Source organism: Streptomyces venezuelae (assembly GCF_008642375.1).
Classification (GTDB): Bacteria; Actinomycetota; Actinomycetes; order Streptomycetales; family Streptomycetaceae; genus Streptomyces; species Streptomyces venezuelae_G.
This window is the reverse complement of record NZ_CP029194.1, coordinates 561,637-618,813: the sequence shown is the minus strand read 5'-3', so window position 1 is coordinate 618,813 and position 57,177 is coordinate 561,637. Positions and strand designations below refer to the sequence as shown.

At 72.2% G+C, this 57,177-nt stretch carries 46 protein-coding genes, 1 tRNA gene and 2 pseudogenes (2 of these 49 cut by a window edge); 24 read left to right on the top strand and 25 right to left on the bottom strand.

The genetic code is table 11. The features are described from left to right. The 6 genes from DEJ46_RS02845 to DEJ46_RS02820 all read left to right on the top strand — a co-directional run. A protein-coding gene (locus tag DEJ46_RS02845) for an ABC transporter substrate-binding protein (protein WP_150264000.1) crosses the window boundary here: on the top strand, positions 1–1,045 show its 3' portion. The gene continues 296 nt to the left of window position 1, outside the view; 1,045 of the gene's 1,341 nt are visible here — the last part of the coding sequence; the start codon falls outside the window, past its left edge; its stop codon occupies positions 1,043–1,045. A gap of 2 nt (positions 1,046–1,047) precedes the next feature. Beyond that, positions 1,048–2,028, top strand: a complete 981-nt coding sequence (locus DEJ46_RS02840; protein WP_150263999.1) for a carbohydrate ABC transporter permease — start codon at positions 1,048–1,050, stop codon at positions 2,026–2,028. Beyond that, positions 2,025–2,840, top strand: coding sequence for a carbohydrate ABC transporter permease (locus DEJ46_RS02835; RefSeq protein WP_150263998.1), 816 nt, complete (start codon positions 2,025–2,027; stop codon positions 2,838–2,840). The genes DEJ46_RS02840 and DEJ46_RS02835 overlap by 4 nt, the downstream gene beginning before the upstream one ends. Positions 2,841–2,845: 5 nt before the next feature. After that, complete coding sequence (locus tag DEJ46_RS02830; RefSeq protein ID WP_223834471.1) at positions 2,846–4,747, top strand: glycoside hydrolase family 36 protein; 1,902 nt, start codon at positions 2,846–2,848, stop codon at positions 4,745–4,747. A gap of 66 nt (positions 4,748–4,813) precedes the next feature. Next, entirely contained in the window at positions 4,814–5,842 is a 1,029-nt protein-coding gene (locus DEJ46_RS02825) for a LacI family DNA-binding transcriptional regulator (RefSeq protein ID WP_150263997.1), read from the top strand. A gap of 96 nt (positions 5,843–5,938) precedes the next feature. Next, positions 5,939–6,961, top strand: a complete 1,023-nt coding sequence (locus DEJ46_RS02820) for an endonuclease/exonuclease/phosphatase family protein (RefSeq protein ID WP_150263996.1) — start codon at positions 5,939–5,941, stop codon at positions 6,959–6,961. 56 nt (positions 6,962–7,017) lie between these two features. On the opposite strand, the gene DEJ46_RS02815 is transcribed toward DEJ46_RS02820, so the two are convergent. Together DEJ46_RS02815 and DEJ46_RS02810 are read right to left on the bottom strand one after the other, a co-directional pair. Continuing rightward, on the bottom strand, positions 7,018–7,803 hold the full coding sequence (locus tag DEJ46_RS02815; RefSeq protein WP_150263995.1) for an amidohydrolase family protein: 786 nt from the start codon (positions 7,801–7,803) through the stop codon (positions 7,018–7,020). A gap of 135 nt (positions 7,804–7,938) precedes the next feature. Continuing rightward, positions 7,939–8,262 (bottom strand): plasmid stabilization protein, encoded by a 324-nt coding sequence (locus DEJ46_RS02810; protein ID WP_150263994.1) that lies wholly within the window; start codon positions 8,260–8,262, stop codon positions 7,939–7,941. Between the two features lie 261 nt (positions 8,263–8,523). Here DEJ46_RS02810 and DEJ46_RS02805 point away from each other — a divergent pair, with 261 nt between their 5' ends. After that, the gene (locus DEJ46_RS02805) at positions 8,524–11,139 is read left to right on the top strand and encodes a bifunctional serine/threonine protein kinase/MFS transporter (protein ID WP_150263993.1); all 2,616 of its coding nucleotides are present in this window, start codon (positions 8,524–8,526) and stop codon (positions 11,137–11,139) included. 231 nt (positions 11,140–11,370) lie between these two features. After that, positions 11,371–11,458 (top strand) — tRNA-Leu (locus tag DEJ46_RS02800). A 61-nt stretch (positions 11,459–11,519) separates the two neighbouring features. Here DEJ46_RS02800 and DEJ46_RS02795 read toward each other — a convergent pair. From DEJ46_RS02795 to DEJ46_RS02765, 7 genes are all read right to left on the bottom strand, one after another. Further along, positions 11,520–12,764, bottom strand: a complete 1,245-nt coding sequence (locus DEJ46_RS02795) for a cytochrome P450 family protein (protein ID WP_150263992.1) — start codon at positions 12,762–12,764, stop codon at positions 11,520–11,522. Next, positions 12,761–13,990 (bottom strand): cytochrome P450, encoded by a 1,230-nt coding sequence (locus DEJ46_RS02790; protein WP_150263991.1) that lies wholly within the window; start codon positions 13,988–13,990, stop codon positions 12,761–12,763. Before DEJ46_RS02790 ends, DEJ46_RS02795 begins: the two co-directional genes overlap by 4 nt. After that, the gene (locus DEJ46_RS02785) at positions 13,987–14,610 is read right to left on the bottom strand and encodes a GTP-binding protein (RefSeq protein WP_150263990.1); all 624 of its coding nucleotides are present in this window, start codon (positions 14,608–14,610) and stop codon (positions 13,987–13,989) included. The genes DEJ46_RS02790 and DEJ46_RS02785 overlap by 4 nt, the downstream gene beginning before the upstream one ends. Beyond that, on the bottom strand, positions 14,591–14,944 hold the full coding sequence (locus tag DEJ46_RS02780; protein WP_125740882.1) for a DUF742 domain-containing protein: 354 nt from the start codon (positions 14,942–14,944) through the stop codon (positions 14,591–14,593). The genes DEJ46_RS02785 and DEJ46_RS02780 overlap by 20 nt, the downstream gene beginning before the upstream one ends. Further along, on the bottom strand, positions 14,941–15,342 hold the full coding sequence (locus DEJ46_RS02775) for a roadblock/LC7 domain-containing protein (protein WP_055639735.1): 402 nt from the start codon (positions 15,340–15,342) through the stop codon (positions 14,941–14,943). The genes DEJ46_RS02780 and DEJ46_RS02775 overlap by 4 nt, the downstream gene beginning before the upstream one ends. Continuing rightward, positions 15,339–16,985 (bottom strand): sensor histidine kinase, encoded by a 1,647-nt coding sequence (locus DEJ46_RS02770; protein WP_150263989.1) that lies wholly within the window; start codon positions 16,983–16,985, stop codon positions 15,339–15,341. Before DEJ46_RS02770 ends, DEJ46_RS02775 begins: the two co-directional genes overlap by 4 nt. A gap of 150 nt (positions 16,986–17,135) precedes the next feature. After that, positions 17,136–18,053, bottom strand: a complete 918-nt coding sequence (locus DEJ46_RS02765) for an NAD(P)-dependent oxidoreductase (RefSeq protein WP_150263988.1) — start codon at positions 18,051–18,053, stop codon at positions 17,136–17,138. Between the two features lie 131 nt (positions 18,054–18,184). Here DEJ46_RS02765 and DEJ46_RS02760 point away from each other — a divergent pair, with 131 nt between their 5' ends. Then, positions 18,185–18,514 carry a winged helix-turn-helix transcriptional regulator gene (locus tag DEJ46_RS02760; protein WP_150263987.1) on the top strand — a complete coding sequence of 110 codons (330 nt, stop codon included), beginning with the start codon at positions 18,185–18,187 and terminating at the stop codon, positions 18,512–18,514. Positions 18,515–18,525: 11 nt separating this feature from the next. On the opposite strand, the gene DEJ46_RS02755 is transcribed toward DEJ46_RS02760, so the two are convergent. Beyond that, on the bottom strand, positions 18,526–19,416 hold the full coding sequence (locus tag DEJ46_RS02755) for an alkaline phosphatase family protein (RefSeq protein ID WP_150263986.1): 891 nt from the start codon (positions 19,414–19,416) through the stop codon (positions 18,526–18,528). 136 nt (positions 19,417–19,552) lie between these two features. Between DEJ46_RS02755 and DEJ46_RS02750 the strand changes: the two genes are divergently transcribed. Next, positions 19,553–20,248 (top strand): HAD family hydrolase, encoded by a 696-nt coding sequence (locus DEJ46_RS02750; RefSeq protein ID WP_223834470.1) that lies wholly within the window; start codon positions 19,553–19,555, stop codon positions 20,246–20,248. Here the strand turns inward: DEJ46_RS02750 and DEJ46_RS02745 are convergent. Beyond that, entirely contained in the window at positions 20,222–21,166 is a 945-nt protein-coding gene (locus DEJ46_RS02745; protein WP_150263985.1) for a LysR family transcriptional regulator, read from the bottom strand. The genes DEJ46_RS02750 and DEJ46_RS02745 overlap by 27 nt on opposite strands. Before the next feature lie 89 nt (positions 21,167–21,255). Here DEJ46_RS02745 and DEJ46_RS02740 point away from each other — a divergent pair, with 89 nt between their 5' ends. The 4 genes from DEJ46_RS02740 (at position 21,256) to DEJ46_RS02720 (ending at position 25,442) form a co-directional block, all read left to right on the top strand. Beyond that, positions 21,256–22,176, top strand: coding sequence for a zinc-binding dehydrogenase (locus tag DEJ46_RS02740; RefSeq protein ID WP_150263984.1), 921 nt, complete (start codon positions 21,256–21,258; stop codon positions 22,174–22,176). Continuing rightward, the gene (locus DEJ46_RS02735) at positions 22,173–23,177 is read left to right on the top strand and encodes an alpha/beta hydrolase family protein (protein WP_150263983.1); all 1,005 of its coding nucleotides are present in this window, start codon (positions 22,173–22,175) and stop codon (positions 23,175–23,177) included. The genes DEJ46_RS02740 and DEJ46_RS02735 overlap by 4 nt, the downstream gene beginning before the upstream one ends. Beyond that, positions 23,174–23,920 (top strand): SDR family NAD(P)-dependent oxidoreductase, encoded by a 747-nt coding sequence (locus tag DEJ46_RS02730; RefSeq protein WP_150263982.1) that lies wholly within the window; start codon positions 23,174–23,176, stop codon positions 23,918–23,920. The genes DEJ46_RS02735 and DEJ46_RS02730 overlap by 4 nt, the downstream gene beginning before the upstream one ends. A gap of 289 nt (positions 23,921–24,209) precedes the next feature. Continuing rightward, on the top strand, positions 24,210–25,442 hold the full coding sequence (locus DEJ46_RS02720; RefSeq protein ID WP_150263981.1) for a serine hydrolase domain-containing protein: 1,233 nt from the start codon (positions 24,210–24,212) through the stop codon (positions 25,440–25,442). Between the two features lie 12 nt (positions 25,443–25,454). On the opposite strand, the gene DEJ46_RS02715 is transcribed toward DEJ46_RS02720, so the two are convergent. From DEJ46_RS02715 to DEJ46_RS02705, 4 genes and pseudogenes are all read right to left on the bottom strand, one after another. Beyond that, positions 25,455–26,975 (bottom strand): APC family permease, encoded by a 1,521-nt coding sequence (locus tag DEJ46_RS02715; protein WP_150263980.1) that lies wholly within the window; start codon positions 26,973–26,975, stop codon positions 25,455–25,457. A 111-nt stretch (positions 26,976–27,086) separates the two neighbouring features. Continuing rightward, positions 27,087–27,290 (bottom strand): DUF4436 family protein, encoded by a 204-nt coding sequence (locus DEJ46_RS40685; protein ID WP_317852215.1) that lies wholly within the window; start codon positions 27,288–27,290, stop codon positions 27,087–27,089. A 79-nt stretch (positions 27,291–27,369) separates the two neighbouring features. Continuing rightward, positions 27,370–27,814 (bottom strand): annotated as a pseudogene (locus tag DEJ46_RS40680) (DUF4436 family protein); the annotation flags it as partial. Positions 27,815–28,090: 276 nt separating this feature from the next. Further along, positions 28,091–28,696: a TetR/AcrR family transcriptional regulator gene (locus DEJ46_RS02705; protein ID WP_150263979.1), complete on the bottom strand. Its 606-nt coding sequence runs from the start codon at positions 28,694–28,696 to the stop codon at positions 28,091–28,093. Positions 28,697–28,774: 78 nt separating this feature from the next. Between DEJ46_RS02705 and DEJ46_RS02700 the strand changes: the two genes are divergently transcribed. Beyond that, positions 28,775–29,353, top strand: coding sequence for a TetR/AcrR family transcriptional regulator (locus DEJ46_RS02700; RefSeq protein WP_150263978.1), 579 nt, complete (start codon positions 28,775–28,777; stop codon positions 29,351–29,353). A 245-nt stretch (positions 29,354–29,598) separates the two neighbouring features. Continuing rightward, positions 29,599–30,402, top strand: a complete 804-nt coding sequence (locus DEJ46_RS02695; RefSeq protein WP_223834468.1) for an agmatine/peptidylarginine deiminase — start codon at positions 29,599–29,601, stop codon at positions 30,400–30,402. Positions 30,403–30,473: 71 nt separating this feature from the next. Here DEJ46_RS02695 and DEJ46_RS02690 read toward each other — a convergent pair whose 3' ends face one another. Continuing rightward, on the bottom strand, positions 30,474–33,836 hold the full coding sequence (locus DEJ46_RS02690; RefSeq protein WP_411757710.1) for a S8 family peptidase: 3,363 nt from the start codon (positions 33,834–33,836) through the stop codon (positions 30,474–30,476). A gap of 605 nt (positions 33,837–34,441) precedes the next feature. On the opposite strand from DEJ46_RS02690, the gene DEJ46_RS02685 reads away from it, so the two are divergent. From DEJ46_RS02685 to DEJ46_RS02675, 3 genes are all read left to right on the top strand, one after another. Continuing rightward, positions 34,442–38,350: a Pls/PosA family non-ribosomal peptide synthetase gene (locus tag DEJ46_RS02685; RefSeq protein WP_150263977.1), complete on the top strand. Its 3,909-nt coding sequence runs from the start codon at positions 34,442–34,444 to the stop codon at positions 38,348–38,350. Between the two features lie 44 nt (positions 38,351–38,394). After that, positions 38,395–39,720: a M1 family metallopeptidase gene (locus DEJ46_RS02680; RefSeq protein WP_150263976.1), complete on the top strand. Its 1,326-nt coding sequence runs from the start codon at positions 38,395–38,397 to the stop codon at positions 39,718–39,720. A gap of 64 nt (positions 39,721–39,784) precedes the next feature. Beyond that, positions 39,785–40,786 carry an ArsR/SmtB family transcription factor gene (locus DEJ46_RS02675; protein ID WP_150263975.1) on the top strand — a complete coding sequence of 334 codons (1,002 nt, stop codon included), beginning with the start codon at positions 39,785–39,787 and terminating at the stop codon, positions 40,784–40,786. A gap of 67 nt (positions 40,787–40,853) precedes the next feature. Here the strand turns inward: DEJ46_RS02675 and DEJ46_RS02670 are convergent, their stop codons facing one another. The 3 genes from DEJ46_RS02670 to DEJ46_RS02660 form a co-directional block, all read right to left on the bottom strand. After that, positions 40,854–41,831, bottom strand: a complete 978-nt coding sequence (locus tag DEJ46_RS02670; RefSeq protein ID WP_150263974.1) for an FG-GAP repeat domain-containing protein — start codon at positions 41,829–41,831, stop codon at positions 40,854–40,856. Positions 41,832–42,011: 180 nt separating this feature from the next. Next, complete coding sequence (locus DEJ46_RS02665) at positions 42,012–45,386, bottom strand: pyruvate carboxylase (protein ID WP_150263973.1); 3,375 nt, start codon at positions 45,384–45,386, stop codon at positions 42,012–42,014. 152 nt (positions 45,387–45,538) lie between these two features. Then, complete coding sequence (locus DEJ46_RS02660; protein WP_411757709.1) at positions 45,539–46,342, bottom strand: class E sortase; 804 nt, start codon at positions 46,340–46,342, stop codon at positions 45,539–45,541. Positions 46,343–46,509: 167 nt separating this feature from the next. Between DEJ46_RS02660 and DEJ46_RS02655 the strand changes: the two genes are divergently transcribed. Then, entirely contained in the window at positions 46,510–47,712 is a 1,203-nt protein-coding gene (locus DEJ46_RS02655) for a serine hydrolase domain-containing protein (protein ID WP_150263972.1), read from the top strand. A gap of 45 nt (positions 47,713–47,757) precedes the next feature. Here the strand turns inward: DEJ46_RS02655 and DEJ46_RS02650 are convergent, their stop codons facing one another. Beyond that, positions 47,758–48,342, bottom strand: coding sequence for a TetR/AcrR family transcriptional regulator (locus DEJ46_RS02650; RefSeq protein ID WP_150274025.1), 585 nt, complete (start codon positions 48,340–48,342; stop codon positions 47,758–47,760). A gap of 97 nt (positions 48,343–48,439) precedes the next feature. Between DEJ46_RS02650 and DEJ46_RS02645 the strand changes: the two genes are divergently transcribed. Beyond that, positions 48,440–48,898 (top strand): VOC family protein, encoded by a 459-nt coding sequence (locus DEJ46_RS02645; RefSeq protein ID WP_150263971.1) that lies wholly within the window; start codon positions 48,440–48,442, stop codon positions 48,896–48,898. 248 nt (positions 48,899–49,146) lie between these two features. Here DEJ46_RS02645 and DEJ46_RS02640 read toward each other — a convergent pair whose 3' ends face one another. The 4 genes and pseudogenes from DEJ46_RS02640 to DEJ46_RS02625 form a co-directional block, all read right to left on the bottom strand. Then, positions 49,147–50,625 (bottom strand): calcium-binding protein, encoded by a 1,479-nt coding sequence (locus DEJ46_RS02640; protein ID WP_150263970.1) that lies wholly within the window; start codon positions 50,623–50,625, stop codon positions 49,147–49,149. Positions 50,626–50,787: 162 nt separating this feature from the next. Continuing rightward, a pseudogene (locus DEJ46_RS02635) lies at positions 50,788–51,647 on the bottom strand (IS5 family transposase). Positions 51,648–51,654: 7 nt separating this feature from the next. Further along, positions 51,655–52,068 carry a hypothetical protein gene (locus tag DEJ46_RS02630; RefSeq protein WP_150263969.1) on the bottom strand — a complete coding sequence of 138 codons (414 nt, stop codon included), beginning with the start codon at positions 52,066–52,068 and terminating at the stop codon, positions 51,655–51,657. Positions 52,069–52,071: 3 nt separating this feature from the next. Then, on the bottom strand, positions 52,072–53,076 hold the full coding sequence (locus DEJ46_RS02625) for a DUF6192 family protein (RefSeq protein ID WP_150274024.1): 1,005 nt from the start codon (positions 53,074–53,076) through the stop codon (positions 52,072–52,074). A gap of 610 nt (positions 53,077–53,686) precedes the next feature. Between DEJ46_RS02625 and DEJ46_RS02620 the strand changes: the two genes are divergently transcribed. The 3 genes from DEJ46_RS02620 to DEJ46_RS02610 are packed head-to-tail and all read left to right on the top strand — an operon-like array spanning position 53,687 to position 56,232. Then, positions 53,687–54,856, top strand: coding sequence for an AAA family ATPase (locus DEJ46_RS02620; RefSeq protein WP_223834467.1), 1,170 nt, complete (start codon positions 53,687–53,689; stop codon positions 54,854–54,856). A 3-nt stretch (positions 54,857–54,859) separates the two neighbouring features. Then, positions 54,860–55,525 (top strand): deoxynucleoside kinase, encoded by a 666-nt coding sequence (locus tag DEJ46_RS02615; protein WP_150263968.1) that lies wholly within the window; start codon positions 54,860–54,862, stop codon positions 55,523–55,525. A 50-nt stretch (positions 55,526–55,575) separates the two neighbouring features. After that, positions 55,576–56,232, top strand: a complete 657-nt coding sequence (locus DEJ46_RS02610) for a phosphatase PAP2 family protein (protein WP_150263967.1) — start codon at positions 55,576–55,578, stop codon at positions 56,230–56,232. A 17-nt stretch (positions 56,233–56,249) separates the two neighbouring features. On the opposite strand, the gene DEJ46_RS02605 is transcribed toward DEJ46_RS02610, so the two are convergent. Continuing rightward, positions 56,250–57,177: the 3' portion of a glutamate-1-semialdehyde 2,1-aminomutase gene (locus DEJ46_RS02605; protein ID WP_150263966.1), read on the bottom strand. 416 nt of this gene lie beyond the right edge of the window; only the last 928 of its 1,344 coding nucleotides appear in the window; its start codon lies off the right edge, out of view; the stop codon is at positions 56,250–56,252.

Here is a 57,177-nt window from a genome sequence, read left to right as displayed (position 1 = left end):
ACTCGCCGACGTCCTGCACATCGGCGTCGACTACCTGCCCGGCTACATGGAGAAGTTCCCCCAGGGCCTCGCGGACCTGTCCGAGCTGGGCGCCGACCAGCACAAGGACGCCTTCGTCGAAGGCCTCTGGCCGACCGTCATAGGCAAGGACAAGGCCGTCCACGCCCTGCCGTGGGAGGTGAACCCGCTCGGCCTCTTCTACCGCCACGACTACTTCGAGAAGGCCGACGTCGACCCGGCCTCCCTCACCAGCTGGGACGACCTGATCGCCGCGGGACCGAAGATCCGCGCCGCCACGGGCGCCCAGCTCCTGGGGCTCGACAAGCCCGGCACCGTCCAGGACATGGACTTCTTCCAGAACCTCATGCAGCTCCAGGGCGCCTTCTACTTCGACGCCGAGGGCAGGGTCACGCTCGCCTCCGACGAGGCCGTCCAGGCCCTCACCGTCATCAAGCGGCTCAACGACGCCGGCCTGCTCGCCGACACCGCCGGCCAGGGCACCTGGAAGCGCCTGGTCGGCCAGGGCAAGCTCGCCACCGCCCCGTACCCCGCCTGGGCCATCGAGTACCTCTCCGACAAGTTCCCCGCACAGAGCGGCAAGTGGCGGGTGATGCAGCCGCCCGCCGCCGTCCCCGGGGGAGGCCGCAGCGCCATCGTCAACTCCACCTTCCTGAGCGTCTCCGCCACCAGCAAGCGCCGCAAGGCCGCCTGGCGCTTCATCGAGTACGCGCTCACCAAGCCGGCCGAGATCAACCGCATGTTCGCCTCGGGCGGTGTCTTCCCCGCGCTCAAGGCGGCCTACACCGACCCGAAGTTCAGCGCGCCCGACCCCTTCTACGGAGGCCAGAAGGTGCTGAAGTCCTTCGTCGACTCGCTCACCGCCGGGGCCGGCGCGACCAACTTCACCGGCGACTACAGCCGCGCCCTCAAGCTCGCCAGCGACGCCCAGAGCCAGGTCCTGATCAAGGGTGCCGACCCGGCCGAGGCGCTCAAGGCCGCGGCCAAGCAGCTCGCCCAGCAGACCGGCCGGCAGCAGGCGGCCTGACCATGTCCCTCGCCCCGTCCGAACGCGCGCCCGCCACCGGGGCCGCGACCACCACCGCGACCGGCACCCCCGCCGGTCGCGGCACCCACCGGCACCCCGGCAGCGCCCGCCGGGGCCGGCGCCGCCTGCTGACCCCGGAGTCCGTCCCGTACCTGCTGATCATGCCCGCCGTCCTGGGCTTCGCGATCTTCAAGGCGTACCCGATCGCCGCCTCGTTCTGGATCAGCCTCACGACCGGGAACGGCGACGACCGGCAGTTCTCCGGGCTCGCCAACTACCGGCGCCTCCTCGACGACCCGCTGTTCTGGACGGCGCTGAAGAACACCGCGCTGATCCTCGTCGTGCAGGTGCCCCTGATGCTCGGCCTGGCCCTGCTCGTGGCGCTCGCCCTCAACTCCACCAAGGTGTGGCTGCGCCCGCTCTGGCGACTCGGCGTCTTCGTCCCCTCGCTGACCGGCCTCGTCGCCGCCGGCGTGATGTTCTCGGTCATCCTCAACCGCGACGCGGGACTGCTGAACTGGGTGCTCTCCCTCTTCGGCGTCGACCGGGTCAACTGGCTCGGCAGCCCCGTCTGGGCCCGCGTCGGCGTCGTCCTCGTCATCACCTGGCACTACACCGGCTACAACGCGGTGATGTACCTCGCCGGACTCCAGGGCGTCCCCAAGGAGCTGTACGAGGCCGCGATGGTCGACGGCGCCGGACCGGTCCGCCGCTTCTTCTCCATCACCCTGCCGCAGCTGCGGCCGATCCTCCTCCTCACCGTGGTGCTCTCCACCATCGGCACCCTCCAGCTCTTCGACGAGCCGTACGTCCTCACCGGCGGCGGCCCCGACAACGCCACCCTCACCGTCACCATGTACCTCTACAACAACGGCTTCAAGTACTTCGACTTCGGCTACGCCTCGGCCCTCGCCTACGCGCTCGCGCTGATCGTGTCCCTCCTCGGCATCCTCCAGGTCCGCCTCATGGGAGAGCGCCGATGAAGCTCCGCGGCACCCTCCTCACCGTGCTCCTCGCGGGCGCCTTCGGGCTCTGCGTCGGTCCCTTCTACTGGCTCGCCATGGCCGCGACCCAGGACAACAGGGACGTCTTCTCCTGGCCGCCGAAACTGCTCCCCGGCGGCCACCTCATGGAGAACCTCCAGGGCCTGCAGGAGTCCATCGGCCTCACCCGCGTCCTCCTCAACACCCTCCTCGTGGCGGGCCTCCAGACCGTCGGGGCGGTCGTCGTCTCCGTCCTCGCCGGCTACGCCTTCGCCAAGTTCGACTTCCGCGGCCGCAACCTCTTCTTCGTCCTGCTGCTCAGCACCCTCGTCATCCCCGACACGGTGATGCTGATCCCGATCTTCCAGATGATGATGGACCTGGGGCTGATCGACTCGTACGAGTCCGTCATCCTGCCCGGTCTGGTCACCCCGTTCGGCATCTTCCTGATGCGGCAGGCCCTGCGCTCCATGCCCGACGAACTCCTCGACGCCGCCCGCGTCGACGGCGCCGGCGAACTCCGGGTCCTGTGGCGGATCGTCATCCCGGTCAACCGGCCGATCATCGCGGCGCTCGCGCTCTTCGTCTTCCTCGGCGGCTGGAACCAGTTCGTCTGGCCGCTGATCGCGCTGCGCAGCCCCGAGATGTACACACTGCCCGTCGCCACCGCCACCCTGCAGGGTCTGGCGACCACCAACTACGCGCAGGTCCTGCTGGCCGGCGCCATCGCCGCCGTCCCCGTGATGGCCCTCTTCCTCGTCCTGCAACGCCAGTTCATCTCCGGCCTGCTGGCCGGGGCCACCAAGGAGTGACCACCGTGACGACCACCGCACCCCTGAACGCCACTCCGGAGGGCGGCGCACCCGATGACACGGAGAGCGGCGCCGCTCCGCAGCCGCCCGTCCCCGCCTGGCGCCCCGGCGCGGCGGCCGGGGACCTGCCCGGCACCGTCGTCCACCGGCAGATCGCCACCGGTCTGCGCCACTCCACCGGAGACCCGCTCACCGTCCACCTCACCGGGCTCGGCAGCGCCGCCTGGCACCCCACCGTCACCCTGGCCGACGACGGCGTGGCCCTGGTCGAGGTCACGGCGACGGAAGCCGTCACCCTCCGCGTCGAGTGGCGCGTCCCCTGTGTGGGGGCCACCGCCTACTGGACCCCCGACACCAGCGCCTCCCGCTGGCTGCCGCCGTCCTGGATCGCACCGCGGACCGTCTCGCTCGCCCTGGGCGCCCCCGTCGCCTCCCTCGTCGGCACCCACGACCGGGCCCTGTGCACGGCCGCCGTCGGGGAGACCGCCGCGCCCGTACGCGTCGGCGCCGGGGTGGTGGAGGAGAGCGGGGAGTTCGCCTTCACCGTGGAGCAGGACCTCACGCCCGGCGGGCCGCCGGCGCGCCTGAGGATCGACCTCGGCGGGCGGCACTTCGCCACCACCCTGCGGGCCGTCACCGACTGGTGGGCCGAGGGCGTGGACCACCCCGGCGTGGCCGCCGCGGCGCGGATGCCCGCGTACTCCACCTGGTACAGCCTCCACCAGAACGTCGACGCGGCCGTCGTCGAACGCCAGGCCGTCCTCGCCGCCGGACTCGGCTGCGAGAGCATCATCGTCGACGACGGCTGGCAGACCGCCGACCGGACCCGCGGCTACGGCCACTGCGGCGACTGGGAACCCAACACGGCTGCCTTCCCCGACCTCGCCGCCCACGTCGCCGCGGTCCACCGCGCCGGCCTCGCCTACCTCCTCTGGTACGCACTGCCGTTCATCGGCCGGCACAACGACGCCTGGGACCGCTTCAAGGGCATGATCCTCCGCGAGATGCCGGAACTGGACGCGGCCGTGCTCGACCCCCGCCACCCCGAGGTCCGCGGCTACCTGATCGAGAAGGTCTCCCGCGCCGTCGAGGAGTGGGACATGGACGGCGTGAAGCTCGACTTCATCGACCTCTTCGCCCGCGCCGACCCGCCGCCCGCGCCGGCCGGCGCGGACCACGACACCGTCCACGAAGGCGTACGCCGGCTCCTCGCCGACCTCGACGCCCGCCTGCGCCGCACCCGGCCCGACGTCATCGTCGAGCACCGCCAGCCGTACGTCAGCCCCGCCCTCTGGCCGTACGCCACCATGGTCCGCACCGTCGACTGCCCGCTCAGCCCCGCCGAGAACCGCCAGCGGATCGTCGACTGCCGGCTCACCGCGGGACCGCTCGCCGTCCACGCCGACATGATCATGTGGAACTCCGCCGAGACACCCGAGTCCGTGGCCGTCCACCTCGTCAACGCCCTGTTCTCGGTGCCACAGATCTCCGTCGACCTCGCCCGGCAGACCCCCGACCAGCTCGCCACCCTGGGCTTCTGGCTCGACGTCTTCCGCCGCCACGCCGACGTTCTCCAGCTCGGCACCCTGGAACCCTCCCGCCCGGACCTCGGCTACCCCCAGGTCCGCGCCGCCGACGACCGCACCACGATCGTCGCCCGCTACGCGCCGCTCCCCGTCGCCCTCCCGGACCGGGACGCCACCGACGGCCCGGGGACCCTGCTCGTCGCCAACGCGGACGGCGACCCCGTGGTGCTCCTGACGGCCGTCCGGCCGGAACGGGCCCTCGCCCGCGTACAGGACTGCCGTGGTGAGATCCTGTCCGAGACCGTGCTCGACCTCGTCGCCGGAGTGAACCCGGTGACCGTGCCGACCGGCGGCCTGCTCACCCTGACCCGCGAGCACTGACCATCGGCGGGCTGGGGGCGGCCGCTCGCCGTCCGCAGCCCGCCGACCACCGCACACAGAGGAACGATGACCGCTCGACAGGTGACCATCGAGGACGTCGCGCGCACGGCGGGCGTCTCCCGCCAGACCGTCTCGAACGCCCTGAACGCCCCCCACCGGCTCCGCGCCACCACCCTCGCCCGGGTCACCGCCGCCATCGACGAACTCGGCTACCAGCCCGACCAGTCCGCCCGCAGCCTGCGCACCGGCACCCGCAAGGTCATCGGCTATCCCGCACCGGCCGACAACCCCGCCGACCCCAACCCCCTGATGGGCGGCTTCCTCCAGGCGCTCGTGAGCGCCGCCGACGCCGTCGGCCACCGCATCCTGCTCTTCCGCTGCGACCCGGAGCACGGCGCCGGCGCGGTCGCCAAGTCCTTCAACGGGCTGATCGCGGCCCGCCAGGTCGACGGCTTCGTCCTCTCCGACGTCATCCACGACGACCCCCGCGTCGACGTCCTCGCCGAGGCCGGCTTCCCGTTCGCCGCCTTCGGCCGCACCGCCCCCGGCCGGCCGCAGAACTGGGTCGACATCGATTCGGCCGCCGCCACCGCCGCCCTCGTCGGCGGCCTCCTCGACCAGGGCCACCGCCGGATCTGCTACGTCAACTCCGCCGCCTCCCTGCCCTGGCTCGCCGACCGCCGGGCCGGCCTGCTCCAGGCCGCGGCCGCCGTGCCCGACGGCGCCTTCGAGGTCGGTGTTCCCGACGACGACCCGGCCGCGCTGTCCCACGCCGTGCAGCGCCTGCTCGTCGGCCCCGACCGCCCGACGGCCCTCGTCTGCGCGACCGACTGGCTCGCCCTGACCGCCTACCAGGCCGTGCGCGCCGCCGGTCTCACGGTCGGCACCGACGTCGCCGTCACCGGCTTCAACGACCTGCCGCTCTGCCAGGTGCTGCAGCCCGCCCTCACCAGCGTGCGGCTGCCCCTGTCCGCCATCGCGCACGCCCTGGTCGACCGGCTGATCACCGCCGTCGAGGACCCCGCCGCCACCCCGACGAGCGGCCTGCTGCTCCCGGCGGAGCCGGTCGTACGCGGCAGCACGCCGGAGCGCTAGGCGTGCCTCCGCGCGCATGCGCGGACCTCCGGACGCCGACCGAAGACGATGTGGCAGGATGCGGGCCGCCATAATCGATCATGAAAGGGCGTCTTGATGCGCGCGACACTCAGAGCGCTGCTCGCCGCGGTCTTCTCCGTCGGACTCGTGCTCGCGGGGGCGACCGCCCCCGCCCAGGCGGACATCGTCGACAAGGACACCGCACCCGGTCTGCGATTCATCTCGTACAACATCTGCGGCGCCTCGTCCACCTGCGAAACCCGGGACACCGACGCGGAGAAGGCGGAGTGGCGGGACGCCGTCGTCCACGCCATCGACTACTGGGACACGGACCTCGTGATGCTCCAGGAGGTCTGCTACGGGCAGTGGCTGATGCTCCGCGACCACCTGGCGAACCGCTCCGGCGTCACGTACGACACCACCTGGGGTGCGGCTCTCCCGTCCGCCTCCGGCTGCAAGCGATGGGACCCCACCCCGGCGACGGACGAGCCGGGCGAACTGCGCTTCGGCCTGGCCGTCTTCGCGAAGGGCGGCCCCGGCACGATCGACCTGAGCACCAGGAGCGTCACCTTCCTCCCCGAGCCGACGAAGGACCTTCCGACGCCCAAGGACACCGAGAACCGCATTCTCCTCTGCGCCAAGGCCACGATCGACGCCCGCGCCGTCCGTGCCTGCAACACCCACATCGACTTCAACGCGCTGAACACCACGGCCCAGACCGCCGAGGTCGCCAGGATCACCCGTGACTTCGCCAACGCGGGGGACCCGGTGGTCCTCGCCGGGGACTTCAACCAGCTCCCCAAGCACCCCGACATGAACCCCCTCTACAACCACGGGAAGGACGACAACGGCGCCGACGCGACGGGCGTGCTCCAGGAGGTCGACGAGAACGACAAGGACCGGTTCACGGGCACGGACTGCCCCCAGTCCGGGGACCGGTGCCGCAGCGGTGAGCCCACCGCCAGCACCGTCTGCTCCGAGCACACCAAGAACACCGCGAAGATCGACTACGTCTTCCTGAGCTACCACTGGTTCACGACGGTCCGCGGCGACGCCGTGGCCTGCTCGGGCGTGGCCGACCACCACCTCCTCCGCGGCGCCGCCGCCTGGGAGAACTAGCACCTGTCCGACGGTTCCCGCAGCTCGACGCACCGCATGACCCAGCGGCGCCTCCCTCAGCTACCGCCCTTCTCAGGGAGGCGGTAGAACGCGGCGGCGTTGTCCCACAGCACGGCGTCGAGGTGCTCCTCGCCGACGGTCCGGGCGACGAGGGCGAGGTCGTCGGCGGTGAACGGGCGGCGCGCCCGGGTGGACGGCAGGTCGGTGCCGACCATGAGGGCGGTGGGATCGGTCTCCAGGACGGCCGTCATGACCTCGGCGGGGTCGAGGTCGACCCGCCCGAACCCCGTGGCCTTGACCTTGACCCCGCGCTCGACGAGGGCCAGCAGATGGGGGAGTCCGTCGCGGTGCAGACCGAGGTGGTCGATGCTCACGGCGGGCAGCGCGGCCAGGACGGTGGTCAGGTCCGGCAGGTCACGGGCGTCGATGTAGAGCTCCGTGTGCCAGCCGGCGACGTCGTGGACGCGGCGGGCGAGGCGGTCCAGCTGGTCGAGCGTGGCCGATCCGCCACGGCGGACGTTGAAGCGGACCGCGCGCACGCCCGCCGCGTCGAGGCCGGCGAGCTCCTCGTCCGTCACGGTCGCCGGGACCTGTGTGACACCGACGAAGGCGGGCCCCAGCACGGCCAGCGCGTCGCGGAGATACGTCTGGTCGAAGCCCTGGAAGGAGCCCGAGACGACCGCGCCGCCGCGGACGTCGAGTCCTGAGACGCGCTCGCGGTACTGCCCGGCGGTGAACGCGGGCGGCAGATAGCCGTCGTTCTCGACCAGGGGGAAGCGCGGGTCGACGATGTGGAGGTGGGCGTCGAAGACGGGGCGTGCCGGGCCACGGACCGCGCTCATCGCCGTCCTCCCGCCCGGTGCGCGGCCCGCGCATCGCCCTCCGCACGGCTGCGCTCGGTGCTCTCCATGGCGCCAGCATAGGGAGGGGCGCGCGGTGACGACCGGCAAGCAGGCCGGGTGAAGGGCGTGGATGCCTCAGTGGCCCAGCGCGCGCTTGAGTTCCGCCTTGTTCATCGAGGAGCGGCCGTGCAGGTTGCGCCGCTGGGCCTCGGCGTAGAGCTGGTCGTACGTCGGCCCTGCGGCGCCGCTGTGGGAGCGCAGCCCGCCGCGGCGCGAGGAGGAGATGTCATCGGTGGAGCTCCGGCTCGCGGTCTTCGACTCGCCCGCCCGGGCCCGCTCCTTGTTGACCGTGCGCGCCGCGATCTCCTCGGCACGCTCCCTGCTCTCGCCCCGCTCCAGGACGCTCTCCTTGATGTGCTCGTACTGTCGCTCGCGCTTCGCATTCGATCCGCGGGGCATGGTCCACACCTCTCCTGTCGTGGGTGTCCGTCCCCTGACGGGACCTGTGCCCGATCAGTACGGCTTCATTCGCGACAGACAGGAAATGTTCGATACATCGGTGTGCAGGTGTGCAGGTGTGCAGGTGTGCAGGTGTGCAGGTGTGCAGGTGTGCGGAGGGCGGGCGCCCCGCGGCTGCCTCGGGGGCGGTGACCAGTGTCTCCTGGGGTCATTCGTGACGATCCCGTGCCGGGGACGGGTCGCCTCAACTAAGTTACCGGCGTGGAACAGTTGATCACCGAAGATCCGACGCGCATCGGCCCGTACCGACTCATCGGCCGCCTGGGGGCGGGTGGCATGGGGCTGGTGTACCTCGGGCGGTCGGAGGGCGGTCGGACGGTCGCCGTGAAGGTCGTGCAGGCCGAGCACGCCCAACACCCCGAGTTCCGGCGGCGCTTCGCTCGCGAGGTGGAGGCGGCACGGCGGGTGGGAGGGGAGTGGACCGCGGCCGTCCTCGACGCCGACACCGAGGCGGCCGTGCCGTGGGTGGCCACCCAGTACATCCCCGGACCCGACCTGACCACCGTGGTCGCCCGGGACTTCGGGCCGCTGCCCGAGCGCTCGGTCCGTGTCCTCGCCCACCGGCTCGCGGTCGCCCTGCGGTCCGTGCACGCGGCGGGCCTGATCCACCGGGACCTGAAGCCGTCCAACGTCCTCGTGACGGTCGACGGGCCGCGTGTCATCGACTTCGGTATCGCCCGGGCCATGGACAGCCTCGCCGGGGACAGCCTGCACACCCGCACCGGCATGCTCATCGGCTCGCCCGGCTTCATGTCGCCCGAGCAGGTGCGAGGCCTCGAACTCACCCCGGCCAGCGACGTGTTCTGCCTCGGAGCCGTCCTCGTCTACGCCTCCACCGGGCGGCTTCTCTTCGGCGCCACGGACACCGGGCTGAACGCGCACCTGTTCCGCGTCGCGGAGGAGGAACCCGACCTGACCGGCGTACCGGAGTCGCTCGTCGGCCTCGTGCGCGAGTGTCTCGACAAGGATCCGGCGCGTCGGCCGACGCCCCTCGACGTGGCCGCCCGTACGGAGCCGGACGGGGCCGACGAGTGGCTGCCCGGCTCCGTGCTCGCGCAACTGGGCCGCCACGCTGCGCAGTTGCTCGACTTCGCGCCGGACCGGCGGAGCGCGCCGCAGGATCCGCGCATCCCGGCGCAGGCGCAGGGCCAGACCCCGCCGGCCGCGCCCCTCGCCTACACGCCCACGACCCCGGTGGACGGTCGGCCGGTTCCGCCCGGCTTCGGGCCTGCCCGCGAGCCCGTACCGGGGGCCTGGTCGCCTCCCGCCTACCCTCCCGACGTGCCGGGACCGTCCCCGAGGCGGTGGTGGGGCCTGGTGGCGGCCGTGTCGGCCCAGCTCCTGGTGGCGACCGGCGGCGCGGTCACGAGCGCGGCCGTCCCGTCGATCCAGGGCGACCTGGGCCTCCCCGCCGACAGCCTCACCTGGCTCTTCCTCGCCCATGGACTGGCCCTCGCCGGAGTCCTGCTGCTCGGCGGGCACCTCGCCGATCTCCTCGGCCGTAAAAGGATGTTGCTGATCGGGCTCGCCGGATACGCCGCCGCCACCCCGCTCGGCGCCCTGGCGGGGGCCGCCGGCACGCTCGTCGCGGCCCAGGCCGTGCAGGGCGTGTGCGCCGCGCTGGTCTCGGCCTCCGCCCTGGCGTTGGTGATCGGCGGGTTCACCGATCCGAAGGAACGCGGCAGGGCCTTCGGGCTCTACGCCGTGACCGTCGCCGGCGGACTGGCGATCGGGATGTTCGCGGGCCCCCTGCTGCTGGACGCCATGGGCTGGCGTGGGGCCCTGTACGTCCTCTCCGCGCTCGCCGGCCTCGTGGCCCTTGTCGCGAGCGGCCTGAAGCACGACCGTCCGGCCGGTACCCCCGCACGCCTCGACGTACCGGGCGTGCTGCTCGGCACCGGCGCGCTCGCCGCCCTGTTCTACGGCCTCGACAGGGTCACGCAGGGTTTCCAAGGCGGCGGTGGGGACGGCTGGGCGGACCCGCTGGCCCTGGGCCTCATCGCGGGCGGAGTCGCCCTGCTCGTCTCCTTCCTGGGGTGGCAGAGCCGGACGGGCGCCCCGCTCGTCCCGGTGCACGTCGTCACGGGCCGGCAGGGCGCCGGCGCGCTCCTCGTCCTCGTCCTGGCGGGTGCGAGCACGCTGATGCTGTTCCTGATCCTCTACCGGTACATGGCGGGCGCCCTCGGCTCCCACGAGACCGAGATCGGTGTCGCCCTGCTGTCCCTGGCGGGCGCGGTCCTGCTCGGCTCCACCCAGATCTCCGCGCGCCTCCAGCACCGGACGGCGCCCCGCCACCTCGTCGTCGCCGGTCTGCTGATCGCGTCGGCCGGCCTCGCGCTCCTGACCCGCCTCGACGCCGACAGCTCGTACGCCGGTGACATCCTGCCCGGACTTCTCCTCGTCGGTCTCGGTCTCGGCCTGGCGTACGGGCCGCTCCTCGCGGCGGGGTCGGGCGGGACGGCCCGCGAGCACGCGGGCGGGGCCGCGGCGACCTTCCTCGCCGCCCACCACCTCGGCGGCTGGATCGCCTCGCCGCTGATGGGCGGCGTCCTCGCCTGGGCGATCTCGAGCCGGCTCGAAGGGGTGACGGGCCTTCCGGAGCCCCTGGCCGAAGCGGTGCGGAACGGTGTCCTGCTCCGTGGCCAGGGACTTCCCGAGTCCCTCGGCGACGTCGTGAGTCAGACGGACACCGCGGTGCTGGGTGGCTACTCCGTCGCCCTGTGGTGCGCGGCCGGCCTCATGCTCCTCGCGAGCCTCCTCGCGGGACTGCTGATGACTGCACCGGCATCGGCACCGTCTCTCGAGCGTGCCAGGTGACGCCGCATCGGTAGGGCGGACCGGCGGACCTGCGGTGTCGGCGTTCAGCAGGGATCACCCGACGGAGCACCCTCCGTCACGTCCCGCGCCGCATTCGCGACGTGGAGTAGTCGGACGGTTGTGTGGTCGCACGTCGCTGACCACGGGAAACGTGGGTGAAGAGCACGCCGAAGTGCTGGTAGATTGATCTCTGTCGCCGCGGGGGTCACTCCGCGTCACGACACTCACCTGGTCCAAGTGGCGGAATGGCAGACGCGCTAGCTTGAGGTGCTAGTGCCCTTTATCGGGCGTGGGGGTTCAAGTCCCCCCTTGGACACCAGATCATCCCTCCTGCCGGGCCGGCCACCGGCCCGCCCGACAGGAGGAGTCCCCGGGCCGGGTCAGGCCAGGAACACCGGCAGGTCGAACAGGTCGTTCTGCGTCACGACCGGCTTGTTCCGCAGCTCTTCGCGCGGCACCGCGAGCCGCAGGTCCGGGAAGCGCGCGTACAGCGCCGGCAGCGCCACCGAGGCCTCCAGACGGGACAGTGCCGCTCCCGGGCAGACGTGCGGACCGTGACCGAAGGCGATGTGCCGGTTCGGCGTGCGGGTCACGTCGAACTCTCCCGCCGTCGCACCGTGCTGCTCCTCGTCCCGGCCGATCGCGCCGAACGACACGATCAGCGCGTCACCCTTCGGCAGGACGCGGTCACCGACCTCGATGTCCTCGCTCGCGAACCGGATCAGGACGTGCGAGGTGGGCGTCGACCATCGCAGCGTCTCCTCGATCACGTTCTCCCACGGCACCTCGCCCTTGAGCACGAGCGCGCGCTGCTCGGGGTGGGTCTCCAGGGCGACGACCGCGTTGACGATCAGGCTGATCGTCGTCTCGTGACCGGCCGCCACCATCAGCTGGAGCGTGTTGGTGATCTCCTCCGTGCTGAGCCGGTCGCCGCCCTCCGACGCCTCGATCAACGCGCTGGTGAGGTCGTCGCCGGGCAGCGCCGTCCGCGCCGCGACGATCCCCGAGAAGAGGGCGCCGAGGTCCGCCATCATCTGCGGCACCTCCTCCGGCGGCGTCTGCGTCGAGAAGAACTTCTCGAAGAGGGCCTTCATCACGGGGTGGTCGGCCTGGTCGACGCCCATCAGCTCGCTGACCACATTCATGGGCAGCGGGTACGCGAACTCCGCCTTCAGGTCCACGACCTCGCCGGCCGGCCGCTCCGCGAGCCGGTCGAGGCTCTCGGTCGTGAGGGCCTCGATGCGCGAGCGCAGCAGCTCCACCCGGCGCGCCGTCAGTGCCTGCGCGACGAGCGTGCGCAGCCGCCGGTGCTCTTCGCCGTCCACCGTCAGCATGGACTTGCCGGGGTTGGCCAGGCCGATCAGGGGCCAGTCCATGGGTATCTCGCCGCGCTGCCAGGCTCCCCACACGTCGATGTCCTTGACCAGACGCGCGTCGGTGAGGAGCTTCCGGGCCTCGGCGTGGCGGGTGACGGACCAGCAGGGCACGCCTCCGGGCAGGACGACGCGGGCCAGCGGGCCCGCCTCGCGCAGGCGGGCGCTCTCGGCGTCGAGATCGGCGACGAAGGGGTCGAGGACGACGACGTCGGCGTCGGGTGCGGCGGTGTGGTCGTACGGGCAGGTCATGCGAAGGCTCCAAGGGCGGGGGTCGGGGTGTACGTCACGGGGAGCGCGGTGAGGCCCCGCAGCCAGGGGGACGGGCGGCGGGTGAGGCCGTCCTCCGCCACCGCGAGATCCACGTCCGGCAGTCGGTCGAGAAGCACCTCGATGCCCGTCCGGGCGATGGTCTCGGCGACTTCCTGCGCGGGGAAGGGGCAGCGGTGTTCGCCGTGCCCGAAGGAGAGGTGGGCGTTGTTGCCGCCGGTGAGGGCGCCGGCGTCGGCCCGGACGTGCGGGTCGGAGTTGGCGGCGGCCAGGCCGAGGAGGACCAGGTCGCCGCGGCCGATCCGGCGCCCGCCGAGGTGCGTGTCGCGGGAGGCCCACCGGCCGGCGACGTTCTGGGTGGGGGTGTCCTCCCAGAGGACCTCGTTCATCGCCTCGCCGACGCTGTGGCGGCCGCCGGAGAGGGAGGCCGCGAACCGGTCGTCGGTGAGCATGAGGCGCAGCGAGTTGCCGATCCAGTCGGCGGTGGGCTGGTGGCCTGCGGCCATCATCACCATGAGGTCCTGGGCGACCTCCTCGACGGTGAACCCGGCCGTGTTGGCGACCATGCGCGAGGCGACGTCGTCACCGGGCGTCTCGGCCTTCGCCGCGAGCAGCGCGAACATGGACTCGGCGAGGTGGCGCTGGCCCGCCAGGGCCCCCTCCTGGCCGTTGATCATGTCGTTCAGGGCGGTGACGAGGGCCGGTCCCTGCTCGTCGGCGAAGCCGTAGATGCTGGCGAGGACGCGTACCGGCAGCAGCATCGCGTACTCGGCGATGATGTCGCAGGCGCCCTTGCCGCAGAGCCCGTCGATGAGTTCGTCGGCGAACCGCTCGGCCCGTTCCTTCAGGGCGAAGGGGTCGACGGCCTCCAGCGCGTCGGAGATGACGGCGGCCCGCTCGCGGTGCCGCTCGCCGACGGTGTAGAGGATGGACGGCTGCCTGCGGCCGATCATGGGCAGCAGCGGCCAGTCCGCCGGGATGGCGTCCCACTGGTTCCACAGCTCGGAGTCGCGCGAGAAGAGGACCGGGTCGCTGGTGACCTGGTGCAGCTCGCGGTAGCCGAGGACCAGCCAGGCGGGCACGTCGCCGTCGAGCACGACCGGGGCGACGGCGCCGTGCTCGCGCCGGATCCTCCGGTACAGCTCGACGGGGTCGGTCTGGAACCGGGGGCCGCTCAGGGGGACGGGCGGGTGCGCGGGGTGGGTCACGGGGTGGGCTCCGGAATCGGCTGCGGGTCCGAGGGGACGAGGGTCCGCAGGTGCTCGACGAGCGAGATGAGGACCTGCTTGCCGGACTCCCGCGACCGGGCGTCGCAGAAGACCAGCGGGACCTCGTCGGCGAGGTCGAGGGCCTCGCGGATCTGGGCGGGGGAGTAGGCGGGTCCGCCGAAGTCGTTGCAGGCGACGACGAACGGGGTGCCGTGGTGTTCGAGCCGGTCGACGGCGTACCAGGAGTCGGCGAGCCGCCGGGTGTCGACGAGGACGACGGCGCCGAGCGTGCCGGCGAAGAGCCGGTCCCACAGGAACCAGAACCGCTCCTGGCCGGGGGCGCCGAACAGGTACAGGACGTTGCGCGCGTCGAGGGAGATCCGGCCGAAGTCGAACGCCACGGTGGTGGCCTTCTTCGCGGCGACACCGCCGGTGTCGTCGATGTGCTCGCCGGCCTGCGTCATCGTCTCCTCGGTGTTCAGCGGACGGATCTCGCTGACCGAGCGGACCAGGGTGGTCTTGCCGACGCCGAAGCCGCCGACGATGACGATCTTCAGTCCGTTGTCGGCGGTGCTGTGCAGGGTCTGGCGGTGTCGCGGTTCAGAGGCTGCGGAGTCCAACGAGCACCTGCTCCAGGATGTCGTGATCGGGTAGGCGGTACGAGGGCCGGGGATGCCGTGCGCTGATCCGGCCGGTGTCGTGCAGGTCGGCCAGGAGGATCCGGGTGATCGACACGGGCAGGCCGAGCCCGGCCGCCACCTCGACGACCGCCGTGGGGAACCGGCACATGCGCAGGATCGCGGCGTGCTCGGACTGCATGCCGGGGACCGGGTCGCTCTCGGAGACCACCAGCGTCACCACGTCGAACGCGTCGGATCCGGCGCGGGTACGACCGCCGGTGACGGTGTAGAGGCGGTCGGGCGAGTCGTCCCGGCCCGGCCTGACCCGGCTCATCCCCGGGGCCTGGCGACGAGGTGCTCGCCCAGCTGCTCGACCAGTTCCGTCATGTTGTGGCCCACGAGTCCGGCGTCGGCGTCCTCGTCGGCGACGAGGGCGAGGTGGGCGCCGTCGCCCGCCTCCACGATGAAGAGGATGCCGCCGTAGAACTCGGCCATCGCGGAGCGGACCCCGCCGGTGCCGTCGCCGAACTCGACGGAGGCACCGTGCGACAGGCTCTGGATGCCCGCGGAGATCGCCGCGAGCTGGTCGGCCTGGTCGACGGAGAGCTCGGAGGTACGGCAGAGCTTGAGGCCGTCGCGGGAGAGCACCAGGGCGTGCCGGGTGCCCGGGGTGCGTTCCAGCAGGCCCTCAAGGAGCCAGCTGAGCTTCTCGTCGGTGGTGGTGCCGGTCATCGCGGATTGCCTTCCGAATACGGGGAGTTCGAGGAGGCCGGCGGGTGCGGTGCGGCCGCCGGGTCCTGGGGGTCGGACGGTACGGGCATGTCGGCCGGCCGGTCGTCGGCAGCGCGGCCTCCCGCACTGCGCACGGCCCGGTGGAAGCTGCCGAAGCGCGGCGGGGCACCGGCGGACGGGCCGGAGCGGGGTGCCTCCTGGCGCGGCTCGGCCGGCGTCTCCTCGGCCTTGAGCTGGGCGGCCAGGGTCTGGCCGCGACGGCGGCGGGGCAGGACGATCCCGTCCGGAGTCCCCTCGGCGCCGGACTCGGCGGCGGCGCCGTCGGGGACGGGCTCGTGCGCGGTCTCGGGTTCGTGCGACGGCCCGGACGCGGGTACGGGACGGGTGCCGGCCACGGCGTCGGCGGTGGCGGGCTCGGTGGAAGGGCGCGCTCGGCCGGAGGACGGGGCGGTCACCGCTCGGCCCGCGACCGGCGGAGACGGCTCGACGGGCCCGGCGGTCCGCTCCTCGGGCGCGCGGCTGATGAGCTCCTGAGGAACCATCAGCAGGACGCCGGTGCCGCCGCGGGCCGAGGGGCGGAAGGACACGGTCAGTCCGTGCTTGCGCGCCAGCCTGCCGACCACGTGCAGGCCGAGGCGGGTTCCGGAGAGCCCGGCCAGGTCCTGGGCGGCCGCACCGACCGCGGCCTCGGCGCGCCTCAACTGCACGTCGCTCATCGCCAGACCGCTGTCCTCGACGGTGATGACGAGGCCGGCCGGAACCTCCTCCACATACACGTGCACTTCCGCGTTGGGCGGGGAGAAGTTCGCGGCGTTGTCCAGGATCTCCGCCAGCGCGTGCATGATGCCCTCGGCGGCGTGACCGGTCACCGCCGCCTCGCTGTGGGAGTGCAGGCGCACCCGCTGGTAGCCGCCGATGCGGCCCATGGCGCCGCGCAGGATCGATTCCATGACGATCGGTCGGGTCCACCGCCGGCCCGAGCGGGCTCCGGTCAGCACGGCGATGGAGTCGGCGAGCCTGCCCGCCTGGGCGGTGCGGTGGTCGAGGTGGAGGAGGTCGGTGAGGACGTCCTCGTCGGCGTGCCGGTGCTCCATGTCCCGCAGGTCGGCCATCATGCTCGTGGCCAGCGCCTGCATCCGTCCGGCCGCGTTGGCGGCGGCGGCCATCGCCGCGGACCGGGCGGACTCCGCGCGGCGCAGACGGCCTTCGAGGCGCTCGGTGTCGGCGGCCAGCGTCGCGCGGAGTCGTGCCGTCTCGGACTCGTGCGACCGTATGAGCTCCTCCGTACGCGCCGTGTGCCGGGCCGCCGAGGCGGCGGCCTCCTCCTCGTACCGCGCCGTGAGCGCCGCCGACTCGCGCTCGGCGGTGGCCTTGTACCGGCCGGTGTAGGCCTCGCGGGAGGCGAGTTCGGCGGCGAGGACCTCCGCCCGCCGGGCGAGCGCCCGCGAGGTGCGGGCGTACCAGGTGACGGCGAAGGCCGCGGCGGACAGCAACAGGACTCCGCACGCCGCGAACCAGCCGAGCGAGGGGCGGACCCCGGCCGGCGCCGCGGTCGTCGCCGCCACGGCGAGCGCACCGCCCGCGGCGAGTGTCAGCAGGGAGGCGATCAGGGCAGGGCGGAACGGGGAGGGCGACGCCGACATCAACCAGACTCTCGAGAGCAGTCACACGGGGGAAGAGGTTGAACGACGGAACTATAGAACCGATCTTGATCGGTTCGGAACTCTCACGAGCGGATTGGTATTCAGGATTGGGCAGAATCATCCATCAATGCGACCGGTAATGCCTGACTTTTAGTGATCTGCCGTCAACTTCCGCTGCTCGGCCGGATTCCCCCCGAGTCGGAGCACTTCGGTCAGAGCCGCGATGCTGTGCTCGCCGTGACCCGCCTCGACGGCCCGCTCCAGGAGGACGTTGAGCGGGGCGGTCCATGACGTGTCGACATGTGTCTCATCGGCCAGGGCCTCGTCATGGGCCGCTCCCGCGAGGAAGAGGTGCACGGACGAGGCGGCGTCGGTGTAGTCGCCGCTGTCGATCTCCTCCGCGTAGACCGGCAGCAGGGACTTGATCATGTCCAGCCACTTCCCGGCGAATCCCACCATGCTGCTCGCCGGGAGCCCGCGCGCCTGGACGGCGGCGGCGCCCTGGAAGAAGCCGACGAGCGCGGGGAGCAGCATCGCGCCCACCGCCATCTCGTACAGCGCCGCCAGGTCGGTCCCGTCCCCGAGATGGACGGTGTCACCGCCCAGCACCCGCAAGGTGGTCAGGTGCTCCTCGAAGACGCCCCGGTCACCGCCGTAGTAGAGCAGCGTGTCGGACGCCCCCACCGCCGAGGGCACGTTCTTGACCGCCCCCGCGAGGAAGCGGGCGCCGCGCGCGGTCGCCCAGGCGGCGGTCTCCCGGGCGTCCGCGGGGGAGCCGCTGTTCAGGGTGACGAGATCGCGTCCCCGCAGCGCGCCGCCGACCCCCTCCAGCGCCTGGCGGGTGTCCCCGAAGGTGGTCAGGCACGTCACGACGAGCGGGCTCGCCGCGACCGCGTCCTCCACCCGCCGGGCCCGGACGGCCCCCCTGGCCACCAGGGGCCCGGCCTTCTCCGGCGTCCTGTTCCACACCGTCGTCGGATGCCCGGCGTCGAGGAACGCCTCGGCCAGGGCCCGTCCCATCGAACCCAGCCCGATGACGGTCACGGGCGTGCGGATGTTGCCTGTCATGGTGTGCTCCAGTCCACGGTCTGTCGTCTTCCTGGTCCTTGCCGGCACCTCCATGCTGGGTGGTCACGTACATTCCCTCAAGTACCTACATTTTTGTGAGGTACCTACATTTCTGTTCGTAGGAGGTGTGAATGAAGGGCAGGACGTACACCTGTGGGCTCGACGCCGCCATCGCCGTCATGGGGGGCAAGTGGAAAGGCCTGATTCTCTTCTCGCTCGGCGAAGGACCACTGCGTTTCGGTGAGTTGAGGCGTGCCGTGGCGGGAATCAGCGAGCGGATGCTGATCCTGCAACTCCGTGAGATGGAGACCAGTGGGCTGGTGCACCGCGAGGTCCACCATCAGGTCCCGCCAAAGGTGGAGTACTCCCTCACGGAGTTCGGCCGGTCGCTCAACGCCGCGATGGCGCCGCTCGGCGAATGGGGCGAGACCCACCTGGAGCGGATCGAGGCCATTTCGTGAGCGTGGTCTGATCAGGCGGTGACGGCGGTAGCGGCTGCGACGGTGGTGACGGTGGTGAAACCGGTGCCGTCCAAGGTCCAGTGAGGGTCGGGTGTGATGCCGAGGGCCGTGTAGACGTGAGCGGCGACATCCGTGTGATGGAGGTCCCGCGGCACCGCGCCGGCCGTCAGACCGGGACCGCTCGCGGCGATCCAGGCCGTGCGCTCCAGCTCGCTGCGGCCCCCGTGGCCCCCTTCGTCGCGGTGGCCGTGGTCGGTCACCACGATCACCGTCCACTCCTCCGCCGCGTGGCCGGGCCGATCGCGTACGGCGGCGAGGAGCCGGCCGAGACGGCGGTCCGCGGCCTCGACCGACCTGCGGTACTCCTCGCCGCAGCCGAGGAAGTGGGCGGTCTCGTCGACCGCGCCGAGATAGACGAAACCGGCGTGGAGCTCCTCGTCCAGGCCGAGGAGGTGTTCCGCCTCGGCGGTCACCCTCTCGTCCACCTCCTCCCACGCCTCGGGCGTGTCCTCGCGGGGAGCGACATAGCCGAGCCGCGTGGGGGCGACAAACAGCGGGCCGCCCTGCCGGGCGAGGAAGAGCGGTGCCCAGCCGCCGACGGCGAAGGTCCGGCGTCCGCAATCGGCGGCGAGGCGGGTCGTGAAGTCGGGGAAGACGTCGAGCCGGTTCCCGTCGAGGCGGTTGGCCCACACGCCGTGCTTGGCGACGCCGACGCCCGTGACGATGGTGGCCCAGCACGGGCCGGACATGGTGGGTGTCGCGGCGTCCACCTCGACGGGCGCCAGGAAGCCCGCACGGGCGATGCCGTCGAGGTGGGGCGTGTCGAGCACGGGGAGCAGGTCGAGGCGTACGCCGTCGATGCCGACCACCAGGACGCGGGCGGTGTCCGGGGCAGTGTTCATGGCGGGGTCCAGGGGTGTCGTGGCCCGTGGGGCCGGTCCGGAGGGTGATGGGCGCGGAGGCGGGCCCGAGCGTAGGGCGACCCCAACTCCCCAATCAATACTGGAAGAAGTTATTTATTTGCTCTACGTTGCTCCCGTGGTTCGACATCACTCACAGCGCCCCGTACCCCTGCGCACCGAACTCCGTGCCGTCCTCTTCGACATGGACGGCACACTCGTCGACACCGAGCGCCTCTGGCGAAGGACGGTCGAGGAAGAGGCCGCGGGTCTGGGGATCGCCCTCACGGACGCGGACCTCTCGTTCGTCCTCGGCCGTGCCGTCGAGGACTGCGCCGCGCACCTCGCCGCCCGTGCGGACGGCCGCGGGGAGGCGGCCGGGATCGGGGACTCCATGGAGCGGCGCTTCACCGGACTCGTACGCCGGCAGGTCGTCCCCCTCGCCGGGGCGGTGGAACTCCTCGCGGCGCTCCACGCCGCCGGCATCCCCACGGCACTGGTCTCGGCCTCACCACGGCAGGTCGTCGACACCGTCCTCGACGCGCTGGGCAGCCACCGGTTCACGGTGACGGTCGCGGCGGGCGAGACCCCGCGCACCAAGCCGTACCCCGACCCCTACCTGGCGGCCCTGACCGCCCTCGGCGCCGCCCCGGCCTCCTGCGTGGCCGTCGAGGACACGCCGACCGGGATCGCCTCTGCGGAGGCGGCCGGCTGCGGAGTCGTGGCCGTCCCCGCGCCCACCACCACCGTCACCCCGGCATCGCGCCGCACCGTGGTCCGCAGCCTGCTGGACGTGGACCTGGCCCTGCTACGAGGACTCGTCGCCACGCGGTGACGCGGGCGGCTCGGGCAGCCAGTCGCGTGCGGGGTCGTACTCGAGCCAGCGGCTGCGGCCGGCCTCGGCGGCGCAGGCCGCCGTGAGGCCGCTCAGCCCCGGGTGCCCGCTGCCGGTGCGCCACAGCAACGACCAGGCGTACAGCGGTGTGGGATCGACGAGCGGGACCGACCGCAGCCCGGGGACCTCCGGCAGGGGCACGTCGGCGGGCAGCAGCGAGAAACGCCGCGGGTCCGCCGCCACCTCGCCGAGGAAGTGGGCGAGCCCCAGGTTGACGCCCGTGCCCCTGTCGGCGATGCCGAACCTGTCGGCGAACCGGTGGAGGAAGTCGAGCCGGTCCAGCGCGCCGGGTGCCCACAGCACACTGCCGCGCAGCCGGTCCGGGCGCAACGCCGGTTCGGCCGCGAGCGGATGGTCCGCGCCGAGCACGACATCGACCGGTTCGAGACGGACCAGACGGTGTGTCAGGCCGGCGTGCAGGGGAGGGTGGACCCGGCCGAAGGCCGCGTCGATGTCGCCGCGCAGCAGGGCGTTCGTCACCGACGGCAGGTCGCGCCCGTGCCCCGACACCAACTCCCCGGCCTCTCCCGCGACCTGGGCCAGGGTCCTCATGGGTGCGTAGAGATGCCCCCAGACGTCCACGCGCAGCGGGCGGTCCTTCCCCACCGCCGCCGCGACCGCGCCGTCGGCGGCCGTCAGCGCCTGCCGGGCGGGCGGGAGGAATCGGCGTCCGGCGGGCGTCAGGTGCACGCCACTGCCGCCGCGCTCGAACAGCCGGGTGCCGAGCAGGGACTCCAGGCGCGCGATCCGCTTGGACAGTGCCTGCTGGGAGACGCCGAGCGTCCCGGCCGCCCGCCCGAAGTGCAGTTCCTCGGCGGTGCGTACAAAAGCACGTACCTGTGCCATGTCGAGATCCACGGCTCTCACCATAGGTGACAACCAAGCGTTGTCGGCATCGTCCGACCGTTGTTGGCCCGCGGGACGGTCGCGGGGGTTGCATCGTGCCCATGCGAAGACTGATCCCCACGGGGGAGGCGGCGCGTCCGGTCGCCTTCGCCGATCTGCCCCAGCCCGTCCCCGAGCCCGGAGAGGCACTGGTCAAGGTCGAGGCGTTCTCGCCGAACCGCGGCGAGACGTTCCTCCTCGAACACCCCAGGCCGGGACTGCTGCCGGGCAAGGACGTCGCGGGCCTCGTCGTGCAGGAGGCCGCCGACGGCACGGGCCCCGCCATCGGCACCCGCGTGGTCGGGCACCCCGCGCACGGCGGCTGGGCCGAGTACGCCGCCGTGCCCACGCACTCCCTCGCGGTCCTCCCGGACGGCGTGGACAGCGTACGGGCGGCGGCCCTTCCCCTGGCCGGGATCACCGCCCTGCGCCTGCTGCGCACGGCCGGCTCGCCGGCCGGTCTGCGCGTCCTGCTCACCGGCGCCTCCGGCGGGGTCGGACACTACGTCACCGAGCTCGCCGTGGGCGCCGGAGCCGAGGTGACCGCCGTGACGGCCACTCCGGCGCGGGGCGAGCGGCTCGCCGCGCTGGGCGCGCGAGTGGTGCACGAGGCGGCGGCGGCCGAGGGGCCCTTCGACGTCGTGCTGGAGTCCACAGGAGGGCCGGACCTGCCGGTCGCGCTCTCCAAGGTGCGCCCGGGCGGCACGCTCGTCTGGTTCGGCCAGGCCAGCCGCACCCCCGTGACGCTCGACTTCTTCCAGCTCCTCGGCGGGCCCGAACGCGTCACGATCCGGCATTTCCACTATGCCGGCGCGCCGTACGCCGCCGAACTCGCGGCCCTGGTCGGCCTCGTGGAGCGCGGTCGGCTGCACCCGGAGATCGGCCGGATCGCCGACTGGACCGAAACGGCCGACACCCTGGTCGACCTGCGGGAGCGCAGGATCCGGGGCAAGGCCGTTCTGCTGACGGGAGAAGCACGATGAACGATCCGACGAGCGCCGCAGAGTTCGCAGCCGCCCAATGGACCCGGGCCACCGGAGCGGGCGTCGACCCGCACGAGTACCACCGGGTCGCCGACGGTCTCACCGACGTCGCCGACTGGGGCCCGTCCTTCGTCCGCACAGGACAGGCGTACCTGGAGCGTGCGGAGGGCGCGGGACCGTCCGTCACGGCGGGGGAGTACCTGCTGACGGCGGCCAGGTGGTTCCACCTCGCCACGCTCGCGCCGTACGCGGAGGCCGGCCGTGCCGCCGCCGCGGCGGACCGGGCCCTGGGCCTGGCCCTGGAGATGCGGGAGCCCGGGGCGCGGCGGCTGACCGGTGAGGGATTCACCGGCTGGCTGCGCGGCCCCGCCGACGCCCCCGGCACCGTGGTCGTCGTCCCCGGCCTCGACTCGGCCAAGGAGGAGTTCCTCGATCTGGCGGACGCGCTGCTCGACAGAGGCCTCGCGGTGTTCGCGATGGACGGCCCGGGGCAAGGAGCCCTCGCGTCCACGACGGCGATGAGGGCGGACTACGAGCACGTCGTGGGCCGGGTCGTCGACGCGCTGGGCGTGGCGCGCGTCGGGCTCGTCGGCCTCAGCCTCGGGGGCTACTTCGCCGCCCGCGGCGCGGCGACGGAGCCGCGCGTCGCGGCGGTCGCCACCGTCAGCGGGCCCTTCCGTCTCGACTGGGCCGAACTGCCCCAGCCGGTACGCGACATCATGGCGCGGCGTACGGGAGGGGCGGACGCGGCCCGGGAGTTCGCCGGGCACGTGGATCTCACCGACCTCGCGCCCCGCATCGCGGCCCCGCTGCTGGTCGTGGACGGAGGCCGGGACGTCATCCCCGGCGTGACGAACGGCGAGCCCCTGGCCCGTCTCGCCCCGCACGGCACCTACCTGTCCGTCCCGCACGGTGACCACCTCCTGGGCAATGCCCGCCCCGACTGGCTGCCCCACCTCGTCGACCACCTCACCGACAGCCTGATCGGAGCACGGGCATGAACCGCTTCACCGGAAAGACCGCCCTCGTCACGGGCGGGACCAGCGGTATGGGCCTGGCCGCCGCACACCGCCTCGTCACCGAGGGCGCCCAGGTCGTCGTCACCGGCCGCACGCGCGCCCGGGTGGACGCCGCCGTCGGCCGGCTCGGCCCGGGCGCTTCGGGCGTCGTGGCCGACGTCGCCGACCTCGGCGCGCTGGACGCCATGGTGGAGACGGTCCGCGAGCGGCACGGCCGCGTCGACAGCCTCTTCGCTAACGCGGGATCCGGTGTGTTCCTGCCGTTCGAGGACATCACGGAGCCGGAGTTCGACCTGGGCGTCGACGTCAACCTCAAGGGTGTGTTCTTCACCGTCCAGAAGTCGCTGCCGCTCCTGGCGGACGGAGGCTCGATCGTCGTCAACGCGTCCTGGACCCTCCACCGGGGGAACAGCGTCCTCACCCTGTACTCGGCGACCAAGGCCGCCGTGCACAACCTGGCCCGGACGCTCGCCGCCTCGCTCGCCCCGCGCGGCATCCGCGTCAACTCCGTCAGCCCCGGGTACATCGACACCCCGATGTACCCGGCCGCCGCGCTGAGCGAGGCGGAGGCGGCGGCGCTGACCGGCCGGATCGTCGCCGGTCGCTTCGGGCGCCCCGAGGAGGTCGCCGCGGCCGTGGCGTTCCTCGCCTCGACCGACGCGTCCTACGTCAACGGCCAGGACCTCGTCGTCGACGGCGGTCTGCTGGGAGCCGTACCCGCCTGACGCCGAGCGCCGCCCACGTGACCGGGAGGGTCCAGACGACGGGGTCGAGCTCCCGCGCGAGGACGAAGACGCCCGTCACGACGACGAACAGCCGAACGTCCTGCGCAGCACGTCCTGGGGGACGCGCCCCGCGAGCCGGCCGCCTCCCAGGCGACGATCCCGCCTGCCAGGACGCGGAGGTTCGGCAGGCCGGCCCCGGCCAGGGCGGGGTGCGACCCGACGGGTGACGTCCGTGCGGGTCGGCGGTCACCGGGCCGTCGTACGGGTGCTCCCGGCCGATACTGCGGCCATGACTTCAGCCCGTTCCCTCGCACGGTCGCGCCGTGCCGTCGTCGCCGCGCTCACGGCACTCGTCGCCCTCGGCGCGCCGGTCACCGCCGCAGGTGCCCCGGCGGGCGACGGCGGCCACCGCCGGCCGTGCGCCGGGTCCCGGCTGCCCGACCACGGCCCGGCTCGTGACGCCGTGCGGATCGCCGAGCGTGCCAAGGCCGACATGGGCCTCAAGTCCGTGATCCTGCGGGTCACCGTCGACGGCCGCGAGGTCGTCACCACCGCCCTCGGCGAGTCGATGACCGGCGTGCCGGCCGACCCCGCCATGCACTTCCGCAACGGCAACGTGGCCATCAGCTACCTGGGAACGGCACTCCTGCGCCTCGTCGACCAGGGCACGGTCCGCCTCGACGACCCCGTCGCGCGCTGGCTGCCCGGCCTTCCGCACGGCGAGAAGATCACCCTGCGCATGCTGGCCGCGTCCACCACCGGTCTCGTCGACTACGTCCGCCTCCCCGCCTTCCAGCAGGCCGTCACCGCCGACCCCTTCCGGCAGTGGACGGGGAAGGAGGTGGTGGCCCTGTCGACCGCAGAGGACCGCTGGTACGAGCCGGGCACGAACTGGAGCTACTCGCACGCCAACTTCGTGCTCCTCGGCGCCGCCCTGGAGAAGATCACCGGGACCCGGCTCGACGTCCTCCTCCGGCGGCAGGTCACCGGTCCGCTCGGGCTCCGCGAGACCCGCAACAGCTTCACGCCCGACATCCCGGAACCCGTCCTGCACGCCTTCTCCGCCGACCGGGGGACGTACGAGGAGTCCACCTTCTGGAACCCCTCGTGGACCACCGCCGCCGGCGCGGTGCAGACCACCGACATCTGCGACCTGGCCCGCTCGGCCTCCGGCCTCGGCTCGGGCGAGCTCCTCTCCCCGGCCTCGTACCGGCAGCTCCTGAACCCGGGGACGGTGGGCCTCGGCCACGCCACCCCCAAGTGCCCGGCGACCGTCTGCCTCGCGAACACCGAGGCCACCCACTACGGTCTGGGCGTGGTCGTCCTGGGCGACTGGATCTCCCAGCACCCCCTCTTCTTCGGCTACTCGTCCTCCATGGCGTACCTGCCGTCCGAGCGCCTGGCCATCGCGGTCTCGACCACACAGGGCCCGACGGCCACGGACGGTCACACCGCCCACGTGATCGCCCAGCGCATCGCGGCCGCCCTCGCCCCGGGGCACCCCATCCCCGACTTCGGCTGACCGGAGTACGCCTCAGGAACCCTTGCCGTGGTCGTGACCGTGGCCTCGTCCGTGGACCAGGTCGGGGTCGGCCACGCTCGGGCGCTCCCGCCAGTACGTCGGGTCCACGAAGCGCTGGACGATCATGGCGACCACCCCGGTGAGGGCGATGCCGATGCCGATGACGAGCGGCGGACCGAGCCCGAACCACGAGGTGCCGCTGTAGGAGTTCTCCGGATCGGCCATGTCCGCGACCGACCTCACCAGGAGCCACGCGAGGAGGCCGGAGCCGATCAGGGGCCCCAGGCCGATCAGCAGGAAGTTGCGGGCGCTCTCGAAGAGGTGGCGGCGGTAGTAGACCACGCAGGCGAGGCCCGTGAGCGAGTAGTAGAACGCGATGAGCAGGGACAGCGCGGTCAGCGAGTCGAAGAGCGCGTTGGTGCTGATCTGGTTCACCACGAGGTACCAGGCGATGGCGATGCCGGCGACCCACCACGTACTCACGTCGGGGGTGCGGAAGCGCGGGCTGATGTGGCGGTAGTGGGCGGGCAGCGCCCGGCGGCGGGCCATGGACAGCGCGGTACGCGAGGCGGGAATGATCGTGGTCTGCGTGGAGGCGATCGCGGACGTGCAGACCGCGAGGAGCAGGATCCAGTCCCAGCCGCCCATGACGTCGCCGGCGAGCTGGGCGAAGAGGAACTCCTCCTCGTCGGCGTTCTCGGCCAGGAACACCGGACCGGCGTAGGCCACGACCGCGAATCCCACGGACACGTAGGTCACCAGAAGGATCACGGTCGACCAGAGGCCCGCTTTGCCGGGGGCGGTCGCGGAGTTCTCGACCTCCTCCGTGAGATTGACCGCCGATTCCCAGCCCCAGTAGATGAAGACGCCCAGCAGCAGCCCGCCGGTGAGCGCCGCGCCACCCGCGCCGAACGGATTGAGCCAGCTGAGGGCCGGCTCGACCGAGTCGTACTTGCTCGTGCCGTTGTAGACGGCGTAGAACGCCACCACGACGAAGATCAGCAGGCAGGCGACCTGCGCGAGGATGAGGACGTTCTGCACCTTGGCCGACAGCTCGGTGCCGATGACGCACACGGCCGTCATCGCGAGGATGAGCAGCACGGTGAGCAGCTGGCGTACGAAGGTGTTGTCCACCCAGCTGTCGAGGCCGACGGCGAGCAGGCCGAAGGTGACGGCCACATCGGCGAGCGAGCCGACGACCAGGACCCCGGTCATGGCGATGGCCCAGCCTCCGAGCCAGCCGGCCCAGGGGCCCATGGCCCGGGTCACCCAGGAGAAGGTGGTGCCGCAGTCCTGGTCGACCTTGTTCAGGTAGTAGAACGCCGACGCGATCAGCAGCATCGGCACGAAGGCCGCGAACATCACTCCGGGGGCGTAGATCCCGACGAGTGCGACGATCGGGCCGATGACGGCCGCGAGGGAGTACGCGGGGGACGTGGAGTTGAGCCCGATGACGAGGGCGTCCACGAAGCCGATCGCGTTGTGCTTGAGTTCCACCGGTCGCCCGGCGGGCCCGGCATCCTCGGCTGTCATGTTCCCTCGTTCCGTTAGGACCCCGACAGAACCGCGCGACGATACGTCTTCATCGTAGGAAGGCCTGGTCGTGCGTGCATGCGCGGGAGACGACCGACGGCCACCGGGCCGTCACTTCTCGCGCATGTCCGGCGGAGCCTCGGCATCCGGTGGCAGGCGCTCCGCCGCGAAGCCGGTGACGACCACGGCGACGAGACAGAAGGCGACGACGGTCTCGGCCCAGAGGAAGGCGATGTAGTCCATGAGGCAGCCGATGGGCGGTGTGCCCGGGGCCGTGTTGCGGAAGGCGGCCAGGGCGAACAGCGTGGCGGCCATCCAGCCGAGCGCCGGCCAGGGTCAGCCCCTTGCGCCGGGTGACGAGGAACCACGCGCCGGTGAGCACCGAGAGGGCGAGCGCCCACATGGCGACCCTCATGAAGACGGCGAAGATCAGTACGCTGTTGGAGCGCCCCAGACCGACGTCGAAGAGTGCGGCCCCGTCGTCCTCCGAGGCGTGCACCGTCGCGGCGAAGAGGACGTCGCTGCTGGTCAGCGTCGCCCGGACGGGCACCTTCCGACCTCCCTGGACGGCGTTGAACTCGATCGCGGCGTCATAGGCGTCGAAGGGGTAGTCGGTGATCGAGCAGCCGGTCAGATCGACGGCCAGGTCCATGGTCGAGATCCTGCTGTGCGCCTTGAAGGACAGGTCGCCCCGGGTGGAGGCCGAGGTCTGGAGCGTGAGGTCCTCGGTGGGAGACGCCGCCGGCCTCGGCCAGTTCTCCCCGCGGGGTCACGAGGACGCGCAGGACCAGCTTTCGGCCGGCGGCGTCGACGCGCTGGATCGAGGCGTCGACGTCCACGCGGTCGGGAGGCGAGCCGCCCGCCGTGTACACGGTGTCCAGGGCTTGGCGTTCGCCGAACTGGAGCCACGTACCCAAGGCGACGGCTGCCACGATCAGGAGGCAGGCCAGCGCGGCCGGAAGGAAGCCGTGGCGGCTCCGCTCGGGGCGGCGGGTGTCGGCGGGCGAGAGTGTCTCCGATCGTGGGCTCGTCACGCGCTGCCCTGAGAACAGGGTGCACGCCTCTTGAGGGGAGCGCCTGCTGTCGGCGACTCGGCGGTTCGGCGGCGGGGCTGCTCAGTGGTGCAGCGGCTCGGCGGCGGGGCTGCTCAGGCGCTCGACCTCGATGGAGACGGCCTCCCTCACCAGCTCGCGGGCGTGCGGCAAGGGCAGGGCGCCGCTGAGCCAGCGCGTACTGAGCCCTTCCAGGAGGCCCGTGAGCCGCTCCGCGGATGCCGTGAGGGCGGGCGCGGGGACCGTCGGCCGGATGCAGCCCAGGAGGTCCGCGACATCAGGGATCCAGGCCAGCGTGGCTCTGGCCAGGTCTCCGCGCAGCTCGGGCTCGAAGACCGCGCTGGCGCGCAGCTCCCCCCATACGGTGCTGTTCTCGCGGACCTCGGGAACGTCCTGGAACTCCAGGAGCAGGGACTGCTCCAGCTCCTGCCGGGCGTCGTAAGGCCCCTCGCCGCCGTCCCTTTCGGACGTGTACCGGTCGGCCCTGTCGCTGATGAACTCCAGGGTGTGCCGCAGAGTGCCGGCGCGGTCCTTGAAGTGGTACTGGATCAGGGCGGTGGACACCCCGGCCTCGGTCGCCAGCTCCTCCATGCGCAGCCCGCGGACTCCGTGCCGGGCTATGACCCGCGCGGCGGCTTCCAGGATGGCCCTTCTGCGGTGACCGTCCATGGTCCTCGTCGTCGTCGCCCTGTGCCGCCGAAGGCGCCGACGGGGAGCGTGAGGGGGGGGACCGATAAAGTTCCGGCCATGGCGTCTCGCAGCACTCAGATCCTCGAAGCCGCCGCCCGGGTCATCGCCCGGCGCGGCGTCCGTGGCCTGCGCGTGGAGGAGCTGGCCGCCGAGGCGGGCGTCTCCACCGCGCTGATCTACTACCACTTCAAGGACCGCACCGGGATCCTGCTCAAGACGCTGGAGTTCATCAGCGACCGCGCCGGGCACTACACGACGTACCGCACGCCGGACGCCGAACCGCTCGGGCCGCGCGAGGAGCTGGACCGGACGCTGCTCCTGGAACTCCAGGACACGACCGAGGTCCGCGAGAACAGCAGCGCGTGGGGTGAGCTGCGGGCCAGCGCCGTCTTCGACGAAGCCCTGCGGGAAGACCTGGCGAGATCCACCGCCGTCTGGGTCCAGGAGGTGGTGGAGCTGCTCGGCCACGTACGGCCGACGGCATCGGCGGCGGCCCTCTCGGCCTCCGCCGAGCGGCTCACCGCCCTCCTGGAGGGCCTGGGCATGCGCTGGCTCAGCGGCACGCTCCTGATCTCCCACGCCCGGACGCTGATGGCCGAGGCCATCGAGGCCGAGGTCGAACTGCTGGGCCGCTAGGGGGCGTCCGGCGAATCAGGCCTCAGCGGGCGTCCCGTCGTCGGAACGGAAGTTCGACCCGTACCGTCAGCCCGCCTTCGGGGCGGGGCGTCGCGGTGAGTTCGCCGTGGAGGCCGGTGGCCATCGTCGCCGTACCGCCCGGGTGGCTGTGACGTACCGCGGCCGGACAAGGCTGCCGAGAACCTGCCCGCGACCGTGCTCGGCGACCAGGCCGGGCAGCGCCGCGGCGTGACCGCGCCCGGCGAGTGGGTCTGGCTCGGGGGACAGCCGTACGCCGTCCGGGGATCCTGGCGCCGAACGACCTGGCTCCCGCACTCGGCACGGCGGCCCTGGTCGGCCGGCGGAGCGCCGCCAAGGCCCGCTCGATGTGCGGACCCACGGTCACCGTGATCGGCTCCATCCCGGTCTCGGACTGCTGGATGCGGGACACCGGCCCGCTGTTCCGCGTCGGCGAGGGCGGCGGCATCGAGTACGACGGCGACGGCACGCTCATGGCGACCGAGAGCTGCTGGCTCAACAGCAACCGCAACCCCGGCAAGTCGCGCAGCCAGGTCGAGGCGGAGCTGCTCGCCCGCTTCGGCGCGACCAAGATGATCTGGCTGCCCGGGGTCACCGGCTGGGACGTCACCGACGGCCACATCGACGGCACCGCCCGGTACATCAAGCCCGGTGTGGTGATGGTGCAGCTCGCCGGCGACGTACGGCCGGACGTCTGGACCCCCAACGCCCAGGCCGTGTACAACGTCCTGCCCAACGCGACCGACGCCAGGGGCCGCAGGCTCCAGGTCCTCACCATCGAGGGGCCCGACACCCTGCCCCGTGTCCCGTCGGGCAAGCGCGCGGACTTCCTCAGCTCCTACATGAACTGGACGGTGACCAACTCGGCCGTCATCATCACCCAGTTCGGCGACACCGCCAAGGACGCGGCGGCCAAGGCGGCGATCTCCGCCGCCTACGGCAGGCCCGTCGTCCAGCTCAACCTCGACAACCTCTACGGCAACGGCGGCGGTGGCGCGCACTGCGTCACCATGCAGGAACCCACCCGCTGAACCACCGGGGAGAACCGGACCGGGCCTCGTCCGACGAGGCCCGGTCCGGCCGTTGCTCACCGAACCACGCGCTACTTACCGAGCCACGCGTCGTGGATCGTCAGCGTGGACGCGTTGCCCTGCTTGTCCGTGACCTCGGCGTGGAGCGACACGCCCTTGTCCTTCGCCGGGTTCGTCACGGAGATCCTGCCGTTCGCCACCTTCACCGGCTGCCAGGTCCTCCCGTCGTCGTAGCTCACGGACACGGCGAGCGACCCGAGGTTCTTCCCGGCCGCCGCGCCCTGCACGGTCACCGGGACGGAGACCGTCGCGCCGGCCGGAGCGCGCGAGGTGATGTCGACGGGGGCCGCGAAGCGGACCGTCGACACCGGAAGCGCGGTGGTGGCGGCGACCTGCTTCGAGCGGAACGTGAAGCCGGTGTCGACACGGGTGGAGGCCGCGGCGACCGTCGCCGAGCGCTCCACGGAGGCCGTCAGCCGGTACTCGGCATCGGAGGCGTCGACCGTGAAGGGCATCTCGCCGGTCAGCGGATCGTCGTTCTCGGCGACCTTGACGCCGTCGCGGTACAGCGACGTCGTGGCCGAGGTGTGCCTCGTGAGACCCGTGTGGCCCCCGCCGTCGGCGAACAGCGACAGGGCGCCGATGATCTGCTGCTCACCGGTGTCCGGGTCTGGCGCGGTGCGGAAGACGCCCGACTTCTCGCCCAGAAGCGGGCCGAAGACACCCGTGTTGAACGTCTCCCGGTACGTCTTGCCGGTCACGTAGGTCTTCGGCCGGACCATCTCGTACGAGCCCTCGTAGGGCCGCCGGCCTTGCTCGTCGGGCTCGCCGAACTGGTGGAACCTGGTCAGCCAGGAGACCCCGTCGGCGGTGGAGACGAGGAGGGTGCGGATCCCGGGCGCCGCCTGGTACGGGGAGAACGCGTTGCCCTCCGGAGCACCCGGCAGCCGGGGGTGGGGGAAGACGAGCGTGCTCTTCCCGGGTGCGGAGGCGCCGAGACCGACCTTGACCGTGGCCAGCTCGTTCGCCTTCACGTGCCGGGTGTAGCCGGTCGCGACCTTGCTCGCCTTGCCGCCGAAGGCCACCGCGTACTGGGTGGTGGCGTCCTTGACGAAGTGCGCGTCCCAGGTCTGCAGGAGCGAGCCGTCGGTGACGGCCGGGCCCAGGTGGGCCGTGCGGAAGCCGGCGAAGCTGTCGAGGACCCAGCCGTTGCCGTAGCGAGCGCCCTCACTGGCGACCTCGTAGTACGTGCCCGCGGAGTTCGCGGTGTCGAGGCCGGGCACGGTCAGGGCCACCGGCCTGGTGGTGCGCGCGTCGGCGGTGAGCGCGACGGGGCCGGAGATCTCCAGCTTCGGCTGGGCGATCCAGTCGGTGCCCTTGGTGTAGTCCGACGGGTCCTGGTAGACGGCCGTGCTGAAGGTGTACGAACCCTTGGGCACGCGGATCGTCCGGACGCCCGGCTCGTTGTCGATACGGGCGTTGAACCCCTTGGCGCCGCCGCCGACCCCGGTCAGGGTGTTGGAGAAGTTCGCGGCGTCCGTGCCGTCGCGGCCGATGGTCCTGACCGTGATGTCGTAGGACTCCGCCTCGCGGACGGCGACCGCGGCCGTGCGGACGGACTGGCCCGCGCCGGTGGCGGTGACGTGACCCGAGTAGGTGCCGTCGGCGTCGCCGATCCTGGTGTCGGCGATCAGGTCGACCTCGGCCCGGCCACCGGCGGGCACGGTCACCTTGCCGGCGCCGAGCGAGAAGAACCCGGCCGGGGCCGGCTTGCCCGTCGGGTCCAGCGTGGCCACCGACAGGTCGAGGGTGACGTCGCTGGTCCCGAGGTTGCGGTAACCGAGCTTCTTGGTGACGAGAGGGTCGTCGGCGTGGGGCCACTGGGCCTCGCCGAAGGTCAGCGAGACCGGATCGGCGATCACGCTCTGGGCCAGCGCCCTGTCGGCCTGGACACGGCCCGAGCCCTGCTGGAAGGCGGTGTAGTCGCCGCCCTTGGTGGACGCGATCAGCGCGCCCTTGAGCTCGGTCGACGTCCAGCCCGGATTCCGCTGCTTCAGGATCGCCGCCGCGCCGGCCACGTGCGGGGTGGCCATCGAGGTGCCGTCGATCTGCAGGTAGCCCGGGGCCGGGTGCGGTGTGCCGGGGCGCGTGTCGATCGCGCTGCCGGGGGCGGCGGCCGCGGTGATGGCCACGCCGGGCGCGGTGACGTCCGGCTTGACGGCGCCGTCGCCGGCGCGCGGGCCGATGCTGGAGAAGGGCGCCAGCTTGTCGTCCTTGTCGACCGCGCCGACGGTCAGCGCGGCGTCCGCACTGCCCGGCGAGCCCACGGTCTCATCGCCGTACTTGCCGTCGTTGCCCGCCGCGACGGCGAACAGGATCCCCTTCTCGGCGGTCAGCCGGTTCACCGCCGCTTCCACCGGGTCGACGCCGGGGGTGTCACCGCTGCCGAGGCTGAGGTTGACCACGTCCGCGCCTTCGGCGGCGGCCCACTCCATGCCCGCGATGACGGCGGAGTCGTCCCCGTAGCCTTCGTCGTCGAGGACCTTCCCGCTGATCACCTTGGCGCCGGGGGCGACGCCCTTGTACGCACCGCCGGACCTGGCACCCGTACCCGCGGCGATCGACGCGACGTGCGTGCCGTGTCCGACGCGGTCCACGGCGTCGGCGGAGGCGGAGAAGTTCTTCTCGCCGACGACCTGGGTCCGCAGGTCCTCGTGGGTCCTGTCGACACCGGTGTCGAGGACGGCGATCTTGACGCCCGTGCCGTCGTAACCGGACTCCCACGCCTTGTCGGCGCCTATCTGCCGGACGCTGCGGTCCAGGCTCGCCTTGCGGACCCCGTCCAGCCACACCCTGCCGATGCCGGAGGCAGTGGCGCGCAGGCCGTTCGGCCGCGGGTTCGTCAGCGCCTCCCACACCCTGGCCACGTCGTCCTCCGACGCACGGAGGGCGTCGGCGTTGATGGTGGGGAACGTGCGCCGCAGCTGGGTGTCCCCGGCCGAACGCACCTCGGCCCGCGCGGAATCGGCGCCGCCGCCGTCGTACTGCACGATCAGCTTGAGCCCGTCGCGGTGGCTCCTGCGCAGCAGCGGGTCGGCGAGCTCCTCGACGTCGAAGAGCCGCTGGTCCAGCTTGCCCGCGGAGATCAGGCGCTGCGCGTCGCCGGGCACCACCAGCGTCCGGTCCTTGGTGCGTTGTACCTGTACGGGTATGTGTTCACGGCCCTCGGCGGGCTCGAAGCCCACCATCCGGCCCTCGGCACTGACCACCAGCCGGTCGCCGGTGATCATCGGGATCCGCTGGTCGCCGTCGGGACGTGGGGTGTCCGGCGTGGCCGTCGTGTGTCCGGCGACAGCCGTGACGGGGCCGGTCATGCCTGCCACGAGGGCCACCGATGTGGCCGCCGCGATGGTGAAGGCGCGTGCTCTGTGCACGTGTGCGCGCAAGTCTCCCCCAGGAGATAGGGATGAAGTGGAGTGGTCGTCTCCAGCCGGGCGTACTCCGCCCGCCGCTGGTCAGCGCAGTATGTGAAGCGAGCGGGAAGTGATCAACGGCAGTCCGCGGGACGGGGGTTGATCCGCGTGTGTTCAGGCCATCCTGAGGTCGCCCAGTTCGATGGGGCGACGATGACCGTGTGACGGCTGTGTGACACCCGCGCGATGCTTCCGCGACAGCGCCGCACGACGGCCCGCAGGATCGGGCTCCGGGCCAGGCCCCACACGCCTTCCGAGGCCGGTACCAGGCCGGACGGACCGCGTCCCTCCGAATGGCCCGATTCCGCGCCCCGACGGAACGGTCCTCCATCCGGCCCAAGGGACCGCCCCCGACGGGCCCGGGGCCTGTCGCCGGCGCCGGACGCGGAGCCGGGAATTCACGCCGCAATACCGCTCTGCCTCAGCAGCGCGCAAGCGGTTCGACCGAGAAAATCCGTTTCGGCGCACTAGACTGACGGGCTGTTTGGCGCTGGATCGGAACAACCCGGGCAGACCCGGGCTCCACCGGCGGCCCGGACCGTTCCGGGAGCGACACGCGAGGGCCGATGTCAGCCACACCCGAGCTCGGCGAACTCACCCAGCCCGACGACGGAGAGGCGTACGAGGACTCCGGCAAAGCAGCCCGGTTCTCCGCCGGACCCGCCGCCCCGCCCCGTACGCTCGTCGACATCCTCGACGCGACCGTCCGGGCACACCCCGACGAACCCGCCCTCGACGACGGCACCACCCAGCTCACCTACCGCGCTCTGGCCGCCGAGGTCGAGCGCCGGCGCCGCGCCCTCGCCGAAGCCGGCGTCGGACTCGGCGACCGGGTCGGCGTCCGCGTGCCCTCCGGGACCAACGAGCTGTACGTGGCCGTCCTCGCCGTCCTCGCCGCCGGGGCCGCCTACGTCCCGGTCGACGCCGAGGACCCGGACGAGCGGGCCGAACTCGTCTTCGGCGAGGCCGGCGTGCGCGCGGTGCTCGGCGCCGGACAGACCGTCGACATCATCCGGCGACCGGAGCCCGGCCACGTCCCCGCCGCCCGCCCCGGGCCCGAGCACGACGCGTGGATCATCTTCACCTCAGGCTCCACCGGCCTGCCCAAGGGCGTCGCCGTCGCCCACCGCAGCGCCGCCGCCTTCGTCGACGCCGAGGCCGCGCTCTTCCTCACGGAGGAACCCCTCGGACCCGGCGACCGCGTCATGGCCGGACTCTCGGTCGCCTTCGACGCCTCCTGCGAGGAGATGTGGCTGGCCTGGCGCCACGGCGCCTGCCTCGTGCCCGTCCCGCGCTCCCAGGTGCGCAGCGGCGCCGACCTCGGCCCCTGGCTGGTGGAGCAGGAGATCACCGTCGTCTCCACCGTGCCGACCCTGGCCGCCCTCTGGGACCCCGAGGACCTCGGCGAGGTCCGGCTGCTGATCTTCGGCGGCGAGGCCTGCCCGCCCGAACTGACCCAGCGTCTGGTCACCGAGGGCCGCGAGGTCTGGAACACCTACGGCCCCACCGAGGCCACCGTCGTCGCCTGCGCCTCGCTCCTGACCGGCGCGGAACCGATCCGCATCGGCCTCCCGCTCGACGGGTGGGAACTGGCCGTGGTCGACGAGTCCGGCGAGCCGGTGCCCATGGGCGGCAGCGGCCAGCTCGTCATCGGCGGCGTCGGCCTCGCCCGCTACCTCGACCCCGGGAAGGACGCCGAGAAGTACGCCCCGCTCGACTCCCTCGGCTGGCAGCGCGCCTACCGCAGCGGCGACCTCGTCCGCGCGGAACCGGAAGGGCTCGTCTTCCTCGGCCGCGGCGACGAGCAGATCAAGCTCGGCGGCCGGCGCATCGAACTGGGCGAGGTCGACGCCGCGCTCCAGGCCCTGCCCGGCGTCGCCGGCGCGGCCGCCGCCGTCCGCACCGCCCGCGGCGGCAACCAGCTCCTCGTCGGCTACCTCGTCACCCAGGACGGCTGGGACCACACGGCGGCGGTCGAACGGCTGCGCGCCGAACTGCCCGCCGCCCTCGTGCCGCTCCTCGCGCCGGTCGACGACCTGCCGACCCGCACCTCCGGCAAGGTGGACCGGGACGCACTGCCCTGGCCCCTGCCCGACCTGGAGACCACCGGCTCCGTCGAGCAGCTCTACGGCACCGAGGCCTGGCTCGCCGAGCAGTGGAGCGAGACCCTCGGCGTGACCGTCACCGGCGCCGCCGACGACTTCTTCGCCATCGGCGGCAACAGCCTCGCCGCCGCCCGGCTCACCACCCGGCTGCGCACCCGCTACCCCGCCGCGGCCGTGGTCGACATCTACCAGCAGCCCACCCTCCGCAAGCTCGCCCGGCGCCTGGAGAAGTCCGCACAGGACGACACCGCGACCAGGACCGTCGCCCCCGTCCCGCTCCGCACCCAGATCGCGCAGGCGCTGCTGCTGCTCCCGCTCTTCACCCTCGTCGGCCTGCGCTGGACGGTGGCCCTCCTGGCCCTGGGCAACGTCCTCCACCGGTTCGGCCCCTACCCGTGGGCGCCCACCGCCTCGTGGTGGATCGTCGCCGCCGGCGCGGCCCTCCTCTACAGCCCCCCGGGCCGACTGGCCCTCGCGGCCGGCGGCGCACGCCTCCTGCTGCGCGGGGTCCGGCCGGGCCGCTACCCCCGCGGCGGAAGCGTCCACCTGCGGCTGTGGACGGCCGAACGCCTCGCCGACCACGTCGGCGCGACCTCCCTCACCGGCTCCTGGCTGGAGCGCTACGCCCGCGCCCTCGGCGCCAAGGTCGGCCCCGACGTCGACCTGCACTCCCTGCCTCCGGTGACCGGGATGCTCAAGCTCGGCCGCGGCTGCGCCGTCGAGTCCGAGGTGGACCTCTCCGGGCACTGGCTGGACGGCGACCGGCTCGAGATCGGCCCGGTCAAGGTCGGCGCGGGCGCGGTCGTCGGCACCCGCAGCATCCTCTTCCCCGGCGCGCGGGTCGGCAAGCGGGCCCAGGTGGCCCCCGGATCCGCCGTGACCGGACAGGTCCCGACCGGCCAGCGCTGGGCCGGGGCACCCGCCGTCAAGCTCGGCAAGGCCAAACGCAACTGGCCCGAGGAGCGCCCGCCGCGCGCCGCCCGCTGGCGCGCCATGTACGGAGCGACCGGCCTCTGCCTCACGGCCCTTCCCGTGCTCGCCGCCCTCCCGGCGCTGCTCGTCGTCGGCCTGTTCGTCCCCGCCGACGCCGGGCTCGCCGGGGCCCTGCGCGGAGCGCTGAGCGCCGTCGTGCCCGGAGCGCTTGCCTTCGGCCTCGCGTACGCGCTGCTCCTGCTCGTCTCCGTACGCCTGCTCAGCCTCGGGCTGCGGACCGGGACGCACCCCACGCACAGCAGGGTCGGCTGGCAGGTATGGACCGTCACCCAGCTGATGGACCGCTCCCGGGAGACCCTCTTCCCGCTGTACGCCGGACTGATCACCCCCGTATGGCTGCGGCTGCTCGGCATGCGGATCGGCCGGGGCGCCGAGGTGTCCACGGTGCTCGCGCTCCCGAGCCTGACGACCGTCGGCGAAGGCGCGTTCCTCGCCGACGACACCCTGACCGCCCCCTACGAACTGGGCGGCGGATGGGTCCGTATCGGCCACTCCGAGATCGGCCGCCGGGCGTTCCTCGGCAACTCGGGCATGACCGCGCCGGGCCGCAGCGTGCCCGACGACGGGCTGGTCGGCGTGCTGTCCGCCACGCCGAAGAAGGCCAAGAAGGGCAGCTCCTATCTGGGCCTGCCGCCGGTCAGGCTGCCGCGGTCCGCCGCCGACGCGGACCAGAGCCGTACGTACGACCCGCCCGCGCGCCTGCTCTGTGCCAGGGCCCTGGTCGAGCTGTGCCGGCTCGTCCCGGTGTTCTGCTCGGCGGCGCTCGCCGTCCTGACGGTGGCCGCGCTGTGCGCCCTGACCGCGACGAGCGGGGTCGGGGCCGCGGGGGCCGCGCTGCTGTCCGGCGCGGTCCTGCTCGCCGCCGGGGCGACCGCCGTCGTGGTCTCCGTGGCCGCGAAGTGGCTCCTCGTGGGCCGGCACCGGACGGGGGAGCACCCGCTGTGGAGCGGCTTCGTCTGGCGCAACGAGCTGGCCGACACGTTCGTCGAGGTCCTGGCCGTGCCCTGGCTGGCCGGATCGGTTCCCGGGACCCCGCTCCTCACCCTGTGGCTGCGCGGCCTCGGTGCCCGGATCGGCCGGGGCGTGTGGTGCGAGAGCTACTGGCTGCCCGAGACGGACCTGGTCACCCTGGGCGACGCCGTCACCGTGAACCGCGGCTGTGTGTTGCAGACGCACCTCTTCCACGACCGGATCTTGAGGACGGATACTGTGGTCCTCCGCGAGGGCGCCACCCTGGGCCCGAACGGAATCGTCCTGCCCGGAAGCACGGTCGGGGCCCGCAGCACACTGGGACCCGCCTCTCTCGTGATGGCCGGGGAATCCGTCCCCGCCGACACCCGCTGGCTGGGCAATCCGATCGAGGCGTGGCGGTCCTGAAAGGGCCACGGCGTACGAGCACAGGGCAGGGAGCGGAAGCGGCAGTGAGCGGCCAGAGGACAACGGCGTCGGACCCGTACTTTCCGGCCAACGGCGATCCCCGTTACCGCGTCCACCGGTACGAGATCGCCCTGGACTACCGCCCCGGCCCCAACCGGCTCTCCGGCACTGCCCGGCTCAGCGCGATCGTCGGCCGGGCGCCGCTCACCGAGTTCGCCCTCAACCTCGCCGAGTTCAAGGTCGGCCGGATCCAGGTGAACGGCCGGGCGCCCCACTACAGCCACCGGGGCGGCAAGCTGCGCGTCCGGCCGGCCAAGCCCCTCCCGGCCGGCGCCGCCTTCACCGTCGAGGTGCACTGGTCGGGCAACCCCAAGCCGGTCCGCAGCCCCTGGGGCGGCCTCGGCTGGGAGGAGCTCACCGACGGCGCCCTCGTCGCGAGCCAGCCGGTCGGCGCGCCCTCCTGGTACCCGTGCAACGACCGGCCCGCCGACAAGGCCTCGTACCAGATCTCGGTCAACACCCCGTCCGCCTACACGGTGGTCGCCGGCGGCCGGCTGCTGACCCGGACGACGAAGGCCTCCACGACCACCTGGGTGTACGAGCAGACCGCGCCGACCTCCAGCTACCTGGTCGGCCTCTCCATCGGCATGTACCAGACCGTCCTGCTCGGCGAGCCCGGACTCGACGGCGTCCCGCAGACCGCCCACGTACCGGCGCACCTCCTGCCGCGGTTCTCCCGGGACTTCGCCCGGCAGCCCGCCATGATGCGGATCTTCGAGGAGCTCTTCGGCCCCTACCCCCTCGGCGAGTACGCGGTCGTCGTCGCCGACGAGGAGCTGGACGTGCCGGTGGAGGCCCAGGGTCTCTCCCTCTTCGGCATCAACCACGTGGACGGCGTGCGGGGTTCGGAACGGCTCATCGCGCACGAGCTCGCGCACCAGTGGTTCGGCAACAGCGTCACCATCGCCGACTGGCGGCACATCTGGCTGAACGAGGGCTTCGCGAAGTACGCCGAATGGCTCTGGTCGGAGCGCTCCGGAGGCCGCACCGCGCAGGAACTGGCGACCGCCGCACACCGGCTGCTCGCCATGCAGCCGCAGGACCTGGTCCTCGCCGACCCCGGCCGCAAGCTCATGTTCGACGACCGCCTGTACCAGCGCGGAGGCCTCGCCGTGCACGCGATCCGCTGCGCGCTGGGCGACGGGGCGTTCTTCCGGATGCTGCGCGACTGGGCCACGGCCCACCGTCACGGCGTGGTGACCACGGAGGCCTTCACCGCCCATGTGGCACGACACGCCACCGAGCCGGTGGACGGCCTGCTGTCGTCCTGGCTCCACGAGGGCGCCCTGCCTCCGCTGCCCTCCCCGTAGGGCGGATCCGCGACGGTCGGGGCGGCTCCGTTCGCATCGACGGCCCGGGGGTACGCTCCCTGGCGTGATCGAGATCATCTTCGGGCCCGACGATCTGACGCGCATACGCTTCGCACGCTCCCCCCTCGAGGAACTCGTGCACAGCGTCCCCGTGCTCGCCGGCACCCACCGCGCCGTGGTGCACCGGCCCTGGCTGGAGTTCGCGGCGGGCCGGGTGCGCGGCCTCGACCTGCGGATACTGCTCGCGCTCGCCCAAGGCCCGCGCGTCGTACCGGACTTCCTCGCGCCGCCGCCGGAGGCGCTCACCGGCGAGTTCCGGGACGAACTGGACGCGATCGCCGCGACGCCCGCCGCCACGGTCCGCGGCGCGCTCGACGAACTGGGCACCGGGGACGCTCTCCCCGCCCTCCTGCGCCCGCTGTACGACGATCCGGAGCGGGAACTGCCGGGTCTCGTGGACACGATGGCCGCGTACTGGCGGGCCGCCGTCGAGCCGGTGTGGCCGCGGCTGCGGGCCCTCAACGACGCCGACATCGCGCACCGGGCGGGGCAGCTCACCACGGGCGGCCTCGCCAAGGTCTTCGACGACCTCCACCCCGAGGCGCGCTACGAGGTCGACCGGCTCCTCATCGACAAACCCCTCCACTTCGCCCGCCGTTCGCCGGACGGCACGGGTCTGCTGCTCGTCCCCTGCGTCTTCGCCTGGCCCCGGCTGCTGGTCCTGCACAACGAGCCGTACCAGCCGACGCTCACGTACTCGCCGCGCGGGATCGGCCGGCTGTGGACGGACGAGGCGGCCGGCGGGACGGAGCAGCCGCTCGCCGAGCTCATCGGGCGCAGCCGGGCCGCGCTCCTCGCCCACCTCGATCTGCCCCTGTCGACGAGCCAGCTCGCGGCCTATCTGGACCTCACCTCGGCGGCGGTCTCCCAGCACCTGTCGGTCCTGCGGCGGAACAGCCTCGTCACCTCGCGCCGCTCGGGGCGCTGGATGCTCCACCAACGAACCCAGCTGGCAGGCGAGTTGCTGGGAGCTCCGGCACGGCACGCGGCGGCCCCGAAGCCTTAGCCGTAGCCAGGCCTCGGGGCCGCCCCCGGGTTTCGCCGTATCCCTGTGGACCCCCGTCCCTCAGGGATCAGGCGAAGTAGATGCCCTTGGGGTCGACGGCGGACCAGCCGGTGCCGGCGCCGACACCCGCGGCCCAGTTCGTGTAGCCGCTGCCGGAGCCGTTGTTGGGGTAGTACCTCAGTGCGTCACCCGACTTCTGGACGAGGTCGGCCCGGTTGTCGCCGGTGATGTCGGCGAACCAGATGGCGGCCGGGTCCTGCCCGGACCAGCCGGAACCGGTGAAGTACACCGTGCCGTAGGGCCAACCGCCCCCGCCGCCCGTCGTGTTGGGTGCGACCATGAACTGGTCGCCGAACCGCTCGATGCGCTCGGCGCGCTGGTCGCCGTTGAGGTCGGCGAACCAGATAGCCCGGGGGTTGTGGCCGCTGTAGCCGTACCCGATGGTCACCGGAGCGGCCCAGCTCTTGCCCTCGCCGAGGTTGCGGAAGTACTGGAGCACGTCACCGCTCCGCTGGATGAGGTCGTCCTGCCCGTTGCCGTCGATGTCCGCGAACCAGATGGCCGACGGGTCGTGGCCGGACCAGCCGCCGCCGGTGCGGAACGGAGGGACGGTCCACGGGTTGGCGCCGAACGTCGCCGTCCCGTTGTGGGTCCAGACGCGGAAGCTGTCACCGTCCAGCAGGACGAGGTCCTTGTACCGGTCGTTGGTGAGCTTGGCGAAGTACACCTTGCTCGCGTCGACACCGCTCCAGCCGCTGCCGTGCACCTTGCCGGTGCTGCCCCACGGCCAGACCCGGTCGTCGCCGTCGGTGTTCTGCCAGATACGGAAGGAGTCGCCCTCCTTCTTCACCAGGTCGGCGAGCGAGTCGCCGGTGAAGGAGCCGCCGGTGAGAATCAGCGGCGCGGCGGTGGCCGGCGCCGTGGTCCCGGCGATCCCGAGCGCGAGCGCGGTCAGGCCGAGGGCGAGGGCCTTCAGGCCCCGGAACGCCCTGGTGGGGCGGGCGGCCGTCGAGTTCGTCCCGGCGGCGGTGGTCATGTCGGTCATGGCCGTCCTCACGGTGGAAGGTGGTGTGGTCTCGGCACCCGTCGCCGGGTGCCGAGATGAACCTTCCGCCGCGCGCGCCCGCCCCGGCCACGATTTCGTCACCGCTTAAACGGAGCCGGGGCGAAGGCGCGGAACCCCGAGGGGGTGTCCTGCCGATCAGGCAGGACACCCCCTACCGCGTCACGCGATCTCGACGAGGAGGTCGCCGCCTTCCACCTGCTGGATCCTGGTGATGGCCAGGCGCGAGACCCGTCCGCTCCGCGTGGCGGTGATCGAGGCCTCCATCTTCATCGCCTCGATCGTGGCGACCGTCGCACCGGCCTCGACCTCGTCGCCCTCGGCGACGGCCAGCGTCACCACACCGGCGAACGGCGCGGCGACGTGTCCGGGGTCGGACCTGTCGGCCTTCTCCGTCACCGGGAGGTCGGCCGCCGCCGCGTTGTCGCGCACCTGGATCGGCCGCAGCTGGCCGTTCAGGGTGGACAGGACGGTGCGCATGCCGCGCTCGTCGGCCTCGCCGATGGCCTCCAGCTCGATGAGCAGCCGCACGCCGGGACCGAAGTCGACGGCGTACTCCTTCCCGGGGCGCAGCCCGTAGAAGAAGTCCTTGCTGTCGAGCACGCTGGTGTCGCCGTACGCCTGGCGGTGCGTCTCGTAGGCCTTCGTGGGGCCGGGGAAGAGCAGGCGGTTCAGCGTCGCGCGCCGGTCCTTGGCCAGTCCGGTGCGGTCCTCCGCGGTCAGGTCCCGCATCGGCTTGGGGGCGGGCCGGCCCTCAAGCGCCTTGGTACGGAAGGGCTCCGGCCAGCCGCCGGGCGGCGTGCCCAGCTCGCCGTGGAGGAAGCCGACGACCGAGTCGGGGATGTCGAAGCGGTTCGGCGCCGCCTCGAAGGCCTCGGGGGCCACCCCCGCGCCCACCAGGTGAAGCGCGAGGTCACCCACCACCTTCGACGAGGGCGTGACCTTCACCAGCCGGCCCAGCATCCGGTCCGCGGCGGCGTACGTCGACTCGACGTCCTCGAAACGGTCACCGAGGCCGAGCGCCACGGCCTGCGTGCGCAGGTTGGAGAGTTGCCCGCCGGGGATCTCGTGGTGGTACACGCGCCCGGTCGGCGAGTCCAGACCCGCCTCGAAGGGGGCGTAGATCTTGCGGACGCTCTCCCAGTACGGCTCCAGGTCGCCGACCGCCTGCAGGTCGAGCCCCGTGGGCCGCTCGGAGTGGTCGGTCGCGGCGACGATCGCCGACAGCGACGGCTGCGAGGTGGTGCCCGCCATGGAGGCCACCGCGCCGTCCACCGCGTCCGCCCCCGCCTGGATCGCCGCGAGGTAGGTGGCGAGCTGGCCGCCCGCGGTGTCGTGGGTGTGGAGGTGCACCGGCAGGTCGAACTCGCTGCGCAGCGCGGAGACCAGCTTGGCGGCGGCGGGGGCGCGCAGCAGACCGGCCATGTCCTTGACCGCCAGCACGTGTGCCCCGGCTGCGACGATCTTCTCGGCGAGCCGCAGGTAGTAGTCGAGGGTGTACAGCTTCTCCGCCGGGTCGGAGAGGTCGGAGGTGTAGCAGAGCGCGACCTCGGCCACCGCCGTCCCGGTCGCCCGTACGGCGTCGATGGCGGGCCGCATCTGGTCGACGTCGTTGAGCGCGTCGAAGATCCGGAAGATGTCGATGCCGGTGGCCGCGGCCTCCTGGACGAAGGCGTCGGTCACCTCGGTCGGGTACGGGGTGTAGCCGACGGTGTTGCGGCCCCGCAGCAGCATCTGCAGGCAGATGTTCGGCACGGCCTCGCGCAGCGCGGCCAGCCGCTCCCAGGGGTCCTCGGCGAGGAAGCGCAGCGCGACGTCGTAGGTGGCGCCGCCCCAGCACTCCAGGGACAGCAGCTCCGGCAGCGAGTGCGCCACCGTCGGGGCGACGGCGAGCAGGTCCTTCGTCCGGACCCGGGTCGCGAGGAGCGACTGGTGGGCGTCGCGGAAGGTGGTGTCGGTGACGCCCAGGGTCGGCGACTCGCGCAGGCTCCGCGCGAAGCCCTCGGGACCGAGCGCGGCCAGCCGCTGCCGGGAGCCGGCCCGCGGCTCCCCGGCGGGCAGCGGGAGCAGCTTCGTGGTCGGGGCGATCAGGTCGGGCCGGGGGCCGTGCGGCTTGTTGACCGTGACGTCGGCGAGGTAGGTGAGCAGCTTCGTGCCGCGGTCGGCCGAGTGGCGCGCGGTGAGCAGGTGCGGCCGCTGCTCGATGAACGCGGTCGTGACGCGGCCGGCCTGGAAGTCCGGATCGTCGAGCACGGCCTGGAGGAACGGGATGTTCGTGGACACGCCCCGGATGCGGAACTCGGCCACCGCGCGCCGCGCCCGGTCGACGGCGGTCCCGAAGTCCCGCCCGCGGCAGGTCAGCTTGACCAGCATCGAGTCGAAGTGGGCGCTGACCTCCGTACCGGCGTGGGTGGTTCCGCCGTCGAGCCGGATGCCCGAGCCGCCCGGAGAGCGGTACGCGCTGATCATGCCGGTGTCCGGGCGGAAGCCGTTGGCCGGGTCCTCGGTCGTGATCCGGCACTGCAGGGCGGCGCCGTGCAGGACGACGGACTCCTGCGACAGACCGAGGTCCGCGAGGGTCTCCCCGGCGGCGATGCGCAGCTGCGACTGCACCAGGTCGATGTCGGTGACCTCCTCGGTCACCGTGTGCTCGACCTGGATGCGCGGGTTCATCTCGATGAAGACGTGCTTGCCGTCGGGGTCGAGGAGGAACTCCACGGTGCCGGCGTTGCGGTAGCCGATCCGGCGGGCGAACTTCACGGCGTCGTCGCAGATGCGCTGACGTACCGCCGGGTCGAGGTTCGGGGCGGGCGCGAGCTCGATCACCTTCTGGTGGCGGCGCTGCAGCGAGCAGTCCCGCTCGTACAGGTGGATGACGTTCCCCTCGCCGTCCGCGAGGATCTGCACCTCGATGTGACGCGGGTCGACGACGGCCTTCTCCAGGAAGACGGTCGCGTCGCCGAAGGCGGACTCGGCCTCGCGGGCCGCCGCCTCGATGGACTCCCGCAGGCTCGCCGGGTCCTCGACCCGCCGCATGCCCCGGCCGCCGCCGCCGGCGACGGCCTTGACGAACACCGGGAAGCCGATGCCCTCGGCGGCCGCCACGAGCTCGTCCACGTCGGTGGAGGGTTCCGAGGAACCGAGCACCGGCACGCCCGCCTCGCGGGCGGCGGCCACGGCACGCGCCTTGTTCCCGGTCAGCTCCAGGGTCTGCGCGGACGGGCCCACGAAGGTGATGCCCGCCTCCTCGCAGGCACGCGCCAGCTCCGGATTCTCGGACAGGAATCCGTAACCCGGGTAGACGGCGTCGGCACCGGCCAGGCGCGCAGCCCGGATGACCTCCTCCACGGAGAGGTAGGCCCGCACCGGATGCCCGGGCTCACCGATCTCGTACGCCTCGTCGGCCTTCAGGCGATGCAGTGAGTTGCGGTCCTCGTGAGGGAAGACGGCAACCGTGCGCGCACCCAGTTCGTAGCCAGCGCGGAACGCGCGAATCGCGATCTCCCCGCGGTTCGCTACCAGCACCTTGCGGAACATCCTGATCCCTTCACCCTGCCGGTGATGAGCCCTGAGAGCGGCAGTCGCCCGCGTCGCGCCCGGCTCGTTTCGGCAACGCTAAGGGCTCCGCCGTGGCCTTCTGAAGGTCCCACGACAGTGACATGGATCATCGCCGGGCGGGGGCTTACGGGTCAGGCCGCGCGTGTCGAGGTCAGGACGCCGATCTTGTCGATGCGGTGCTCGGGGTTGTGCAGGGCGTCCCGCCAGAAGTTGCCCGCGGCGTTGTCCTCCGGCGTCGCGCAGGTGGAGAGCGTGATCATGGCCCGGGTGGGCTTCTCGCCCGGCTCGCCCGGCACCGCGGCCCGCTGCTCGGCGAGCGAGCGGGTCGAGCGGAAGGACGTGCTCCGCGTCTCGGTGATCTCGTAGGTGTAGACGGTGCCTTCAGCGGTGACGTGCACCTGGTCCCCGACCTCGACCGAGGGCAGCTCACGCAGGGGCCCGCCGGCCGAGAGCCGGTGGGCGGTCACCAGGTAGTTGCCAATGTCGCCGGGCCCCACGCCACCGCGCTCGCCGTAGGGGCTCGCCGCCACGCCGCGGTCCTGTATGCGGGTGCCCGGCCGGTCGTCGGTGGTGCCCTCGTACGGGACGACGTCGAGGTCCTCGACGCCGATCGACGGTATGGACAGCTCGGCGGCGACGGGCCCGCGGGGCGAGGGGGCCGAGGACGCGGCCGGGGGAGCCGAGGGCGGCGGGGCCGGGGGAGTCGGCGAGGGGGCCGAGGGGGCCACCGATGTGGTCGCGGGGATCACCGACGTCGGACCCTGCGCTCCCGTGGGCGCACCGGCACCGCCACCGGTATCGTCACCGCTCGCGCAGCCGCCCGCCGTGGCGGCGCCCGCGACGAGTGCGGCGGCGACGACGGCGACCCGAGCCCGGCGGGAGCCCTGTCCACCGGGCAGCCGCTTCCGGAAGAACCCACCACGCTCGGCACCCATACCCCCAGGATGGCCCACCGCCCACGCCACGGCACCCACGGGGGCCCCGCCACGGGTCTGGGCCGGATGGAGCACCGGGCAGGCAGGTCCTGTCGGCGCGTCCGATGCTGAGGCGGACCCTCTGAACCGGGTGTCCGTCCACCCGGCGTCACCATGAAGGAGTTCCCGTGTCGGCATGCTCTGAAGTCCGGTCCCGCTCGCGCGCATTCCTGAGGCTGTCCGTCACGGGCCTGGCCGCGTCCGCGGCGCTCGCCGCCCTGGTCCAGCCCGTCCAGGCCACGGGCACGCCGAAGCCCCCGCCGTCGCCCGCGCACAAGGACCTGCGCAAGCAGCTGAACGATCTCGTCCGTACCGCCGGGGGGCCGCCCGGCGTGATCGTGACGATGCGGCAGGGCGACCGGACGAAGGTCTACCGGGCCGGGGTCGCCGACACGAGGACCGGCCGCCCGCCCCAGGCGACCGACCACATGCGGATCGCGAGCGTCGCCAAGGCCTACAGCGGCGCGGTCGCCCTGCGCCTGGTGGACCGGAGGAAGCTGGACCTCGACGACACGATCGGCGGGCGTCTGCCGGCGCTGCCGGCCGCCTGGCATCAGGTGACGCTCCGCCAACTGCTGAACCACACCAGCGGGTTGCCCGACTTCTCGAGGGCGCCGGCGTTCGTCGAGATCCTGCAGGCGGACCCCAGGCATCACTTCGACTCCCGCCGGCTGCTCGACTTCGTCGCCGACAAGGACCTGCTGTTCCCGCCGGGATCGAGGTACGAGTACTCGAACTCCGACAACATCGCCGTCGCGCTGATGGCGGAGGCGGCCACGGGTCGGCCGTACGAGCGCCTCCTCGACCGGCTCCTCTACCAGCCGCTCGACCTGCGGCAGACCAGCCTGCCCCAGGGATTCCGGCTGCCGGAGCCGTACCTGCACGGCTACGACGTGACTCCGCCCGCCCCGCCGGAGGACATCAGCGAGCTCATCGGCGCGTCGGGCGTCTGGGCCTCCGGCGGCATCGTCTCGACACCGAAGGACCTCAACACCTTCATCCGTGCCTGGGCCGGGGGCCGGGACTTCCTGTCGAAGCAGACCCGCCACCAGCAGCGGACCTTCATCCCCGGCGCCGCCTCGGAGCCCGCGGGCCCCGGAGTCAACGCGGGCGGACTGGCGATCTTCCGCTACGCGACGCGGTGCGGCACGGTCTACGGCCACACCGGCAACTTCCCTGGCTACACCCAGTTCGCGGCCGGCACGGCCGACGGCAAGAGGTCCCTCACCTTCTCGATCACCACCCAGACCAGCAAGACCGTCAAGCCGGAGCTGCTGGCCAAGGTCCGCGTCGTCCAGGAGGACTTCGTCTGCGCCCTGCTGCGCGACTGACCTCCTCCGTGATGATCGGGGGCCCATTCGGCCCGGGCCCGCCTTTCAGGGCGTCCCGGTGCGCAGCCCCGTGAGCAGGCGGTCGAGCGCCTGCTCCGCGGCCTGCGGGTCGCCGCCCCGGGCGATCCAGAGCGCTGCCTCGTTCATCGCGCCCGAGAGCAGCCGGGCCAGGGGCTCCACCGGCTGCTCGGCGATGATCCCGGCCGCGGTGAGCGAGGCCAGGGCCTCGGCGAGGTGCCGGGCGGAGGACTCCTCGTCCAGCGCCCTCCACTCGTCCCAGCCCAGCACGGTCGGCGCGTCGACCAGCAGGATCCGCCGCACCGCCGGGTCGGTCCCCGCGGCGAGGAACGCCCGGCAGCCGGCCCGGAGCTGCTCCCAGAGGTCCTCGTACCGCTCCGCCTCGGTCGCGACCCGCTCGCCCAGTTCCCGCTGGACGTCGGCGACGACGGCCCGGAAGAGCCCCGCCTTGCTGTCGAAGTGGTGGTAGGCGGCCCCCTTGGTGACCCCGACGGCCCGCGCCACCTCGGCCAGCACCACCTGGTGGTAGCCGTCGGCGGCGAACCGCTGCCGCCCCTCGGCCAGCAGCGCCTGCCGTGTGGCCGCTCGCTGTTCCGCCCGGCTGACCGCCATCGTGCCCACCGCCCTTTCCATTTCGCGTACCCGGGGTATGCTAACCCCAGGATTCGCATACCCCGGGTATGTGAAATGGATGTGAAGGGCCACTGCCATGACGAACGAACGGAACGCCGTCACCACCGCGCCCACGGCGAGGCTCGGCGGTTTCTATCCGGTGCTCGCCACCCGGGACGTGGCCGCCTCCCGCGACTTCTACACCCGCCACCTCGGGTTCGACGTGACCTTCGAGGCGGACTGGTACGTGAGTCTGCGCCGCCCCGACGCCCCGCACTACGAACTGGCCCTCCTCGACCACGCCCACCCGACCGTCCCCGAGGGCCACCGGGCCGCCATCGAGGGCGGCCTGCTGCTGAACTTCGAGGTGGACGACGTGGACGCCGAGCACCGGCGGCTCGTGACGGAGGCCGGTCTGCGCGAGGTCCTGCCGCTGCGCACGGAGGACTTCGGCCAGCGCCACTTCATCGTCGCCGCACCCGACGGCGTACTGATCGACGTCATCACCGTCGTCCCGCCCACCGAGGAGTACGCCTCCCAGTACACCGCTGTGTGACCCCGCCCGACCGCACGCCCGTGCGGTCGTCGCTGGTGGCGGCCACGCTTAGTAGGTGTTTTCAACGTCGGCCGTGAGTCAGTTCAGGTGGGTCGATGATTCCGGCAGATCCGCCGGAAGCTGCAAAGCCGGAGTGTCGGAATGTGTCGGCTCGCGTCGGGCGATAGACGGGTGGTGTGACGGACCGCGATCTTGTCGGTGTGCCAGGAGTTCCTCCCCGGCTGGAGCACAAAGGACCGCGCCGGTGTCTACGGGATGTTCGCGGTGGACTCGCAGCGGATAGCGGTGTCGGTTCCTGCCTCGCCGTCACACTCGTCCGGCGAGTCGGCGCCGCCGTCGAGCAAGTCGTTGCGTGGACCTGCCGTGAGCGTGTCAGCGCCGTCGCTGCCCCGGAGGGTGTCACTACCACCCGCGGTGCCATAGGTTCGGGTGGAGAAGAAGTCAGTGTTGTCGCCGAACATCTGGTCGTTGCCTCCGCGACCGTCCAGCACGTCATTCCCTGCCGTCGGGGGAGTCTCGGCGTCAACACCGACCGAGCTGTCACCGATGAGGACCTCGTTCCGGCTGCCCCCGATGATCCGGTCGTTACCTGAACCGAACGCTGTCCCACCATTGGTGAAACGCGTGTTGTGATCCCCGATCGCAGCCTCTCCTCCGTCGTCGCCCAGGTCTAGGAGATCGTTGCCGCCGACCCCATAGGCGTTCCCGATGTATTCACTGTCCCCGGTGAGGAAGTCCGCGGTTCCCGGGCCTCCGAGCAGTACGTCGTTCCCGGCTTCTTTGGTGTCACCGCCCAGACTCTGCGACCTGGAGTCCCCGACCAGTTGGTCATTTCCTTCGCCGCCGACGAGCTGGTCGTTGCCGCCACCGGACGCGGTCCCGGTCCCCGTGCTCGAATCACCGACCAGGACGTCGTTGCCCACAGCACCGTCGAGGTAGTCGGAACCCCCGCCAGTGGCCGTCCCGACGGCGCCGCTGCTGCTGTCGCCGATCAGCTGGTCTCTCCCCTCTCCCCCATAGAGCCGGTCATTACCGCCCCCGGAGGAGCTGCCGGAGAAGCTGCCGCGGCTGTCGCCGACCAAGAAGTCGATCTCCGCACCTCCGTCGAGATGGTCGGCGCCCCCGCCGCTGGCCGCGCCACCGAAACCGGTCTCGCTGTCCCCGATGAGCTGGTCCCTTCCCTCTTCACCGTAGATCCGGTCGTTGCCGCCTCCAGAGGCAGTTTCAGAGGCGTCCAGGGAAGCTGCACGGCTGTCGCCGACGAGCACATCGTTCCCCTCACCACCGCGCAGCGTGTCGTTCCCGCCACCGGCGACGCTCTGGTCGACGCTTGACGCATCGCCAACCAGAATGTCGTTGCCAGGGCCGCCCAGCAGCGTGTCGTTCCCGCTGCCGGTGACGCTCTGGTCGATGCTCGGCCCATCCCCGACCAGAATGTCGCTACCGGGCCCGCCATCGATGGTGTCGTTGCCACCCAGTCCGCAGATCAGGTCATCGCCGTCCAGGCCATGGATGACGTCACGACCAGAGGTACCCACGATGACGTCCCGCTCGGGGGTGCCGTAGGTCGGCGTTCCGGGCGTGGCAACGATCTCTGCGGCAAAGCCCTGGCACTCTGGCACCTGGGCGCGGGCCTCGGCAACGCCGAGGCCGATCGTGATCCACGCCATCAGAACGGCGGAGGACGCTCCGGCAACTGCCCGCCGCTTGAACCGCCGCTTCACCATTGCCAGAACTCCTCGTTTGCGATCAGTGATGCCATATCTGTCCAAATCGCAGGCCGAGGCTCACAACACCACGTCATATTCACCCAGAGTGACCTCGCCTGGCCCTGTGGGTGGGATCGGCGGTTCGGCGGGGAGGGACCGCCGGAGTCGACCGAGGAGTAGTCAGCCGGCGGGCCGGTTCTTCTTCGTCCAGCTGTCGGTGCGGGGGCCTTTCCGGGCCAGGCGCCGGGTCATGAGGGTGATGAAGGCCCAGTTCAGGTGGGCTTCGGCGTGCTGGGGCAGACGCTCGTGGTCCCGGCAGTTGCGGCGGGCGTTCATGATCCAGCCGATTGACCGTTCAACCTTCCAGCGCCGGGGCAGCACGACGAACCCCTTGGTGCCCTTGGGCCGAAGCACGGGCCGCAGGGTCAACCACAGATGGTCCGCGGTCCAGGCGGGCAGCAGGTCGCGGGAGTAGGCGGAGTCCGCCCAGACTTGGGCGATCTGCGGGTGCGTGAGCCTGAGGCGCCAGAGCAGGTCCCTGGCCATGATCTCATCGCGGGCCGGGCATCACCGGGCGTCACTGTGATCATCACGGGCAGGCCGAGGGTGTCGACCACGATGTGTCTCTTGCGGCCGTTGATCTTCTTGCCCGCGTCGTAGCCGCGGCTGTCCTCGCCGACGGTGGAGGCCGCATTCACAGACTGCGAGTCCACGATCAGCGTCACCGGGAACGGACACCGGCCCTTGTCGGTACGGATCTGCCGGCGGAGCTGGTCGCGGATGCAGGTGACCACCCCGGCCCGGTTCCAGCGCCAGAAGAACCCGTAAACGGTCTGCCAGGGAGGGAAACCCGCGGGTAAGGCCCTCCATTTGGCGCCGTTGTCGACGATGAAGCGGATCGCGTCGACGATGTCCCGCCGCGGCCACTTCTCCGGATGCCCGCCGGTCTTGGTCCGGCAGGCCGGGACCGGCAGCAGCGGCTCGATCAGGGCCCACTCGGCGACCGAGGTGTCGGAGGGGTAGCGGGATGAGTGACGCATCGAGGACCTACTTGGTGAGCTGGGCCAGGGTCGCGCGGACACCGGTGAGCTGGGCGGATGCCAGCTGGGCCCATTCGTCATCCGGGTAGCGGGCCAGGTGCGGGTCCAGCGTGCCGGTGATCATCCGGGTGAGCCGGCCGAGGATGAGGCGGAACTGCTTCTTCTCGTACTCGATCCAGTCCGCCGGGTCGTCGGAGAACATGTATCCGTCCCGCCGCCGCCAGATGATCGGGGTGAGGTGTTCGGCCGCCCCGACGTCCCGAAGGTGCCGGATCCCTCGTTCGACCTGGGATTTCGTCAGTCGGGTGGCGGTGATGAGCTGTCTGGTCTGGAGGCCGGAGGGGCGGGCTTCCATCAGGGCGACGCGGACCAGGTCGCCGTGGTGCTCCTCAAGAGGCCGGGCCTCCCGGCGCCGTGTCATGGCCTACTCGTCCTTGAGGAGTTTGGCCAGCTGCTCATCCAGGGTGAACTCGCCGTTGTCGATCGCCGCTTCGAGCCAGTCGGCCGCGGCCCGGACCTTGGAGATGCCTCGGCGGACGATCTCGCGCTCGTCGTCGCTGAACTCCTGGCCCCGCATCCTGGGGACGAGCCGGCCCAGGGTGGCCACGAACTGGTGGCAGGAGCCGACCAGGTCGAGGTATTCGATGGTGTGCTCGATCTTGCGGACGGCGGCCGGGGTGCGTTCGCGGATCGTCTCGCGGGTCTGGGCGGAGTTGTCGAACTGGGCCCGGTTGACCAGGAAACGGGCGGTGTCGTCCCGCATCGTCTCCCTCGCGACGTCAGGGCGTTTGAGCAGGTCGGTGGTCACCTGCTTGGCGACCTCGTCGTCCCGGGTGAGCTCGCGGACGACCCGGACACGGTCGGCGGGAGTGATCTGGGCGGCGGCGGCCGGCCTCGCCAGCAGGTCGACCGTCACCCGGGAGGCGACCTCCTCATCGCGGGTCAGGTCGGTGACTGCCTGGATCTTCTCCTCGACGGTCACCGGTCGGTCGACCCGCTGCCCGACCAGGCGTTTCGCCGCGTCCGGCGTCCACTGCCGCTTGCCTGAGCGCGAGTTGAAAGGGGCGTCCTCGATCGCCGCCCACCGCTCGTCCTCGTCCTGGATCGAGGCCAGGACCTTGTGGACGGTGAACGACACGCCGTCCTTGCGCTTGGCCGCCGGCCAGCGCGAGGAGGTCCACCGCCAGTCCTCGACCGTCGAGCGGGCCACCCCGATGTCGTCGGCGAACATCGTGAGCGACTCCTCGACGGTGAACAGGTCGTCGGTGCCGTTGGGCATCGACCCGCCGACCGGCCGCATCGGCTCGATCTCCAGGGCCTTGTCACCCAGCGCGAACTGGGCCTTCGACATCTGGTTGATCAGGTCGCGGGCCTCGGCGACGAGCTGTTCGTAACGAGTTCGAGTGACGTTGCCGATCCGGTCTGACACGATGATCACCGCCCTCACCGGGGCCGGATCGACCACCCCGTGGCGGCTGAATGAGGGGTTCCGGCCCAGGTCGGCTTCCACCGTGACGCGGACCCGACATGACGGGGCAGAGCGTGAACCGGGGGCACTCGAAGCACCGGTCGCCCGGCCCCGAAGACCGTGCAAGACGGCTGTGACCTGTGATAACGCCGTGCCGTTCACCTACGGCGTTTCCGTAACACCGTTCCGCGACACCGCTCGTTCACGGCAGGCTCGCACGCGGCACCGCGACGAACAGTAGACCGCCGACCGCGCCCGCTCGACCCCCACCGTCCACGACCGGCCGCAAACCGGGCACTCAACCTGATTGCCACGCTGCATCAACACCACCCGCTGCCGGGTCCGCTGAAGCCTCCGCCACCGCCTCGACCTGCACCGACCCGAACAAAACACCGCCTCCGCCGCCATCGACGACACAAGCGGATCACCACACTCCCGGCAGTACCGCCGACCCACCACGCCAGACGCCACAACCCAGATCATCCAGCCGTACACACCTCACGGCCAGCGTTCAAAAACACCTACTTAGGCTGGAAGGGCCGGGGGCGTCCGGGGCGAGGTGGGTGAGCGCGTGGCGGGGTCACTCGGCCCGGAAGCGGCCGTGACGGTCGGCACTTTCCGTTACGTGGGACGCCGGCGCGAGCTGGACCTGCTCATGGCCGCCGTGCGGCACCCGCTCGCGGTGGTCCTGATCGAGGGCGAAGCCGGGATCGGGAAGTCGCGGCTCGTCGGCGAGGCCGCCGCGGCCCTGCGAGCGGAGGGCGGCCGTCCCGTACTCATCGGCTTCTGCCAGCCGCTGCGTGAGCCCTTCCCCTACGGACCCGTGTCCGACGCGCTGACCAAGGCCGGTCCATGGCTGCCGGAGAACGGGCTGCCCGACGCCGTCGGCGCGCTCGCCCGGCTCCTGCCGGGCCTCGCGGACCGGCTCCCTTCGGCGCCCGCGGCGCAGGGAGGGGAGCAGGCCGAGCGCCTCCGGCTGGTCCACGGCGTACGCGCACTCCTCACCGTCCTCGGGCCGGCCACGCTGATCATCGAGGACATGCACTGGGTGGACGAGGCCACCAGGGACCTGCTCCTGCTGCTCGCCCGCGACCCGCCGGACGAGCTCAGCCTCGTACTCACCTATCGTGCCGAGGACCTGCCCCCGGACACATCGGTGCTCGGCGCCGCCTACCGCCACCCGTCGGGCGCGGGCGGCGCGGTGATCAGGCTCCGCCCGCTCACGCCGGAGGACGTCCGGGAGCTGGCCTCCGCCGCGCTGGGCCCGGTCGCCACGCCCGCACTGGCCTCCGCGCTGTACGAACGGAGCGAGGGCCTGCCGCTGGTCGCCGAGGAGGACCTGCTCACGCTCGCCGAGCAAGGAGGCACGACCGACCAGCGGGAGGTGGTCCGCCGCCTCCACGGCACCGACGTGCCGAAGGGCCTGCGCGAGGCGGTCACCGAGCGGCTCGCCGGTCTGTGGCGGACGCGGCCTGGACATCGTCGAGGCGTACGCACTGCGCTGCTCCGTCCACACGAGGACCGGCGGCACCCATGTGATCGCCGAGCTGTCGCTACGGGACTGAAGGCGTCTCCGCGTCGCCGGAGGTCGCCGAGGGCGGGTAGCGCGGTGCACGCCAGGCGTCGAGCCCCGCTCGTCAACTATGCTTCGATGCGGCCCGCGGGGCGGTGGCCCGTCGCCGTGTGCGGCAACCGATCACCACGACCCCTGGGAACGAGCGAAGACTCCCAGGAGAAGTGAGGTATGTCGGTGATCTGCGTCGGAGGCATGATCGGGATCGGCAAGACGAGCGTCGCCGAGCTGCTCGCCAAGGAGCTGGGCACCGAGGTGTTCTACGAGAGCGTGGACGACAACCCGATACTCCCGCTCTTCTACACGGCGAGCCCCGAGGAGATCCAGGCCAAGCGCTACCCGTTCCTGCTCCAGCTGCACTTCCTGCGGACCCGGTTCGCCTCGATCAAGGCGGCGTACCAGCAGGACGACAACGTCCTGGACCGGTCCATCTACGAGGACTGGTACTTCGCCAAGGTCAACCACGACCTCGGCCGGATCAGCTCCCTCGAGATGCAGGTGTACGAGGGGCTGCTCGACGAGATGATGCGCGAGATCGACGGCCTCCCGTACCGCAAGGCACCCGATCTCATGGTCTACCTCAAGGCGGACTTCGAGACGGTGCTGCACCGCATCGGGCTGCGGGGCCGCGATTTCGAGCAGGACGACAGCCTCGTCGAGTACTACCGCACGCTGTGGTCCGGCTACGACGACTGGGTGAACGAGCACTACTCGGCCAGCGACGTCCTCGTCGTCGACATGAACAGCTGCGACGTGGTCAACAACCCCGAGGACGCGGCCCGGGTGGTGCGGGACGTCAAGGAGGCCCTGGCCGCGGCCCGACGCCGTCGGGCCTGACGGGGGCCGCGGTGTTACGCGACAGCCGGACCGCATGCCGGCCGCCCGCGGTGCTGCACCCTTCGGTACGCGCATGGCTCGGGTGGGCCGCGGTTCTCGCCGCGTCGGCGGTCGTCGTGCTGGGGGTGCTGTACGCCGGTGACAGCGGGCCCGGCGCGTTGGACGCGCGGATCCGGGCGGTGGTGGAGGGTGCGGGGCCCCGGTGGCGGCAGGTCGCCCTGGCCACCGACTTCCTGGGGGAGCCCGTCGGGGCGGCGATGCTCGTGGCGGCCGCTGTGACGGGCTGCGTGGCGCTCCGGCGTCCTCGGGCGGCGGTGCTCGTCGTGGCCGGCGCCGGTGTGAGCGTGGGGGCGACGAAGCTGCTCAAGCCCGTCGTGGCACGGACCATCCACGGCGAGAACCTGTCCTTCCCCAGCGGCCACACCGCTTTTCTCACCGCGTTCGCCCTCGTGGTGGCGCTGGGCGTGGCCGGCCGGCTCGGACTCGGCCGGTGGGCCGGCACGGCACTCGTGCTCGGCGCGGCACTGGTCGCCGGCGGCGCCATGGGCTGGGCGCAGGTCGTCCTGGGCGCGCACTACCCGGCCGACACGCTCGGTGGCTGGTGCACGGCGCTGGCGGTGGTCCCGGCGACGGCCTGGCTGGTCGACCGGACGGCCGACCGGCGGGCCGAGCGGAAGGCCGACGCCGGTCGGCCGCAGGGCCGCTGAAGTCACGTCACATCAGGTCACACCGCGCGGCGGAACACAGGCTTCACCGGGCGCCCGGCCAGCCAGGGGGTGGGGTCCGCGGCGTCCAGCGCCTTCCGGTACACCGCACACGCCTGCGCCACCACATCGACGGTGTGGTCGATGTCGGTGTCGTCGAGCGCGCTGCTCACCACGAACGACGGGGCCAGGACGCCGCCCGCCAGGAGGCGGCGCAGGAACAGCGTGCGGTACTCCTGCGAGGGCCGCCCGTGCTCGTCGAGCGTGGCGAAGACCAGGTTGCTGGCCCGGCCCCGGACGACGAGGTGGTCGCCCACGCCCATGGAGGCCGCGGCCTCGCGGACGCCGGTGGCCAGGCGCTCGCCGAGCGTGTGGAGCCGGGCGGTGATGTCCTCCTCGGTGTAGGTGGTCTGCACGGCCATGGCGGCCGCCAGGGAGTGTGTCTCCGCGCCGTGGGTCGTGGACAGCAGGAAGACCCGGTCGCCGGAGTGACGCAGCCCGCCCCACTCCATCAGCTCGCGGCGGCCGGCCAGGGCGGACACGGCGAAGCCGTTGCCCAGCGCCTTGCCGAACGTGGAGAGGTCGGGGACCACGCCGTACAGGCCCTGGGCGCCCGCCTCGGACCAGCGGAAGCCGGTGATCATCTCGTCGAAGACCAGGACGCAGCCGTGGCGGTCGGCCAGCTCGCGCAGACCGGCGAGGTACCCGGGCGGGGGCTCGGTGTGGGTGGCGGGTTCGAGGATCAGGCAGGCGACCTCGCCCTCGTACCGGCTGAGCAGTTGCTCCGTGGCGGCCAGGTCCCCGTAGGGGAACGCCACGGTGAGTTCGCCGGTCGCGGCCGGAATGCCGGCGGACATCGGCGTGGTGCCGATGAACCAGTCGTCGGTCGAGAAGAAGGGGTGGTCGCCGCAGAGGGCCACGCGTGGCCGGCCGGTGACGGCGCGGGCC

Excerpts from the sequence above, each read along its gene's own strand:
- DEJ46_RS02640 (WP_150263970.1), bottom strand. The coding sequence starts at position 50,625 with ATGGTGAAGCGGCGGTTCAAGCGGCGGGCAGTTGCCGGAGCGTCCTCC.
- DEJ46_RS02760 (WP_150263987.1), top strand. The coding sequence starts at position 18,185 with ATGAAGGGCAGGACGTACACCTGTGGGCTCGACGCCGCCATCGCCGTC.
- DEJ46_RS02720 (WP_150263981.1), top strand. The coding sequence starts at position 24,210 with ATGACTTCAGCCCGTTCCCTCGCACGGTCGCGCCGTGCCGTCGTCGCC.
- DEJ46_RS02645 (WP_150263971.1), top strand. The coding sequence starts at position 48,440 with ATGACGAACGAACGGAACGCCGTCACCACCGCGCCCACGGCGAGGCTC.
- DEJ46_RS02650 (WP_150274025.1), bottom strand. The coding sequence starts at position 48,342 with ATGGCGGTCAGCCGGGCGGAACAGCGAGCGGCCACACGGCAGGCGCTG.
- DEJ46_RS02815 (WP_150263995.1), bottom strand. The coding sequence starts at position 7,803 with ATGAGCGCGGTCCGTGGCCCGGCACGCCCCGTCTTCGACGCCCACCTC.
- DEJ46_RS02780 (WP_125740882.1), bottom strand. The coding sequence starts at position 14,944 with ATGAGCCGGGTCAGGCCGGGCCGGGACGACTCGCCCGACCGCCTCTAC.
- DEJ46_RS02820 (WP_150263996.1), top strand. The coding sequence starts at position 5,939 with ATGCGCGCGACACTCAGAGCGCTGCTCGCCGCGGTCTTCTCCGTCGGA.
- DEJ46_RS02775 (WP_055639735.1), bottom strand. The coding sequence starts at position 15,342 with ATGACCGGCACCACCACCGACGAGAAGCTCAGCTGGCTCCTTGAGGGC.
- DEJ46_RS02810 (WP_150263994.1), bottom strand. The coding sequence starts at position 8,262 with ATGCCCCGCGGATCGAATGCGAAGCGCGAGCGACAGTACGAGCACATC.
- DEJ46_RS02730 (WP_150263982.1), top strand. The coding sequence starts at position 23,174 with ATGAACCGCTTCACCGGAAAGACCGCCCTCGTCACGGGCGGGACCAGC.
- DEJ46_RS02755 (WP_150263986.1), bottom strand. The coding sequence starts at position 19,416 with ATGAACACTGCCCCGGACACCGCCCGCGTCCTGGTGGTCGGCATCGAC.
- DEJ46_RS02795 (WP_150263992.1), bottom strand. The coding sequence starts at position 12,764 with ATGACCTGCCCGTACGACCACACCGCCGCACCCGACGCCGACGTCGTC.
- DEJ46_RS02770 (WP_150263989.1), bottom strand. The coding sequence starts at position 16,985 with ATGTCGGCGTCGCCCTCCCCGTTCCGCCCTGCCCTGATCGCCTCCCTG.
- DEJ46_RS02630 (WP_150263969.1), bottom strand. The coding sequence starts at position 52,068 with ATGACACGGCGCCGGGAGGCCCGGCCTCTTGAGGAGCACCACGGCGAC.
- DEJ46_RS40685 (WP_317852215.1), bottom strand. The coding sequence starts at position 27,290 with ATGGCCGCCACGCTGTTCGCCCTGGCCGCCTTCCGCAACACGGCCCCG.
- DEJ46_RS02715 (WP_150263980.1), bottom strand. The coding sequence starts at position 26,975 with ATGACAGCCGAGGATGCCGGGCCCGCCGGGCGACCGGTGGAACTCAAG.
- DEJ46_RS02660 (WP_411757709.1), bottom strand. The coding sequence starts at position 46,342 with ATGGGTGCCGAGCGTGGTGGGTTCTTCCGGAAGCGGCTGCCCGGTGGA.
- DEJ46_RS02740 (WP_150263984.1), top strand. The coding sequence starts at position 21,256 with ATGCGAAGACTGATCCCCACGGGGGAGGCGGCGCGTCCGGTCGCCTTC.
- DEJ46_RS02825 (WP_150263997.1), top strand. The coding sequence starts at position 4,814 with ATGACCGCTCGACAGGTGACCATCGAGGACGTCGCGCGCACGGCGGGC.
- DEJ46_RS02735 (WP_150263983.1), top strand. The coding sequence starts at position 22,173 with ATGAACGATCCGACGAGCGCCGCAGAGTTCGCAGCCGCCCAATGGACC.
- DEJ46_RS02705 (WP_150263979.1), bottom strand. The coding sequence starts at position 28,696 with ATGGACGGTCACCGCAGAAGGGCCATCCTGGAAGCCGCCGCGCGGGTC.
- DEJ46_RS02765 (WP_150263988.1), bottom strand. The coding sequence starts at position 18,053 with ATGACAGGCAACATCCGCACGCCCGTGACCGTCATCGGGCTGGGTTCG.
- DEJ46_RS02615 (WP_150263968.1), top strand. The coding sequence starts at position 54,860 with ATGTCGGTGATCTGCGTCGGAGGCATGATCGGGATCGGCAAGACGAGC.
- DEJ46_RS02685 (WP_150263977.1), top strand. The coding sequence starts at position 34,442 with ATGTCAGCCACACCCGAGCTCGGCGAACTCACCCAGCCCGACGACGGA.
- DEJ46_RS02835 (WP_150263998.1), top strand. The coding sequence starts at position 2,025 with ATGAAGCTCCGCGGCACCCTCCTCACCGTGCTCCTCGCGGGCGCCTTC.
- DEJ46_RS02840 (WP_150263999.1), top strand. The coding sequence starts at position 1,048 with ATGTCCCTCGCCCCGTCCGAACGCGCGCCCGCCACCGGGGCCGCGACC.
- DEJ46_RS02670 (WP_150263974.1), bottom strand. The coding sequence starts at position 41,831 with ATGACCGACATGACCACCGCCGCCGGGACGAACTCGACGGCCGCCCGC.
- DEJ46_RS02665 (WP_150263973.1), bottom strand. The coding sequence starts at position 45,386 with ATGTTCCGCAAGGTGCTGGTAGCGAACCGCGGGGAGATCGCGATTCGC.
- DEJ46_RS02700 (WP_150263978.1), top strand. The coding sequence starts at position 28,775 with ATGGCGTCTCGCAGCACTCAGATCCTCGAAGCCGCCGCCCGGGTCATC.